Here is a 56,624-nt window from a genome sequence, read left to right as displayed (position 1 = left end):
GATCTTGGCTGTGCCCTTGGTCTCGACAGTGGCGACACCGAGTTCGATGACTTCGTCATCGGGGGCTTCGTTCTCTTTCATGGTAAAGCTCCATATCAAAGATCGCGACTCACTTGCCGCATTCCGAGATTCACAGACCGACGCACCAAGTTCTATTTTATAATCCAATTATAATCGGGCGCGGCAGTACCCATGACCGAGGTAGCTCGTGGCCGCGCAAATCTCGACGACGCTGGGGCATAGCATGTCCGTCTTTGAGTGGTCTTAGCGTCTCGTGGCGTTCGGGTCGGGTGATGGATCAATGAAAATCGTGGCTGCGCAAGCGCAGCATTTCCTCTTGCTCGTTGCCGTAGGGCCGGGACGTGAATGTTCGGCCACGCGACCATGCCGGATCGCGCGGATCGGGTCCGCCGCCGTTCTTCGTACCGTCGCCACGCCCCGGCGTCACCGCAAAGTCCATCCGGCCGATCAAACGCAGCATGGCGTCCAGATCGGTGACGCGGTCGCAGATGACGTGGATTACCTCGCCCTCCTTCTGAAGCCGGCCCCGGATCGCGACCATCGAGGCGGACATCACCTGCCGGCGATAGGTTTCGAAGCGATCCGGCCAAAGGATCGCATTGGCGATGCCGGTCTCATCCTCGATCGTTACGAACAGCACGCCGCGGGCCGAACCCGGGCGCTGGCGGACGAGGATGACGCCGGCGACCTCGATGTTGCGGCCATCGCGGATCGAGGTGAGATCGGCGCAACGCACGATGTTCAGCGCCTCGAGCTGACCGCGCAGGAAGCTCACCGGATGAGCGCGCAGCGATAGCTGGGTCGAACGGTAATCCTCAACCACCTCGCGGCCATCGGTCATCGGCCTGAGCGCGACCGCAGGCTCCAGCCCCTCGGGCGAGAATTGCGCCTCGCGTTCATCGGCCGCGGCGAACAGCGGCAGCGGCGCTTCTGCCAGGCCCTTCACCTTCCATAGGCCCTGCCGGCGGTCCTGTGCGATGCAATGGAACGCGTCGGCCTCGGCCAGACGCTCGATCGCCGCGCGTGGCACGCCGGCGCGCCGCCACACCTCCTCGACGCTCTCGTAGGGCGCCGGGCCGCGCGCCGCGACGATCGCCGCACCGTGGATGTTGGCGAGCCCGCGCACCTGCCGGAACCCGAGCCGCACCGCCATATGGCGCCCGCCGGCCGGTTCGAGCGTGCAGTCCCAGTGGCTATGGTTGATCGACACCGGCCGCACCTCGACGCCGTGATTGCGCGCGTCCCGGACGACCTGTGCAGGGGCATAGAATCCCATCGGCTGGGCGTTCAGCAGGGCGGCGCAGAACACGTCGGGATGATGGTGCTTCATCCAGCAGCTTGCATAGGCGATCTTCGCGAAGCTGGCGGCATGGCTTTCGGGGAAGCCGTATGAGCCGAACCCCTCGATCTGCTTGAAGGTCCGCTCCGCGAAATCCCGCGGATAGCCGCGCGCGACCATGCCGCCGACCAGTTTGTCGTAGAAATGGCTGACGCCGCCGGTCAGCTTGAACGTCGCCATCGCGCGGCGAAGCTGATCGGCCTCTGCCGGCGTGAACCCCGCGCCGACGATCGCCACCTTCATCGCCTGCTCCTGGAACAGCGGCACGCCCAATGTCTTCTCCAGCACGGCACGCAATTCGGGCTTGGGGTATTCCGGCTTCTCCTTGCCCTCGCGCCGGCGAAGATAGGGGTGGACCATGTCACCCTGGATCGGGCCGGGCCGCACGATCGCGACCTCGATGACGAGATCGTAGAATTTGTTCGGCTTGATCCGCGGCAGCATCGACATCTGCGCGCGGGATTCGATCTGGAAGACTCCAAGCGTGTCCGCCTTCTGGATCATCTCATAGACGCCAGGATCATCGTCCTGCAGGTCGGCCATGCCGACCCGGATGCCCTTGTGCTGCTCCAGCAGGTTGAAGGCGCGGTTCATGCAGCCGAGCATGCCGAGGCCCAGGACATCGACCTTCATGAACTGGAGCCGATCGATATCGTCCTTGTCCCATTCGATGATCTGCCGGTCCTCCATCCGCGCCGGTTCGATCGGGACCAGATCGTCCAGCCGGTCCTGGGTCAGGACAAACCCGCCGGGATGCTGCGAGAGATGGCGCGGCATGCCGATGAGCTGCGCGGCGAGATCGAGCGTCAGCCGCAGGCGATGATCATCGGCTTTGAGGTTGAGCGCGGCGATCTGGTCGTCCGAAATGCCCTCGGTCGAAAAGCCCCAGACGAGGCCCGTCAGCATCTTCGTCAGGTCCCGGGGGAGGCCGAGCGCCTTGCCGACCTCGGCGACCGCGCCGCGCGTCCGATAGCGCGTCACCACCGCCGTCAGCGCCGAGCGGTGACGGCCATAGGTCTCGTAGATCCACTGGATGATCTCCTCGCGGCGCTCATGCTCGAAGTCGACATCGATATCGGGCGGCTCCTTGCGTTCCCCGCTCACGAACCGTTCGAACAGCAGCTCATGCTTGATCGAGTCGATCGAGGTGACGCCGAGCAGGAAGCAGACGCAGCTATTGGCGGCCGAGCCGCGCCCCTGGCACAGGATGCCGCGCCGCCGGCTCTCGGCGACGATCGCGTGGACCGTGAGGAAATACGGCGCGTAGCCGAGCTGGCCGATCAACCGGAGCTCGTGATCGATCTGGCGGCGATAGGGCAGGGGGACGCCGTCCGGGAACATCCGCGCCGCGCCTTCCTCGGTGAGCGCCGCCAGCGCCTCCTGAGCGGTGCGCCCCGCCATCACCTCCTCATAGGGATATTGATAGCGGATCTCGCCGAGATCGAAGCGGGATTGATCGGCGATATCGGCGCTCGCCTGGATTGCGTCGGGGAATGACGCGAACCGGCGCTCCATCTCCTCGGGCGACTTGAGGTTGCGGTCCATGTGACGCTCACGCCGGTAGCCGAGTGCGTCAATCGTGGTCTTCTCGCGGATCGCGGTCATCACGTCCTGAAGCGGGCGGCGTTCCGGTGCGTGATAGAGGACATCGCCCGTCGCGACGCTGCGCATCGCGGCCGCGCGCGCCATCGCGTCGAGCCGGTGCAGCCGCCCGGCATCGTCGGGCCGGCGCCGCAGCGAAAGCGCGAGATAGCCGCGCGCGCCGAACACGTCGCGCAGCTCGGCAAGATGGACAGCGGTGCTGTCGTCCGGCTCATCCGGCAGCAGGATGGCGATGAGCCCCTCGGCCCAGGTCGCGACGTCGCTCCAGTCGAGAACGCAGCAGCCCTTGCCGCCGCGCGCCTTGCCCAGGCTGAGCAGCCGGGTGAGCCGGCCCCAGGCCGCGCGGTCGGTGGGGTAAAGCAGCAGCGCGCGGCCATCGGTAAGGTCGACGCGCGCGCCGGGGATCATGCGAACGCCGGTGGCCTTCTGGCCGTCCCAGCCGCGCACCACGCCGGCGACGCTGCCGCGATCGGCCAGACCCAGCGCGCGGTGCCCCTGCGTGGCGGCCGCGGCGAACAGTTCCTCGGGCGAGCTCGCCCCGCGCAGGAACGAGAAGTGGCTGGTCAGCTGAAGCTCGACATAAGTGGGCGAGGCGCGCGCCATCAGCCGAACAGTCCGTGGATGTACCAGCTAAGATCGCCGGTCGGCGCTTCCACGCCATCACCACGCCGGAACAGCCAGAACCGCTCGCCGCGCTCCGCCTCGACCCGGAAATAATCCCGCACCGCCCACATCTCACGCGCGGTCCGCCACCACTCGCCATGGATGCGCTCAGGTCCATCACCCGCGACCACATGATAGCTCCTTCCGCGCCAGGTGAACCGGCGTGGAGGATGGTCGGGGAGGAGTGCCACCACGTTCGCCAGCAGCTCCGGGCGGCGCAGCAGCCGCACCGGGCGCTTCCATGCAGGCCAGCCGGTCGGGACCGCCAGCGGCCCGGCCCGGTCGACGGCGCGCTCCGGCACGTCGCTTTCACGCGCCGTCAGCCGGAACAGCGCATCCTCGCCCGCGCGCCCGGCGAGCTGGTCGACCAGCGGGGCGATGTCGCGCGGCCGATCGCCGCCGTCGAACGCGGTGCCGACCGCTTCGGGAATCAGATCCTCGACACGCGGCGCGGCGAGCGTCAACGCCTCGATCCCCATGCCGGGGTCGATCCGCTCGATCCGCATCGCGAACATGCGCGTGAGATGCCTCGCGTCGCGCGTCGCTTTCGCCGTACCGATCGCGATCCGCTGTTCATCCCCATCGATGCGGTGACAGGTGAGGATCGCGGCGCGGACCCCAAGCCCGCGCGCCCGCAACGCGCCGGCGAGATCATCGACCAGGTCTTCGATCACCTGCCCGATCGATTCGGCGGTGCCGATCGGCTCCAGCAGCCGGCGTTCCACGCGCGGCGCCTCGAACGGGACAACCGGCACGATCGGTTCGGCTACCAGCCCGCGCGCCTGATCGAGCCGCGTGACGGTTGAAAGCCCGAGGCGTCTGGCGAGCGGCCCGCGCGCGATCGGATAGAGGTCCGCAACGCGCTCCAGCCCGAACCTGGAGGCAGCGGTGAGCGCCTCCCGGGTCAGGCGCAGCGCGGCGAGTGGCAGGTCGGCGATCACCTCGGTTTCCGTTCCCGGAGGCAGGATCGTGACGGCGTTCCTGCCATAGCGGGCAAGCCCATGCGCCGCCCCCGGCGTGCCGGCGATCGCGATCGCCGCGCTGAAGCCGATCCGACGCAGGAAGCGGAGCAGATGGCGGCAGAAGCGCGTCTCGCCGCCGAACAAATGCGTCGTGCCGGTGAGATCGAGCCACAGGCCATCGGCGCCGGACACGCTGACGGTCGGGGTCCAATGGCCAGCCGCGTGAAGCGCCAACCGATCGAGAAAGGCGCGGTCCTGCTCCGGTTCGGCGTTGCGCACATCGAGGTCGGGAACGAGCGCACGCGCATGCGCCGCCGCCATTCCCGGATGCAGTCCCAACTCCAGCGCGAGCGGGCAGGCTGCGGTCACCACCTCCTTCTGGCCCGACTGTTCGATCAGGATCATCGGGCGATCGCCGCCAGTGAGGGCAGGCGCGGGGAGGGAAGGGGTGGCCGGGGCGGGCGCGCCGTCGCGCGCCCAGCGCGCGCCGGGACGCCAGCCGCCACCCCTGGGCACCGAGCAGGCACCGGGGTGATGGTCGAGCGGCGGTGCCGGCGATGCCCGTCCGGAATTGGCGACCGGCTCAGGCGGCCTGGCTGGCCGCTCCGACCGGCGCAGCCGCTCCACGGGGAGCTGGGGCAGGTAGAGCGAGGCGACCCGTTGCATCACAAGCTTCGACTTCGAGAGAGAAAGGATTGCCGCCGCGCTGGCGGATGAGTTCGACCGCCCAGCGGGCGCGGCCGACTCCCGGCCAGGGCAGGCGGGCAGACGAGGTGCAGCCGATCCGCCAGCGCGTCATCGCGGCCGATGGCTGATCGAGGGGACATCGATCGAGCGAGCGGTGGCGCCGATAGAGCAATATGGGCGTCCTGCCGTCCGAGGCCGCGAGCTGGAGCCGCCGGGTCGCGGTCTGGTCGGCCGCCTTCACCTCGGCGATCACGCAGGCGAGCGCACCGTCGCGAAGGCCATCTTCGGCCATCGCCAGCACCTCGCTATCCTTGCGGCCTTGCGCGTAGATGACCTTGTCCGGACCGAGGCCGGCCTGCTCGAGGCCCGGCGCATAGAGGTCGAACCGGGTAAGCGCCCACAGCACCGTGGAATCCGGTTTGTCGGCAAAGCGCGCCGCAATCCCCGCGGCGAACAGGGTCGCCGCCGCGTCGTCGCTCAGCGCGGCGGTAGCCGACGCGATTTCGTGCAGGCCAGCACCATCGAGTCCATAATCGGCGAGTTGGTCATCCAGCGGCGCCAGCCCGAACGGCAATACCGGTCCTCGCGCTAGGCCCGCGGCCGCGACCTGCGCGCGAAGCGCGGCAAGCTGCTCGGCGTGAGGCCGATCGAGGGAGGCGGGTTGCATGGGCATCAGTCATCATCGACTCATTCGTTCCCATTATGTTCCATTGAGTCGCGAGATTCGTCAAGGCTCCGATCTTCAGTCGGAGATCGATACGGCAATCGCCTTGCTGGCGGGCCTTGAACAACCCCGCAGATTAGCTAATATCTTGGCTAAGGAGTGAAGTCGATGACGACCGTTACCGTCCATGAAGCGAAAACCAATCTTTCCAAGCTGATCGCCGAGGCGCTCGCTGGCGGGGAGGTCGTGATTGCGCGGGGAGCGGTTCCTGCCGTCCGGCTGGTTCCGGTCAAGAAGCCTGGCAAGCGTTGCTTTGGATCGCTGAAGGGAAAAATCGCCATCGACGCCCGCTTCGATGAACCGCTGCCGTCCGATGAACTGGACGCCTGGCAAGGCGAATGAGGCTTCTGCTCGACACCCATGCGCTGATCTGGTGGTTCATGGGCGATGAAACGCTGACGAAACCAGCGCGAGAGGCGATCGCCGAGGAGGCGAACGAGATTTTCGTGAGCGCCGCGTCGGCGATGGAGATCAGCACCAAACATCGCCTTGGGAAACTTCCCGAGGCCGGTCTGCTAGCGACGGACCTTGGTGCCTTTGTCCGGGAACAGGGCTTCACCGAGCTGCCGATCTCGATCGAGCATGCCGCGATGGCCGGCAACCTTGCCATTGCGCACAAGGACCCGTTCGACCGCTTCCTCATCGCCCAATCGCTGGTCGAAAATGTCCCGCTCGTTTCGAATGAGGCCCTATTCGACGGATTTGGCGTCAATCGATTCTGGTGACGGCCATACGGCTGCTACTGCGGTTGCGTTGTTCGACTCCCTATAGCAGTGACCTGACGCTGGAGATTCTTACCCCCGGCATTATGGCATACGCGTTTGAGCGACTGGCCGACGACTTCGGCGAGCGGGGCCCTGAGCTTCGCGGCCCGGTCGGCGGGCAGCGCATCCCGGATCATCTTCGCGACGGTTTCCGGCGTCTCGCGCCATCGCAATGTGGCGAACAGCTTTTCTACGGTGTCGGCATCGGACATGAAGGCCCAGCCATCTCCGCCCTAGCAGGAAGCCAAGGCTTTGCATTAATCGTGTCCCGCCGGAATAAGCATCAGGCGAGGAAGCCTGCGGCAATCAGCTAACCGCTCGCGGACGCCCGCGAGCGCCTGATCAACGGTAGAGGTATCGGACCCGATTCGGCAGGCAGCCGAATGAGCCCGCCGGCGTTTTCGTCGACGGACCCAACGACTCACAGGCTATTGCTTGACCGGCTTGGCACCGGGGCCGCTGCACTTGGTGAACTTGCCCTTGGCGTCGCGGCATTTGGTCGGCTTGGCAGCGGCCTTGTTGGCGCATTTCACGAACTTCCCAGTCTTGGCATCCTTGCACGGTGCCGCGAGGGCCGGTGCAGCTCCGGCCATCAGCGTCATGGCGGCAAGAGCAGCGATGATCGAGCGCATATCCATCTCCTCGTCCGACATTCGGACGCTATAGCGCCATCGGCGCCGATCAACTGAAACGTGCGCAGGGGCGAGATGCACGATGATCAAATCCGAGATTCGTTGCGTCGGCGCTGAAAGGGCAAACCGCCTCGGCCGGCCGTGAATCCTAAAAGATACCAAAGTCCAGCGACACTCCTACGATGTGCGTAAACTTTCGGCTCACGTTGCAATGTTCCTTAACGCCAACTGCAAACCGCGTTCAGCAACAAGAACGGCGCGCGGATTCATAGGTGGGCCGGCAATTCACGAAAGGGAGAACAGCAATGCGCAAGACCTTGATCATATCGGCAGTCATGGCGTCCGTGGCAATGCCGGTCGCAGTGCCGGTGTCGGCGGACGCCCAGAGCTACAATCGCGGATATCATCGCCACTATCACTATCGGTGCAAGCGCAGCAACGGAACGACCGGTCTGATCGCGGGGGGCGCCGGTGGTGCTCTGCTCGGCAATGCGCTGGGCGGCGGAACGCTCGGTACGATCGCAGGCGGCGTTGGCGGGGCGTTGCTCGGCCGCCATCTCGACAAGCGCCATGACGCGGCACAGAATCGGCGCAACGGCTGCTGAGAGCCGAACGATTCCCGGGGCGTCGCCCGCGACGCCCCGGTGGTCATGCTAGAAGCGCGTGCGCAAGGTCAGCTTGAACGACCGCGGTTCACCCGGCAGCGCGCCGATGAATGTCGGGACCGTATAATAGACCTTGTCGGTCAGGTTGTTGACGCTGAGCTGGGCGTCGAAATGCTTCGTCCGCCACGAGAGCGCTGCGCGATAGATCGTATAGGACGGCACCTTGAGCAGTTCCAGCGCATCGGCATAGACCGCGCCCTTGTACACCACGCCTGCTCCGATACCGAACCCAGCCAGGGGACCGTCGGTCAGCGTGTAATTGGCCCAGAACGCGCCCGAGGTTTTCGGCGTCGAGCCAAGCTGCATCCCGTAAACCGACTGGTTGCTCACGAGGCCGGAGACGCTCCCCAGCGCGCGGGCGCGATTGATCGCCTCGACATAGGCGAAATTGCCGATGAGGCTCAGTCCCTTCATCGGCGCGCCGATGAGATCGAACTCGATGCCGCGCGAGCGCTGCCTGCCGACCTGCACGGGATCGGTGCCGGGCGTGAGCGTGACGAAATAGTTGCTGCGCCTCGTCTCGAACAGGGCGGTATTGGCATTGAGCTTGCCGTCCAGCAGTTGCAGCTTCAGCCCAGCCTCGACCTGACTCGATTTTTCCGGGATGGGAGAGAGGGAGCCGGATTCCGTCTGGACGCTCACGAACTGTCCAGCCGAATAGCCGCCATAGAGCGATACCCAATGGCTCGGCTGGTAAACCGCGCCAGCTTGCCAGCTGAAAAGGTCCGACGCGCCACGGCGGCTCGGCGCCGTCACCCCGACATTGTTGATATCGTCGAGCTGCATCCCGTCGTATCGGAATCCGGCGCGGATCTTGAAGGCATCGCTGATGTCCATCTGCTCCTGGCCATAGACCGAGAGCGATTCCGACATGATGTGACGATCGAAGGAGAGGGTACTCACCGTCGGCAGCGTCGTATTGGGTACGTCGGGCACGCCGTTCGTGAAGGTGATATTGCCGAGATTGTAGGTGCGTCGCACCGTCCGCACATCGGCAGAGGCATATTCGGTGCCGAACAGGATGGTATGTTTGATGGTGCCGGTCGTCGGGGTCATGACCGCCTCGAACTGCGCGGTCCAATATTCGGAATCGTCATATTGGGTGCGGCCGTTGCGATTGGTGATCGTATTGGATGCGCTGAGCAGGCTGGCCCCGCCGTCGCGCGCGATATCGATCTTGCGATTGTCGTAGATCACCGCCGCCCGCAGCTTGAGGATGTCGTTCGCCTGGAACTCGTCCTTCACGGTCACGCGATGGATCGTCTGGTCGACCCGGTTGAACGGGCTGTAGATGCGGATGCCGGGATCGAGATTGGCGAGCCTGCGGTTGAGCGTGAACGGAACGCCGAAATTGTCGACCACGTTGGACGCATCGCGATAGTCATAGTCGATCGTCAGCAGGTTGCGGTCGCCGAGCGCGAAGGTCAGCGTCGGCAGTATCTCGGTGATCCGCCGTTTAAGGCCGCGATAGCCGTCGCTGCGCTCGTAATGGGCGATGATCCGGCCGTCGATTCCGCTGGCGAGCGGGCCCGTCACGTCGCCGGTCAGCTCCCAGCTATTGAAGCGGCTGTACGATGCCGCAGCCTCGGCGGCGAAGCGGTCCTGCGGCGCCTTGGTGGTGATGTTGACTGAGCCGCCCGCCTCCGCGCGGCCGTAGAGCGCCGAGCCGGGGCCTTTCAGAACCTCGATCGACTGCACGTCCGCGAGCGTGCGGCGATAGCCCATGAAGGTGGGGCCGTCGGGCAGGCCGTCGCGCAGGAAGCGCATCGCGAGGCCGCGGATGACATAATTGTCGGCCAGCCCGTAGCCGCCGCCGAAATTGGGCGCGATGGCGCTGGCGTTGGTCAGCGCGTCGTCCATGTTCTGCGCGCCTTGATCGCGCAGCACCTCATCGGGGATGACGACGACGGCCGCCGGAATGTCCATCAGCGGAACATCGGTTTTCGCGCCGGTCATGGTTTCCTGCGGCGTATAGGCATTGATCCGCTGGCCGTTGACGATGACGTCGTCCGGATTGTGCTGCTCGTCCGCGAGGGCGGGGCTCGCCCAACCTAAAAGCGCGGTGCCCGCCAGCAGTCCGCGCAGCGCGCGCTGCCTCGAAGTCGATCTCATATTGTCCTCCCGGTATTTGCAAACGACTTGCAATAGCGGCCGGGTAGCGATCACGAATTACGGGGGCAAGGGGGACGCCGCAGATGTAATCAAATCCCAATCTTATCCCAATCTAACCGCCGTCGGTCAGATGGGGGAGCGCTGTGGGGGATATTGATTCGCGCGATCGGAAGCCCGCGTTCCGGACGATGAGCATCGATCCGGGCAGCCGATGCGATAAAGACGTGGCACGAGGTAGCCGGCCGCAGCGCCCCGCGCGCCTGCGATTCAACCTTCCACGGCACTTCGCGAAGTAGATGACGGTTATTTCGGGCGTTTCGGGAACAGCCTTCCGGCCCGAGCGCAATAAGCATCCCATGCCGCGCCGAAACGGGCGCGCATCATCGCTTCCTCATTGGGCACGCGGATGAACCACATGGCGGCGAAAGCGGGAACGACGAGGAACCCCGCGATCCAGTTGTGGATGAGCAGCGGCTGCGCCAGCGCCGAAATCCAGATGGCGGCATACATCGAGTTGCGGATGCAACCATAGACGCCGTTCGTCACCAGCGCATGATCCTCCCGCACCTCCAGCCCCGGAGACCAGTTGCGGCCGAGATCGGCATGGCTGCGCCAGAACAGCCAGAGATAGGGGATTTGCGCCAGCGCCCCGATCCACGTCGCCCATTCCGGCATGTCGTAATCGGCGAAGCGGAACAGGCCGAGCGCGAGATAGAGGAGCGGCAGCACCATCATGGCGAGGAACATGCCCGCCAGCAGCGCGATCTCCATGCCGTCCTTGCGCGCATCGACGACAACATTGGCGCGATTGCGCAGCGAGTGCGGGGTGCGGATCACGAACATCGCGACCATGACCAACAGCCAGACCAGGGAGCCCCAGCCATTCTCGCGCCAGCGCAATGCGGCGAGGACCAGCAAGGCGATTCCCAGGAGCATGGTCGCTACCGCGGGCAGGCTGGTCATCATCGAACGCTGCTTGTCGGCCATCGCGATCCTCCAAATCCGCGAAACGCGGCTTGATCCGGGATACGATATTTGCGAACTATTCGCAATTAGTGCTGAGAGCGACTCGCAAAAGGCTTTGCCGTGGCCGACTTTTTCATTCCCCTGAGTCCCGGCATCTACCGGTCCGGATCCCGACCGATGCGAAGCGAACGGGATGCCCATGCATGGACCCGCGCCTACGATCATCTGCTCGAGAAGAACGATCAGCTTGTTCTCATACTGGACGCGACGCAACGGCCCGGACCTGAAGCGGGTAAGCCGCTGGCGCTATGGCTCAAGGCGCGACGTGAAATGCTCGCGACAAAGGTGAGGCTTGCGGTTTACGTCGTTACGGATCCCGGCGAGCGGGTGGAGATGGAGCGGAGAAGCGCGCGTGCCGCGAAAGCGTGGCCTTATCCGACTGCATTCGCCGGCTCGTTCGAGGAGGCCGAACGCCGGGCGGTGGAAGCGCTGACAAGGCCTGTTACGGGTGATCTCGCCACCATCAGAAGAAAGGGAATTCCTTCATGAACAATAACGACCTCGCCGAGCAGGTAGCGGCCGCACATGGCCTGTCGAGGGCGGCGGCGCGCAAGATCCTGGACGCGGTGCTGACGGCGATTGCCGATGCCGGCGCCAGGGGCGAGGAGACCTCACTCAACGGCTTCGGGAAGTTTCGTGTCAAAGCCACGCCCGCTCGAGATGGACGCCATCCAAGAACCGGCGAACGTATGGCCATCAAGGCTTCGAAGAAGCTGGTCTTCACTCCAGCGAAAGCCGTGAAGGACAAGCTCAACGGCTAGTCTGCGCCGAGTTGATCGATATCTCGGCAGCGGCAAGCGGCGCTGGATGGATGATCCATTCGCCGCTTGCAGCCCGTCGGGAGCCGGCTGATAGCCAGAATAAATCTGCCGCTTGCGGGATATTATTGCTCGTCCTCGTCTTCCTCGTGCCAGTAGCCCCGATGTTCCCACCGTTCGTGCTGCCAGTATCGACGGCGAGCCTGCTCGCGTTCCCAGCGTTGACGTGCTTCCCACCGCTCATGGGCCAGCCACGCCTCGCGCCGGTCCTCGTCATAGGCTGGCCCGCGATAATAACCGTAGGGTCCGGGGCCGTCATCATAGGCGGGATAGCCCGAGCCGACGTAGAAGCCGAAACTCTGGGCATTCGCCGGTGTTGAGATGCCGCAGATCGACGCAGCGCCGATCACGGCTGGAATCATAATCTTGCGAAACATGCTCTCTCTCCCGTCAGTCCAAATACAATTCGGGCAGTGACGACATTTGCGGTGCGTCAGCAGCCGTTGCCGGAGCGTTCGATTGCCCGCCCGGCAAGGGCGCCCGCCGCGCCGCCTATGACCGTTCCAAGCGTGCGATCTCCATCGCCGGCGATGCCATTGCCAAGCAGACCGCCCGCGATCGCGCCGACGATCGTCCCGGTCGTGCCGCTGCGGCGGCAGCGATAATGATATTGCGGCCTGGCATAATAGCTGCGCTCGTAGCCGGTCTGATCATAATAGCCGCGATCTCGCGAATAGCCGTCGTTTTCCCAACCGCGCGAGCGATAACCGCGATCATCCCATGAGCGCCGGTCGCGCCAGTTATCGCCACCCTGATAGCGATCACGCTCGTCGAAACGGCTGTGATCATATCGGTCATCCGCTCTGCCGTTCCAGTAGCGGTCCTGCGCAACCGCGGCAGCCGGCATGATCGCAGCGGCGAATGTCGCTGCCATCGCTGCGCTGGTGAGCATCTTGCGTAACATCTTGCAATCTCCTCGACATGGATGTCTGCGGATAAGGAAGATTTAAGATGACCCGCATGAGTTAACGCTGAATACAGGCCGCAGGTGTTATTCACCTTCATTGTAATTTCGCAATGTCCGGTAAAGGATTATGCGCAAGCTTACCTGGTAGAGAATATCATGCGGTTAGGGAGGTATCGTCCCGCGTGGCGATCAGCCCGATCAATACCGGCATGGCAAGCAGCACGAGCGGATATTGCAGCAGCAGGCCTGCGATGATCGCGATCGCCAGCGGCTGCTGGATGCCCGCGCCCGAGCCGATCGCCAGCGCGAGCGGCAGCAGGGTGAGGATCGCGGCGAGCGTCGTCATGGTGATCGGGCGCAGGCGGTTGCGGCTCGCCTCGCGCGCGGCGTCGCGGTGCGGCATGTGGCGCGCCAGTTCCTCATATTCGCTGACGTAGAAGATCGCCATCTCGGTGCCGATGCCGATGATCATCGTCATCCCCATCAGCGCGGTGATGTTGAGGTCGACGCCGGTGAGCCACAAAGCGGTGAACACGGCCGTGGTGGAGAGCAGCGAGCAGCCGATGATGACCAAAGGCGTCGCGAAGCGGCGATAGAGGATCAGCAGCAGGATGAACTCCGCGATCAGCGCGGCGAGGAACACCCGCGTCAGCCCGGCGAAGGCGATTTGCTGCTGCTGGTAGAGCCCGCCGAGATCGTAGCGGACGCCCGGCGCGAGCATTCCCGGTTGCGCCAGCACCGCCTTGATATCCGCGATCGTTGCACCCAGCCCGCGCGCCTCGATCCGGCCGGTGACGGCGGCCATAGGCTCGAGGTTCTCGCGCGCGATCTGCGGCTGGCCGGTGACGGGGCGGAGGTCGGCGACGCGCGACAGCGCGAAGACATGGCCGTCGCCGGCGCGGATCGGCAGGTCCGCCAGCCCCTCGCGGGTGAGCGTCATCGCCTCGGGCAGGCGGACGCGGACGTTGATCGCCTTGGTCGGCTGGGGGAGGGTGGTGGCGATCGCGCCGTTCAGCGCGGTGTCGATCGCGGCCTGCACCTCCGCCGGGGTGACGCCTTCGAATCCGGCGCGGATCGGGTCGATCCGCACGTCGATCGCGTCGCCGGCGAGCTGCACCCCGTCCTTCACCTCGACCACACCGGAAACCTTGCCGATCGCGGCGGCGACCTTGCGCGCCTGATCGGTGAGGATCGTGGGATCGGCGGCGAACAACTTGATCTCGATTGGCTGCGGCACGGCGGTGAGGTCGCCGATCAGGTCTTCCATCAATTGCGCCACCTCGACCGCGACGCCGGGCACCCGCGCGTCCACCTGATGCGCGATGGCCGTGGCGACCTCCTCGGTGCCGCGCGCGTGACCGGGCTTCAGCCGGACGAAGTAATCGCCGTGATAGCTCTGCCCGAGATCGCCGCCGAGGCCGGTGCCGAGCCGGCGCGAGAAGGTCAGCACATCCGCGTCGGCGCGCAGCAGCGCATCGACCTGGCTCATCCGCCGCTCGGTCTCGATCAGCGAGGTGCCGGGCGGGGTATAATAGTCCATCACGAATCCGCCCTCGTCCACCTTGGGCATGAAGCCGGTCGGGACGTTGGCGTAGCCGACATAGCCGAGGATCAGCAGCGGCACGGCCAGCGCGGCCAGCAGCCACGGGCGGGTCAGCAATAGGTCCAGTCCTCGATCGTGCCAGCGTGGAAGGCGCCCCTCGCCAGAAGCGGCGGGGTCGTGCGTGGTGTCGAAATCAACCAGCCGGGCAGTGAGCGCGGGGACGACGAAGGCGGTCATCGCCCAGGAGATCGCCAGCGCCGCGCCCATCGTCAGCGACAGCGCCTTGGAGAACGCCCCCGTCACGCCCGTCAGGAAGGAGAGGGGGAGGAACACGATCAGCGTCGCGAGGCTCGATCCGGTGAGCGGGGCCATGAACTCGCGTGCGGCCGGCAGCACCGCCGCCTTCCCGCCCGATCCTTCCGCGCCTGCGCGGCGCACGATATGCTCGACCATCACGATCACGTCGTCGATCAGCAGGCCGACAGCGGCGGCGATCCCGCCCAATGTCATGATGTTGAAGCTCATGCCGCAGATCGTCAGCACCAGCACGGTCGTCGCCAGCGTCGCCGGCACGACGATCGCGGCGACGAGGGTGATGCGCCAGCTCCTGAGGAACAGCAGAAGGACGAAAGCGGCAAGGACCAGCCCGATCAGCACCGCATCGCGCACGCTGGCGACGGATTCGGTGACGAGCTGGCTCTGATCATACCAGCAGACCAGCCGTGTGCCGGGCGGCAGCTTCACATGCGCCAGCTTCTGCTCGACCGCCTTCGCGATCTGCACGGCATTGCCGTCCGGCTGCTCGTAGATGTTGAACAGCACCGCCGGCCGCCCGTCCTCGCTGACGCGCAGCCATTGCGGCATGATCCCCTGCTGCACGGTGGCGACGTCGCGCACGCGCACCACGCCGGCCGGATCGGCCTTCACCACCACCTCGCCGACCGCCGCCGCGCCCGGGAGCGTGCGGTCCGCGATCACCAGCGACAGCCGCCCGCGATCCTGCACGCGGCCGACCGCGCTGAGCACGTTGCCGTTGGCGATCGCGGTGGAGAGGTCGCCCATCGCCAGCCCGTGCGCGGCGAGGCGCGCGGGATCGGCCAGCACCTGTATCTCCGCCGTCTCGCCGCCCTGCACGTCGACGCGGGCGAGGCCGGTGATGCTGCTCAACAGCGGCACGACCTGATAGCGCGCGAAATCCTGCAATTGCGTCGGCGTCGCCTGCTGCGATTCGAGCGCATAGGAGATGATCGGGAAGACCGTCGGGTCCATCCGGCGGACGTTGTATGTTGTGCCGGGCGGCAGCGCGCCCAAGGCGCGCGACATCGCGCCCTCGACCAGCAGGGTGCTCGCCACCATGTCGCGGCCCCAGCCGAAGTCGATCGAGATTTGCGCCGCGCCACGCGTCGTCTCCGAGCGCACGCTCTGCACCCCCTGCACCGCGCGGAGCGCCTGCTCCACCGGGGTGGTGACGGTGAGCGCGGTCTGGTCGGCGGGACGTGATCCGGCGTCGATATCCACCACCACGCGCGGGAAGGAGACCTGCGGAAACAGCCCGATCGGCAGCGAGAAAGCCGCGACCACGCCCGCGATCGCCAATGCCACCGCGATAGTGAGGAACGCCCGCGACTGGCGCTGAAGCAGCGAGGCGTAGCTCATCGGCCGCGCTGCGCCCGCACCGCGTCGCCATCGCCGAGCTGATACGCGCCGTCGACGATCAGCGGCGCGCGGGCATCAAGCTTTCCGGAGACAAGATCATTGTCCGGGCGCGCCACGTCGACCGTGACCGGCACCGCCTTCGCCTTGCCGCCGGCGATCTGGAACACGTTGGCCTTGCCGTCGCTGTCCACCACCACGGCGCGATGCGGCACGAGCCAGCCCTCGGCGCGGCCCGTCTCGATCGCCACGCGCATCGCCTCGCCGGGCAGGATCGCGCCGGCGGGATAGGCGATGTCCACGTCGATCTGGCGCGTGCGCGGGTTGAGCATCGCATCGACGCGCTGGACATGGCCGGCCACATCCGCGCCGCCGTCGAGCCGCGCGAGCGTGACGGGCGCGCCGACGCGCAGGTCCGCGCGCCGGGCGGGATCGACCCCGACCGTCACGATCATCGCGCCGGTCCGCGCAATCGTCGCGAGCGCCTGCCCCGGCTGGGTGCGGTCGCCCGGCGCGACGGGCAAGGTGCTGACGATGCCGGCGAAGGGCGCGCGCAGGGTGAGCGTCGCCGCACCCGCGCCTTCCTTCGCCAGGGCGGCCAGCGCGACGCGCGCGTCGGTGACGACCTTCTCCGCCTGCACGAGCTGGTCACGCGTCGCGAGTTGCTGGGTGACCAGCTGGGCGGTCGTCGCGCGCTGCGATTCCGCCGCCTTCACCGCGCCTTCCGCCTGAAGATAGGTGCTGCGCGCCGAGGGAGCGACGGCGAACACCACCACTGGCACGCCGGCTGCAACGCGCGTGCCCGCGACGGCGGGGATCGCGACGACCTGCCCCGGCTGCTGGACGCTCAGTGTCGCTACGCCGTTGGCGGCGGGGGTCGCCTGACCATAAGCCTCGATCACGCGCGGCAGGCTGCCCTGGCGAGCGGCTATCGCCGTCACCAGCGTGGTTCCAGCCGCCGTATCGTCGGGAGAGCCGGAAGATCCACACGCGCTCAGCAGGCAGATGGCGATGGCAGGCCAGATCGTGCCGGATTTCACCGTGCGGCTCCTTTCGTGCCGGGGTCCGCTAGGCCGAGCGTATCGACGCCTGGAAGACCGGTGCCGAGCAATGTCTCGATCGCCACCTGCCGATCGAGCAGGCTCAGTTGCAACGCATACACTTCCTGTTCCTTGGTGAAGCGGTTGGTGACGAGATCGACATAGGCGCGTTCGTCGAGCGCGGACTTGCCGAAGGCGGCGGCGGCGCGGGCGGCGGCGAGCCGCGCGCCGGGCAGATCGCGTTCCACGATCGCAAGCTGCGCGCGCATCCGCTCCATTTCCGACAGAAGCGCGCCGACCTCGCCCACAGCCGCATCGAGCCGCGCGGCATATTCGGCGCGGAGCTGTTCGCGGGTGGCGCGGGCGATTGCGATATTGCCCTGATTGCGATCGAACAGCGGCAGGCCGATCTGCGCGTTCGGCCCGGCGTTGATGACCTTGCTGTTGTCGCTTGACACGCTGCCGCCGAGGATGAAATCGGGGAATTGCGACAGGATCGCCCCGCGCAAAGCCTCGTCCTGCGAGGCATAGCCGAAGCGCAGCGCGAGCAGGTCCGGCCGCCGCTCGGGCAGGGTGGCGAGGCTGGCGCGCGCGACGGGGATGTCGAGCGGCGCGATGTCCGGGGTGGCGGCGAGCGGCACCACCACGTCGGGCGCGAGCGCGAGCAGCGCATTGAGCTTGTGCCGGTCCTGCAATTGCTGCTGGTCGAGCGCCTGAAGGCTGACGCGCGCCTGCTGATAGCCGATCGCGCTTGGGGCGGCGGTCACCAATGTCGCATTGCCGGCGGCGAGCGCCTTCTGCGTCACTTCATAGCGGTGACCGAGCAACGCCACCGCTTCCTCCAGCATCGCGCGCGTCTGTTCGCGCTGGATCAGGTCGACCGCGAGTTGCCGCGCCTGTCCGGCGGCCTGCCATTCCTGCCACAACAGGTCGGCGCGCACCTGCGCCGCCGCATGGCGCGCGCCGCGCAGCTTCGGGCCGCGGATGATGAGCGCCTTCAGGTCCTGCGTGAGCCCGAAATTCCACGCCGGCACTGTGCCCGCGCCGGAAACGAGCGGCAGGAACGCGCCGGTCAGCGAGGGATTGGGCAACACGCCAGCCTGCACGAGCTGCGCCTCCGCCACGCCGCGCTTCGTCCGCGCCGCGACCAGATCGGGCGCGCGGGCGACGGCGAGCGCGACGACATCCTCCACGCTCAAGGGGCGGGCCGGCACTTGCGGCAGATCAGCCAGCGTCGCGGCCAGCGCCGGGCGCTGGGCAAGGGGGGCAGCCGCATAGTGCGCGCAACCGCCGAGCAGCGCTGTCACGATGAACAGCGGCGGGAGCAACAGCGGGCGGTTGCTTGGCAGGATTGTCATCAAGGCTCCGCGATCGGTCACGATCCGCCATTCCTTAGAGGCGTTTCGCGGCGAACGGACATTGTATTATCCCAATGTTTGCAGATTGAAGCGGGCAAGACCTTCGCGACGAATGAGGCGAAAGCGTCCACAACCGATGCCGGAACAGCAGCGTGCCATTCGCTTCTGCAGATATGCGGATTCGCGGTTTTCGGGGTCCTAAAGGCGTATCTTTACGCCGCCCTCCAGCGTCATGTCGTAATATTCCCGCTGCACCGGCCGATTGCTGCTGCCTTCATAGAAGCGAAGCGGCGCGTTCGTCAGGTTCTTTGCGTTCACATAGAGGCTGACGCGCTTCGTCAGGTCGTAGCTGCCGTTGATGTCGAGCGTCAGGCGCTTGTCCTGGAAGATGTCGGTCGCGCGCGTGCCGCCCACACCGAACAGGGCGGGAGCTTCATATTGTCCTGCGACGCGCACCTTGATCCGGCCGGCTTCATAGAACAGCGCGGCATTGGCGCTATATTCGAATGTGCCGGGCAACGGCACGGTTTCGCCGTCACGGACCTGCGCCGCGCTGTCCACATAGGCAGCGTTGGCTTCCACGCCGAAGCCGCGGAAGATCGCGGGCTTGTAGTTGAGCCCGAATTCGATGCCGCGCGCGGCGGCGCGGACGTTGTCGAAGGTGTCGAGGACGGCGATCCCGCTGATGCCAGGATAGCTGCCATGTATCGACCGCGCGACAATGTAGTTGCGGAACTCCTTGTCGAAGAAGCCAAGCGAGACGATCCCGTTGCCGGGAAGATAATATTCGAACGAAAGGTCGAAATTATGCCCATAGGTCGGCTTGAGATCGGGATTGCCGGTCGTGACCACACCGCCGCCTAGGTCGACTCGCGACGACTGAAGGGTCTGGTAGAAGCCGGGCCGCGCGATACCGGTCGAATAGGTTGCACGGAGGATGAACTGCGGCTGGATCGCGTATCGCAACTGTAAGGTCGGAAAGACATTGGTGTAGTCATGCGTCACCGATGCCGGCGCATAGTTGATATCGCCGTTCGCTGCGGTGAGCTGCGACATCCCGCGGTAGATTGCGTGCGTATGTTCGACCCGGATGCCGGCCAGAACGCCGAGACTGCCGATGTCTCCCTTGTACTGGACGTAGCCCGCGCTCACATTCTCGGTGTCGTCGAAGGAGCCGCGCGCGTCGGTGGCGAGATCGCGTGCGAGGTTGCGCGTGAAAAGGCCGGGGTTGGCGGAAAGGAAATCCTCGAGCTTCCTGGGGTCCAGCAGCGCGCCGATCGCGTAGCGGCCGCCGTAGAAGTTGTCGACGACGGTGCCGTTGGAGAATTGCGAAAGCCCGACTGGCGGCCCGTTATAGCTGTAGGTGAAATTCTGCTGCGACGCATATTTGCGACGATAGCGCAGCTTGCCGCCGATCCTGATCTCGTCATTGTCGAGGAGACGCAGCGGAGTCGCGAGATTGGCGGCATAGGACCATTCGCGGTCGCGGTCCGGCTCGCGAACGTTGCTGATGGACGCGAGCGTGTAATTCGCGGAATCGGTGACGCTGGGGCCGGTGACCGTGACCGCAGGGTGGTTCGGATCGGTCGCGTTGTCATAGCCGACGGTCAGTCCGCCCGGGCCGGCAAAGGTCGTATTGTAATCGTAGTGCTTGTCGTAGGAAGCCCGCGAATAGGCGCCGAACCAGTCGAAGACCGTCTCGCCGAAATGGTGTTCGCCGCCGAGCTGGAACACCATATTCCGGTGCGTCTCGTCGTAATGGCGCAATGTCTTCACGGTTGAAGCGTTGCTCGCAATCAGTCCGTTGGCGTTGGCGGGATCGACCGTGACCGGATCACCCAGTCCGTCAATCTCCAGGCGATTGCGCCGGGCGCTTTCATTATAGCCCGCGATGCTGGCGCGCGCGTAGATGCGGTGGTTGTCGCTGGGCGTGAAATCGAGCTCGCCGCTATAGCCGAAGCGCTTGCGGTCATATTGGTATTTGCGCATCTCGAGCGCGTCGAACGCCTTGTCCGGCGTAACAGGCTGGTTGTTGAAATAGGCCGCCTCGAGGTCATCGAAAGTGCGGCGGTCATTGTAGAGGAACTGGGTCGCCACGAACGAGAAGTTCGAATTGCCGCTGGCGTTCGTTCCCCCGAAGGGCGCGCCTACGACGACCTCATCGCGATAGAGGCCGGTATTGGCGAAGGTCTCAAGACCGCCGCCAAGCGTGATTTCCGCGAAGGGGCGTTTGATACCGACCGCCGAGCGGGGAGAAAGCTCGATTGAGCCGCCAAGTCCCTCGGCGTCGTGGTCGGGCAGCCCCGTCTTGATCACGACGATCCGGTCGATCGCGCCAATCGGCACCGTATCGAACTCGACGGCGCGGCCGGCCGCGTTGAAATAGGTGCCGCCCGGCTGGGTGTTGAGCAGTACCACGCCACCGAACGTCGCCCCATTCAGGTTGCCGTCGAGACCGCGGATGTTGACGAAGCGTCCTTCGCCCGTGTCGATCGACAGCGCAACGCCAGGGACACGGCTAAGGGCCTCGGCCGCATTCACGTCGGGATATTTGGCGATAGTTTCGGCCGGCTGGATGTTGACGAGGTTGGGGGCCTGCTGCTGCTCGGTTCTCGCGGTATCGGCCCGGCGTGCGGATACCACGATATCCTGCCCATGCTGGGGGTCGTCATGGTTATCCCGATCCTCCGCGAACGCCGGCACGGCGATGACAGTCAGGATGGCGGTAGTCAGCATCAAACGGATTCGCATGGTCGACCGGAACCCCCGCGATTTTTTACCGATGACTCGGCGTTGCTCATGTGCGGGGTTCGATGACGATGCTGGATGACAGTATTGCGAAATTGTTCGCTTTCGATCTTTCATTGAATAAATATAATGTAGATTGTGGTAAGGTAATGTTCGTGACAGTTTGAAGTAGGGTAATACTGAATAAGATCAACGCGCGTTAAGCGGTCCGGCATTCGGAGGTTCGGACCGGCTCGCGGGACACGCCCGGGCGGCGATCATTTCAAACACGAACTTGCCCGATCGATCGTTCGCCGCAACCGGGGCACTTCTTATCGACATGAGATATCATATCCTGTGAAACACGCCATTCGTTTCTGATCGTCTGCGGGTGGGAGAAATGGAATGGGGAAAAAGGGGAGGCGAGCCGCCATCGCTGGTGGATTGCGGCTGATGCTTTGCCTTGGCGCGGTGGTGGGCACCCCGGCGTTCGCCGCGCCGCCAACGGAAATGTCCAGGCGGTCCCTGCCGGCTGCCAATTTCAGGCCGCTGCTGGATGCATGGACATCCGGGGGCGATCGTGGATCGCAGCCGCCGGTGTCGATCCCGCTCGAGCGCCCGATCGAGAGCTTCCGCTACACCTCCCCGTTTGGTGTTCGCGCGGACCCTTTCCATGGAGAGAGGAGCTTCCACGCCGGGGTCGACCTGGCCGCGCCAACAGGCACGCCCGTCCATGCGACCGGCGACGCGATCGTCACCCGGGCCGAACCGGCTGCCGGCTACGGCAATGTGGTGATCCTGATGCATGGCGCCGGCATCGAGACCCGCTACGGACATTTGTCCCGGATATTGGTCAAGGCGGGGCAACGGGTCCGGCGCGGTGAGACCATCGGCATGGTCGGGTCCAGTGGCCGCTCTAGCGGCAGCCATCTCCATTACGAGATCCGCGTGGCGGGTCAGGCGATCAATCCGCTGCCCTTCATGGCGCCGGGCGACGAGCGCCTCGCGCTGAACGCGGTGGTCGGCCCGCATGCCGGCATCGTGACGGCGATGGGTGGTCCGGAGGACAAAGAGGGATGCCTCAAGCTATCGGATGGCGCTTGTGAGGAGCAACAGGCGCCGGCGGGCGGGGATCGCGGGCGCTGACCTCCCTGTCCTGGTGGAGGAAGTGCATGACGCCCGCCATGATCGCCAGTCCTGCCAGAGCGGCGAGCGCGCCGCCCGGCCTGTTCGCCGTGATCCGGCTGCGGGGCAGCAACTCGCAGGCCCCGAGATAGAGAAACCCGCCCGCGAACAGCGCCAGCATCAGCGCGAGATTCTGCTGCCCGACCGGCATCCACGCGCCGAGGCAGGCGCCGAGCACCGGCGCGAGGGCGCTCGCCAGTAGCCAGCGATGCGTGGCGTGCGCGGCGCTGGAGGCCATGGCCAGGCCAACCATGTTCGCCCCGTCCGCCAGCTTATGGGCGAGGATCGCGGCCGTGACGGCCCATCCGGCCGAGGACGAGGCGTGGAACGCCAGCCCGATGCCCAGCCCGTCCATCAGGCTGTGGAGCAGCATCGAGAGCCGCCCGAACAACGCGCCGGACGGTATCCGGTGCAGGCCCGCGAAGGCGAGGAAGCCCGCCGTCATCGCCGCCCATGCCCGGGGGCGGGAAAGGTCGCCTGAATGCAACGTTTCGGGCAGGAGATGGAACAGCGACAGGCCGATCAGCAGCCCGGCGGTGAGGCCGAAGATCAGCAGGCGATGGCGGCTCAGCCGCATCGCCAGCAGGCCGCCGGCATAGGTCGCCAGCCCGGCGATCGATCCGGAAAGGAGCGGCCATATCGTGCTCAAGGAACGCGGGCCTCATCGGCGGCGGGATCGAACGGGTCGATGACGAGCAGTAGCCGGGTGTCGCCCGTGCCGGCGATCGGCGGGGAGCGATGGAGGATTTCCGGCCGCTCCGCCAGTCGCCGTCCCTTGAACACGGCGACCCCATAAGCGGGCAACTGGCGGATCGTGTCGGGCGCATCCGCGACGATCCATTGAGTGGTCGGGCCGTGCAATGTGGTCAGCAGGCGCGCAGCGACGTTGTCCGTATGGAATCGGCGGCAGGCATCGGTTTCGATGATCTCCAGCCGGATCGTCACTGCGTCGCACGCCATGATTGCGGCGAAGCGGCGCGCGAGCATCGCGATCTCGTCCCGCAGCGCGGGGCACAGCGCCGCCGGATAACCTGCCTCGGCCAGTCCTTCGGCGATCTCGCCGTCCAGTTCCGCGACCGGCGTGGAGAAATCGAGGTCGTCGATCGCGTTCCAGTCCAGCGCACCGATCCCGTCGAGGCCCGGTGTGGCCGCGCGATGCCAGATCGCGAGGTGCGTGGTATCCTCGATGATCTGGTTCAGGATCGCGGCATCGCGCCCCTCGGCCACCAAGCCCGCCTCCAGTGCCGCGACGCTCATTCCGCGACCGCCATCGCCGGCTCGCCCCACAGCGGGAAGGGATCGGGCAGGGCGGCCCATGCCTCGGGAGTGAGGGCTTCGGCCGGCAGCAGACACGCATCCAGGCCATCGCGGAGGCGGCCCTTGTCCATGCCGATGCCGATGAACACCAGCTCCTGCCGCCGGTCGCCCCATGGATCGTCCCAGTGATGCGCCACAAAACGCTCGAAGCGGTCATCGTCGGGCCAATGGTGTTTCGGGATGCTTGCCCACCAGCGGCCCATCCGCGCGGTCATCGTCTGGCTGCCCGCCACCGCCAGCTCGCCGACCCAGTCGGGCCGCGTCGCGAGCCAGAAATGGCCCTTGGCGCGCACGACGTGATCGAGCCCGTCGGTGGTCAGGAAACGATGGAGCTTCACGGGGTCGAATGGGCGGCGGGCGCGATAGACGAAGCTCTCGATGCCATATTCCTCCGTCTCGGGCTGGTGGCTGGCATAGCCGTAGAGCTCCTTGGCCCATAACGGATGCTGCGCCGCCTTCGCCTCGTCGAACAGCCCGGTGTCGAGGATCGCATCGGGCGCGACCCTTCCCTGATCGCAAGTGACGATCCGCGCATCGGCGTTGAGGCTGGCGACGAGCTTCTTCACCACGGCGAGCTGGTCGGGCGAGACCGACGACGCCTTGTTGACCACCACGACATCGGCGAATTCGATCTGCTCGACCAGCAGGCCGACGAGGCTGCGTTCGTCATCCTCGCCGAGGGATTCCCCGCGATCGGCAAGGAAGTCCCGGCTCGAATAGTCCCTGAGCAGGTTGATCGCATCGACCACCGTGACCATCGTGTCGAGCCGCGTGACATCGCCCAGCGACGCGCCTGCCTCGTCACGGAAGGAAAAGGTGCTGGCGACCGGCAGCGGCTCGGAGATGCCGGTGCTCTCGATCACCAGATAATCGAACCGCCCAGCCTCGGCGAGTGCACGCACCTCCCGCAGCAGGTCGTCGCGCAAGGTGCAGCAGATGCAGCCGTTGGTCATCTCGACCAATGTCTCCTCACTGCGGGAAAAGGCCGCGTCGCCGCCGCGCACGAGGTCCGCGTCGATGTTCACCTCGGACATATCGTTGACGATCACCGCCACGCGCCGCCCCTCGCCATTGGCGAGGATGTGGTTGAGCAGCGTCGTCTTGCCCGCGCCGAGGAAGCCGGACAGCACGGTGACGGGAAGGGGAAGGGTCATATTGCTACTCTGTGTGAAGGCAACCCGGCGATCGAGCGCGGGCTATTTGTTGTCGATCCACCCGAACGCGGCGCGGAGATAGGGATCGTCGCGCAGCAGGTTGCGGACGCTCTTTTGCGGCTTGCTATGACCGAGGTCGTTGCCGGATGCGGCGGCCGCGAGCCGGTCCAGATGCGCGTCGGGATCGGCGATCGCCGCCGCACCGCCCAGGTTCATCCGGGCATCGTCCCTTGTCATGGCGATCGCCGGGATTGCGGTCACCACGGAAAGCAGAACCAGCGTCGAACCCGCTGCGACCTTCATCACGTCGTCCTTTCGCAATAATCAATGATACATTATATCATCGCGATTGCGGTGGCGCAACATCGTGATTTCCCGGTTCCCGCCTGTCCGGCTTACGACCCGCTTCTCCTCGAAATGCCGATCGCCGCGGCAGCGGTGGTGATATTCTGTCGCCGTGAGTAGCCGACGCCGACGCGGCCTTGGCAACGGCTTCAGTAGATGTCGCGCCGATATCGTCCCGATCGCGCCATCTCTTCCGCCTGCTCATCGCCCAGGATGCGGCGCAGCGCGTGATCGACCGCCGGGGCCATCGAGGCGAGCCCGCCGCAGACGAGGATCGCCGCGCCGCGACCCACCCACTCGCTGATATCGTCCGCAGCGGCGTCGATCCTGTGCTGCACGTAGAGCCGCTCCTGCTGATCGCGCGAGAAGGCGAGGTCGAGCCGCGCCAGCGTGCCGTCGGCGCGCATCGCCTCGATCTCGTCGCGGTGGAAGAAATCGTGCGCGCGGCTGCGCTCGCCGAAGATCAGCCACGCATCCTTCACCCCGCGCGCGGCGCGATCGCGCAGGTGCGCGAGCAGACCGGCCAGCCCGGTGCCGCTGCCGATCAGGATGACGGGGCCGTCCTCGGGATCGGGCCGGAAGGAGGGGTTCTCGCGAATGCGCGCGGGGAAGACCGCGCCGATCCGCGCCGTTTCGGTGAGCCAGCCGGAGCCGAGCCCCGGCGTGCCGTCCGCATGGCGGCGCAAGCGCACGATCAGCTCGATCCGGCCTGACGACGGAAGCGACGCGATCGAATATTCGCGATGGTGGACGGGTGCGTGCGCGATCCCGGCCGCATCCTCCTCAGGCACCACTTCGGCGATATCGCCCGGCTGCCATGTGGGCGTTTCGCTCACCGGCTCCAGCGCGATATGCCACGCCGCGTCGCCGGGGCCGCCGGGGTTGAGGCATCGGCGTTCCGCCAACCGCCAAGGGGCATAGGCCGCCGGAATCCAGTCCGCCTCGTCGAAGGTTGCGCCGATGCCGATCGTCTGCTGCTGCCAATGCCTGAGCGCGGCGGCATCCTCGCGATCGACCTCGATCCGGTCGAACAGGCGTTGCGCCCCGGCGGCGTGCAGCGCCTGATCGATCTGGCGGCCGAACGCGCAGAAATCATCATAGGTGCGGTCGCCGAGCGCCAGCACCGCATAGGATAGCCCCTCCAGCCCGGCAGGTGCGGCGCGCGACAGGTTGCGCGGCACGGCGCGGGCGGTGTCGGGCGGCTCGCCGTCGCCATAGGTGCTCGCGATGACGAGCGCCTCGCCGGCCTTCGCCAGATCCTCCGCCGACACGGCCGACAGGGGCTGGAGCGACACCGCCCGACCGGCCGCCTCGAAACCCGCCGCCGTCAGCCGGGCGAGGCGGGTGGCGGTGCCGGTCTGGCTGGCATAGGCGATCAGGATGCCGCCCGCCTCCAGATCGCGCGGGGGGAGGGCGGCCGGCGTTTCGATCGCGCGCAATTCGCGCTTCCGCCGCCGCCGGTCGAGATAGAGCAGCCAGCCCGTCACCGCGAACAGCGGCATCGCCGCGCTGGACAGGAGCATCAGGATGCGCCCCGGCAGCCCCCAATAGGCGCCGCGATGCACCTCCAGCATGCTCGCCGCAATCGACGGTCCGACGCCCAGTTCGGCATACGGCCGGCGCTCGACGATCGCGCCGGTGGAGGGGATGACGCGATATTCGTCGAGCGCGCGATCGTGGCGCGCGTCGAGCGGCAAGACGCGGACTCGGAGCGGCTTGTCACTCTTGGGGAGCGGGAGCGTCACCTGCGCAAAGCGGCCCCCGGTCTCGCGGACGATCGCGGCGAAGGCCGGCGCGAGCGATGCGGGTGCGGCATGGCCCTTCGCTTTCTTGCGCTTGCCTCCGCGCGCCGGACCGTCGCCTTCCTCGGCCGGAGCCTTGCCCGTCAGCAGGCGGGTCGCCCCGGCGCGATACCAGTCATAGGACCACCACAGGCCGGTGACGCCACTCAACAGGTAGAAGACCAGCAGCCATGTGCCGATCACCGCATGAAGTGCACGGTTGAGGCTGCGCCCGCGCCGCCTGAAATCCAGCACGAACCATTGCCGCCAGTCGAGCGGCCGACGCGGCCAGCGCAGCCACAGGCCGGACAGCGCAAAATAGATCAGCGATATCGCCGCGATCGCGGTGATCTGCCGGCCGATGCCGTTGCCGTTTCCCGGCAGCAGCAGCCAGCGGTGCAATGCGCGCACCGTATCGAAGAAACCCTGGCCGTTCGCCTGCCCCAGCAACCGGCCGCTATAGGGATCGACATAGCTGCGCCGCTCGCCGCCTCTTTTCCCGCGATCGCGCGTGAAGAACACGGTGTCGCTCTCGCCGGGGGAGGCGGCGATCGTCAGCATGTCGATCCCGCGATCGGGGCGCTGCTGCCTGATGGCCTCGACCAGTCGATCGGGTGATAGTCGTTGCGCGCCCGGCGGCGGCGTGACGGTGACGATGCCGGGGCTCATCGCCCGCATGATCTCGTCCTCGAACGACATCATCGCGCCGGTGACGCCCATCACCACCAGCACGAGGCCCGCCGTGATGCCGAGCGCCCAGTGGATCTGGAACAGGATGCGCCGCGTCATGTCAGCAAGTCACAGAGGCGCGCGGGATCAGAGCGCGTCGATCTGCGCCAAGCCGGCTTCGGCTTCGGCGCGGGTCAGCGGCGCATATCCTTCCAGCACCCCGATCTCCTGTCCCTCCCGGCTGAGCAGGAAGCGGAGGAACTCGCGCGTCTGGGGCGAGGGATTCCGGCGGACGAGGATATAGACGTGCCGGGTCAGCGGATAACGCTGGCGCATCACATCGTCCCACGAACCCGAGGACGCCGGGCCTTTGCCGGTGAAGGACAGGGGCAGCACGCGTATCCCCGGCGTCGAATCGTCGAACGCCCCGAAGCCGATCGCGGCTGGATCGGTGGCCACGGTGGCCGACACTTCCTTCATGTCGAGCGTCCTGACTGTTTCCGCCCAGCGGTCGTTCTTGAAATTCTCGCGCTGGATCGAGCCGGGCGCGCCGGAATCGCCATAGAGCAAAGGCTTGATCGGGCGATCGCGCCATTCCCCCTTCAGTCCCGCGTCCCCCCATGTACGGATCGGGGCGGATGCGCCGGCATGCGGCACGGCGCTGAAGATCGCGTCGAGCTGCGCGACCGACAGGCTGGCGATCGGGTTGGCGGCGTTGACGTAGATCGCGACGGCGTTGGTGCGGATTTCGGACTTACGCGCGCCGTGGGCGATGCGGATTTCGGTCGGTCCCTCCACTCCGAAGCGCGCGCGATAGGCGTCCTTCTCCCCGCGCGACACCTCGCGGCCGAGCGGGGCGATATCCGACACGTCGGCGAGCAGGCCGGAAATCGCCGCCGAGCTGCCCGGATGCCGCCAGTGGGCACCACGCACGACCCCCGGATGGATCGCCTGAAAGCGCAGCAGCGCGCGGTCGATCCATTCGACCATCTGGATCGAGCCGACGCTGGATATCGGCCCGGAGACCTCCCCCTTCGCGCGATAGGCCGGCGCCTCCGACTGGATATAGGGATTAGCGGCGAGGGCGGCGCGCGCCTGCTCTACCTCCGCCGGCGCGAGCGGGGTGGCGCCGAGCTTCGCCACGATCGCCTGCCCCTCCGGGCCGACGACATAGCCGAGGAAATCGGCGACCTTGGGATCAAGCGGCCGCCCGGTTCCGCCGTTGGCGGCGAGCTGCAAGGGCACGGGCACGCCATCCCGGACGATCGATCCGATCCTGACGATGAAGGGAACGGTCACGCCGTTGCGCTGGAAGCGGACGCGATACATCATCTTGTCCGGCTTCCCGACGATCGGCGCGACATCAGCCACGTAATTCGCCAACCCGTCCGGCGATGCGGTGTCGCTGCGATGGACCCACAACCCCTTTTCGACATTGGCGTGGCGGGCGTGATAACCGGCGAACAGGGCGTCCATCAGTGACCCCATGGCGGCGTCACCCATGCTGGAAAGCGTGACGGGTGAGGATGCGGGTTCGTTGGCCGTAGCGGAGGCCGCCGGAAGCGCGGCGAGCGTGACGGCAAGCAGGCAGGCGGCAAGGGTCTTTCGCATGGAGGCGTGTCCTAGAGATCGTAGCGGAGGGAGAATTTCACGGTTCGCGGCGCGCCGATGTTCAGTTGGCGATTGCCTGCCATCCAGTAGCGCTTGTTGGCGAGATTATCGGCGTTGAGGCGCAGGGTAAGGCGGTTGCCGTTGGCGAGCGTGAACTGTTGGCGCAGGCCGGCGCTCAACAATGCGTAGGGCGATTGGGTGCCCTGGTTCAGCGGATCGAGCCAGCTCTTGCCTTGATAATAGACGCCCCCGTTGATCGCGAAGCCCTCGATCATGGGCGGGCTATATTCTGCGAACAGCGAGCCGGAATAACGCGGTGTGGCCTCGACGCTTTTGCCGTCGAGCAGGCCGCCTGCGGTCTTCGTCTGGCGTGCGTCGGTATGTCCAAACGTGGCCGCGATCGTAAGGTTACGCGTCACCTGTCCCTGAGCCGACAGTTCGAAACCGCGATAGCGCGCCCGTCCGTCGAGGACATAGACATTGGCGGCGTTGGTATAGGTCAGGGCGCGATCGATGTTGAAATAATCGGCAGTCAGCAGCAGATTGCCGAACTCCGCCTTGACGCCAGCCTCGTACTGCCTGCTCATCGAGGGCGGTAGAATCTGATTGGCGTTCGCCGCGGTGTCCGGCGCGGTGCCGCTGGTCTCTAGCCCTTCGATATAGGTGCCGTAGAGGCTGACGCGGGGCGCGAGCTTGACGATCACCGCGCCCATCGGCGTGTTCGTGCGGGTGTCGTAGTTCGCGCCTGTCTGGCGATAGGAGAAGTCGGCATGGCGAATGCCGGCGATGACCGAGACCGGCCCCCACACCATCCGGTCCAGCAGATAGGCGCCCCTGTCGATATTCGTGCTGTTGGTGCCTCGGGTTGGCGCCTTCAGGGCTATCGAGGAGAGATCGATATGAATCGGATCATACAGATTCTGGACGATGGCCGACTTGCCGGTCGGGAAGCCATAGGACGGCACCGCGGTCTGCAACTGCGAATTATAGGTGTAGCCGATGGTCAGATTGTGTTCGACCGGACCTGTCGTCAGGCGCCCGCGCAGCTCTCCGCGCAGGTTGCGGTTCCGATAGAGCTGCCCGGCTTGATAGTTGCCCGAGAGCGTGCCGGCGCCGGTGGCGACGTTCGTGAACGTGAAAGTGGAAATAGTGCGGGAGCGCGTTGTGGTGGCGACGCCGGCTTCGACGATGGCCGACCAGTTCGACCCGATCTTGTAGTCGGCCCGGGCGAGGACATTGGTCGCTTCGCCGTAATATCTGGTGCCGTAAGGCGATGTGCGGGTGGATGGTGACGGAACCCTGGGAAGGGCGATGACCCCGTTGACGGCCGCGGGGATTGTGATCGAGCCCGCATCGCCGATGTCCCGCTCATAATGCTCGACGTCGAACCGGAAGGACAGGCGATCGGTTGCACGCACATCGAAGGCGCCGGAATAGAGACTGCGCCTGCCGTCCACTCCGTCGATATACGTGCCGATGTGGCCCTGAAGCATGTTGAAGCGCGCGCCGAACTGGCCATCAGATCCGAAGGTCCGGCTCGCATCGACCTGCCCGGTGACGCTGCCAAGGCCATCGCCTGACAGCGTAAGGCTGAGAAGGGGATTGGGGCCGGCACGCCGGGACACGAAGTTGAAGACCGCGGTCGGCGAGGTGAAGCCGTAATAGAGCGCCGAAACCCCTTTAAGAACCTCGACACGCTCCTTGTCCTCAAGGGGAACGTTCGCGAGATTGATGATCGGCAGAGAACCGTTCAGACGGTAGTTCGTGCGTGGCTCGACATAGACCCCTCGGACAATGAAGTTGCTGATCGAGAGCGGGCTGGTGTTGAACTGGCTGACGCCGGGCGTGTTACGCAATGCGTCGGCCAGACCGGTTGCCGCCTGCGCTTCCAGCAGCGAGTGCGGCATGACCTGCACCGACAGCGGCGTGTCGAGGATGGACTGGTTCTGAAAGCCGCCGATCTGGATGATATCCGCTTTCATGGTCTCTCGCTTGCCGGTGACGGTGATGTCATCGACGTCGAGCTGCTTTTCCGCCGTGCCGGGCTGCGCCGCCGGCGGTCGATCCTGCGCCCATGCCCCTGTCGCGGCGCATATCGCGACAAGCGAAGCGCAGCATTTCGTCCATTTCCTCAATGACAGTCTCCAGCCGCGCACGGCGCGATTCGTATATGATATTGCGATTCAAAAGCGATTACGCGCATTTCTTGAAGGACTAGGCAATCCGACGCCGGCGATCACTCAGCCTCGCATGTCGACGGTGGTGTAATAGACGCCGGTGCGCAGGCACCGCAGAAGGCCCTTGCGGTGCATCTGGCCGATGATCTGCCGGGGCACGCCCAGCCGCTGAAGATCGTGTGCGGTGGCGAGTCCCTTCTTCCGGACAAGCGCAAGCGCGGTGACGAACGAAGGACCAAGTTGCGCGGGCGCCATGGCGACGGGTGATTCGACCGCGCTCCGCAACTTCTCCCTTGGTATCGGGCGCACGTCGCGCACCAGCTTCTCGTTGGCGACCGAGGTCAGCCGCATCGCGGCGCTATATCCCAGTTCGAGCCCCTCTCCGCTGAGACAAATCGCGCAATCCTGGATGGCTTTTCGCAGGCGCTCGTCGATTGTGCATGTGAGGTCGGGATGGCTCCGCTGATAGAGCGCCAACAACCCCAGGAGGCAAAGCTCGCCCTGGCTCGCGTAGGTGCTGCCCAGGTCATGGATGTCGGCGCCAAGGGCGCGCGCGATCTTCCGCAATCGTGAGAACGCTTCGCTCGTTGCGCTCGCCGTCCCACCGCGATCGCCGCCGCGGAGTAGCCTCAGCGCAGGCCGCTCGCGCGTGCCGAGTCTACCGACCAGCGGGACGCGCATGGCTACTCTCACGGTCCGGATGTTCGCTCACTTTCGCCGATTCGGCGGGTCCTGCCCGACAACCGCAGGCGTAATAGGAGGTGATCATGCAACAAGCCGCGCCTTTATTGCGATTGATTTTCAATCGCTGCGCTTCTCCCGTTATCGTCGCATGTGCTGGGCGCAATCCGCCTCTTGAAGCATTGGGAAATTGTATAGGAAACGTAATCTAATCCCAATGTTGGCCGATGCGCGTATCCATCGTCTTCAGTGAACGCGCCTGGATCGCCTCGGCGCGTCGCGAGTGACCGCGCGCGCTGCGTCTCAAGCCCATGGCCTAGATGCGGCCGCACCTGAAGCGAAGAGGACGCCTTACTCGGTATCGGATTGCGTCGTGAGGATGGGAGCGCCGAAGCAATAGGGGAGCCTGGTCATCGAGCCGTTTTCATGGCGGGACGCGCGCGCTGCCACCCCCTGCAAGCTGACGAAGCGCGCGGGACCGAGCGAGCCGCGGACGAATTCGCGCTCGCTCGTCCGGGAAATACAGACAAGTTGCTCATCGCCTGTCTCGGGGCCGACCGGTGCGACGAGTCGCCCGCCGATCTTCAGGGATTGGAGAAGGGTGAGGGGAATACCCGACGATCCCGCCGCGATGACGACCGCATCGAAGCGCTGCGCATCGGTAATTGCCGTAACCGCGTCGCCCTCAAAAACCTCGATATTGGTGTATCCGAGGCGGCGCAGGCGTGCCGCCGCCGCAGATGCGAGTTCCGGGATGATCTCGACCGACACCACCCGGTTGTAGAGGAGCGAAAGGACGGCCGCCTGATAGCCGCACCCCGTCCCGACATCGAGGACGCATCCGTTCTTGTTCGAGCCGGCGGCGAGCGCGAGTGTCGCCACCACGAGCGGACTGGAGATGGTCTGCTCATGGCCGATCGAGAGGGGTGTCGGAAGATAGGCGAGCTCGCGTGCCTCCTCGGAAACAAACAGCTCGCGCGGGACGCGGGATATCGCGTCGAGCACCGCTTCGCTGCGCTCTGGATCCAGGATCGCACCAGATTCCCTCCACGCTTGACGGATGCGCCTGACCATCGCTTCTCGCCGCGCGAAAAAGCCCGCAGGTTGTTCGACAAGCAGCTCGAAAAGCTCGGACAGTGGTCCGACAATGACCGGCATGGCGTCGGCGGGCAGGGGATGATCCCGTGAAAGCTCGTCACGAAGTTGGCGATAGGTCTCGATCGCCTCCCGAAGCCCCCTATCACCCTGAGTTTGCGCGCCACGGGAATGCTCTTCCATTGCTCACCTCCATCCTTCAACGTTGAGTGATCGCCCGATCGGCGGAGACGTCGGCTTCGTGCGTCAGGAACCTGTCGCATTGCAGGCGCGATCGCGCCGAAGACGACGTGTCGTTATGCGTCTCGGCTTGTAGCCGCGTGATCACGGTGGATTTGCGATGCCCGTGAAGCGCGTCGATTTCGGCTTGCCGCTTGCAGAGGTAGAAGGTGCGGCGGGACAGATACGGATCCGCGGTGTCGTCGCGAATCCGCTTCAGATCCTCGTCAAACTCGATACGCCGGTCCAACGTCCCCAACACGGTTGCCGGAACCGTATAGGTTGGCCGGTTGAACGGCGCGCCGATCGCGCCAAGCAGCAGCGCGCGGTCGGCGACGCCTCCAATCGCATCGCGGAGCGTTGTCGGCCCGATCAGCGGCAGGAAGAAGAATGGCCCCGGCTTTACTCCATAATAGCCGAGCGTGTCGGCGAACCCGTTGGGCCGCCGGGGCAGATTGAACGGGCGCCGCTTCGCGATATCGACGAGACCGGCAACGCCGACCGTCGAGTTGAGTGCGAACCTGCCCGCCGTTTCCGCCGCTTTCCCCGGCTTGAGCTGCAAGAGGAAGTTCACGAACACGATCGGCTCGCGAAGGTTCTTGAGGAAATTCCGCAAGCCGTCTCGTACCGGCTCCGGGACGTGCCGCTTGTACGCAAACGCCACGGGCGCGACCAGGGCGCGGTCAACTGCTTGTGTCGCTTCGAACGACTTTTCGTTCAGCGCGTGCAGTGGATCTCCCGCATCGTTTCGCCGGTGCGCCTCGACCACGATATCGCCCTGCGCTGCCTGGACCGGCTGCGTCGCCTGCGTCGCTATCCCCGGCTGATTTTCGGCGCCAGCGGAGGAGGGGATGGTGATTTCTGAAACCGACGTTTGATCGGCGGTATCAGTTACGGATGTCGCCTTGAAATCAGGTGTCGGGAGCGGCGGAAAGGGGACATCCAGCGAAACGGCATCGCGAATTCCCGTATCCGGGGGGATGGTTGCCGCGGATTGCATGGGCGAGGGAAGCAGGGCCACGAACAGGATGACCTGAAACGACAAGGGCAATTTCTCCAACCGCATTCGGATCGTGGATTGTCGTCACCGCGTGAGCGACAATTCCTGACCAGTTGGAAGGAGGACGACGCCGTGGCGCGCTCCCCGCAGTAGCTTTGATTCGTCACAAACATTGTATTTTCCCAATGTTGCAAAAAGACTCTGGCAAGCCCCGGCGCGGTGCATTCAATGCTCTCCCCGAAGGAGACTCGAATGTCGTTCCCGATCTGCATGCGTGGCCTTGCCGCGCTTTCGCTTTGTCTCGCGGGTGCCGTGTCGGCGCAGGAATATCACGCTGGCAACCCGATCGCTGTCCCGGGCGACGGAGCATGGGATTACGCCAGCGTCGATAGCGCGGCGCGCCGGCTCTATGTCGCGCACGGCAATGAGGTGAGCGTTGTTGATCTCACATCCGGCAAGCCGTTGCCCGCGCTCGGTCCGGTCGCCAAGGGTCATGCGGTCGTGCCTCTTGCTGCGGGCGAACTGGCCGTGACGAGCGGCGATGACGCGACGGTGCGTTTCTTCGACACCAAGGCCAATCGGCAGATCGCGACGCTGGCGGTGGGGAAAAAGCCCGACGCCGCCGTGGTCGATCCGGCAACGGGGCACCTGCTCTCCGTCAATGCCGTATCGGGGACGATATCGGAGATCGACCCGCAGGCGCATCGCGTGGTGCGGACCATCTCGGTCGTCCCCGGCCTCGAGTTCGCCGCGATCTCGGGGCGCACCCTGTTCATCAACAATGAGGACAGGAACGAGATCGAGGTGGTGGACCTCGACAAGGGTGTGACTGGCGCGCCGATCAAATTGACCGGTTGCGAGGAGCCGAGCGGGCTTGCGCTCGATGCTGTGCATGGACGCCTGATCAGCGCCTGCGCCAACGGCACGGCGGCCGTCACCGATGTCGCATCGCGCCGGCTGAGCCAGCTTGTCGCGATCGGGCACGGGCCGGATGCCGTTATCCTCGACGCCGCGCGATCGCTTGCGTTCATCCCGGCGGGCAAGGACGGAGTGCTCGATGTGCTGGACCTGTCCGACGCGAAGAAGGTCACGCACAAGGCGGCGATCCGCACCGGGGTTGGCGCGCGTACCGGCGCGCTCGATCCCTTGACGGGCGCGATCTATCTGCCGACCGCGAAGCTGGCGCCGGCAGCGGCCGGCGCGCGGCCTCGCGTCGTTCCGGGCAGCTTCCATGTGCTGGTAGTGAAGCCCTCCTGAGCCTTGGTTGGGAAAATGGAACCGTGCCGCAACGCTGGCCCAATGTGCAGGGGCCTACACCTTCCCCGGCTCCATGATGGAGTCGTTGAAGGAGAGTTCACGATGTTACGCACGGTTCTTCTGACGTCCGCGTTGCTGGTGACCGCCACCGGTGCGACAGCGGCGCCCCACGCGAAGCTGAGCATGGCGCAGGCGCGGGCGATCGCGCTGAAGAAGGCGCCCGGCACCGTCACGAAAGGCGAATATGAGAAAGAGGGCGGTGGCTGGCGCTATTCGTTCGACATCAAACAGGGCGCCCGCATTCACGAGATCGGGGTCGATGCGAACACCGGCCGGATCGTCGAGGACAAATTCGAACGTCCCGGCGACAAGGACTGAACGGGCCGGCGATGCGCATCCTCCTTGCCGAAGACGATAGGGAAACCGCAGCGCAGGTGGTCCGCGGGATGAGTGCGGCGGGCCATGCGGTGGAAGTCTATGGTCGCGGCGACGAGGCGCTGCGCGCCGGCAGGGAGGACGGTTTCGATCTCGCCATCGTCGATCGGATGCTGCCCGAAATGGACGGACTCGATATCGTTCGGCGTTGGCGGGCGGGCGGGGTCAAGTTGCCGGTCATCATGCTGACCGCCCTCGGCAGCATCGGCGACCGCGTGTCGGGGCTGGGCGCTGGGGCGGACGATTATCTGGTGAAGCCGTTCGCGCTGGCCGAGCTTTCGGCGCGCGTCGGTGCGTTGCTGCGCCGTCCGCCTTTGTCGGAGGTCCAGACCCGCTTCCAGGTCGCCGACGTGACGCTCGACGTGCTGCGGCGCGAGGTGCGGCGCGGCGGACGCGAAATCCGGTTGCCGCCGCGCGAGTTCGGCATCCTCGAGCAGTTGATGCGCAACGCCGGGCGCGTCGTCACGCGGGCGATGCTGCTGGAGACGGTGTGGGGATTCCACTTCGATCCGCAGACCAACATTGTCGAGAGCCATTTGAGCCGGATGCGCAGCAAGCTCAACGAGGGCTTCGACACCGACCCGATCGAGACGTTGCGCGGCGTCGGCTACCGGATGCGCGACGGTGACTGACCGGCGGCGCAGCGCCGCCTATCGCATTGCCTTCGTCTATTCGGGGGCGTTCGCGCTCGCGGTCGTGCTGCTCGGGGTGATGGTCTATTTCGCCGCAGACCGGGCGTTCCGCGCGCAACAGGACGTGTCGCTGGCCGAGGCGACGGCCTATCTCGTCCAGGTTCATCGCAACGAGGGCTATGATGATCTGGTCGACGCGATCCGGCAGCGGCGCGCGCCGGACGGCGTCGTCACGTTCGGCTATGCGCTGTTCGACGCGAAAGGCCATCGCCTCGTCGGGGACTTCGACCTGCCGCTTCCGCAGCCCGGTTATTCGAATGTCATCTTCAACGACCCGGTCGAGGGCGCCGATGCCGCGCGCGCGCTCACCACGGTACTCGATCGCGATCATATCCTGGTTGTCGGGATCGATTCACAGGCCCTCGAGCGGATCGATCATGTGGTGCTCTCGCTGTTCACCGGCGCTCTCGCGCTGATTCTGGTGATCGGCGCCGTCGGCGCAGTGCTGCTCGGGGGATACTTGCGCCGCCGCCTCGCCCGGGTGAGCGGCACGGCGCAGGCCATCGTCGAGGGAGACCTTTCGCGTCGCGTTCCCGTCTCGGATCGCGGAGACGAGTTCGACCAGCTCGGCATCGTCGTCAACCTGATGCTGGAGCGGATCGGCCGACTGCTGGAGAACCTCCGGCAGGTGTCGGCCGACGTCGCGCATGACCTGCGCACGCCGCTGGCGCGCTTGCGCGGACGGTTGGAGATGGCGCTCGACGAAGCGGATTCTGTCGCGCAGCGACGCGCGATCGAGGAGGCCGTCGAGCAGGGCGATGCTCTGCTCACGCTGTTTGCCTCGATCCTGCGGATCGTCGAGGTCGACAGCGGCGAGATCCGGCAGGGCTTCGTGCCGGTCGACGTCAGCGCGCTCGCCGCCGACCTATGCGAAAGCTATGCGCCGGCGATCGCCGACGGCGGGCGCAGCCTTGCCAGCGATATCGCACCCGGAATGATCGTGCCCGGGGACCGGGAACTGATCGCACAGGCGCTCATCAACCTGCTCGACAACGCGCAGGCGCACACGCCGCCCGGCACGCGCATCGGATTGATGGTGCGCGAAGAAGCGGGCATGGCGCGGCTCGCGGTGATCGACGACGGGCCGGGCGTCCCCGCGGAAGATCGCGGACGCATCACCGAGCGGTTCGTGCGGCTGGATCGCGCACGCTCGGCAGCCGGCCACGGCCTCGGCCTCAACCTCGTGGAAACGATCGCGCGCGCGCATGGCGGCTCGCTTTCGATCGGCGACGCGCGGCCGGGGCTTGAGGTGGTGCTTCGCCTCCCGCTGGCCCGATGAGACGCGTCTCGATCCCATTTGCGATGCTGCTGCTATGCGGCTGTATGCCGCGGCCGGTCTCGAGTGGCGCGACGGTCTTCCCTCCGGCGTATGCCGCCCTGAACCTGCCCCCGACGAAGCAACGCGCGCGGATGGTGAAGCGCATCCGGGCGTCGGTCGGACGGTCCGCGCCGTCGGCGCTGACGCAGGCTCTGGATCGCGCACTCGCCGTGATCGGACAATTGCCACGAGAGGATTTCGTCCAGGCGAAAGGCCGAGCATTGGCCTATGTCGATGCGCCACAGGATATCGGCTACGACCAGACGATCTCCGATCCCTATATCGTCGCGCTGATGACCGCGGCGCTCGACCTGCCGACGGATAGGAGCGCGAACGTGCTCGATGTCGGCACCGGCTCGGGCTATCAGGCGGCGGTGCTCTCGCCGCTCGCAAAGAGCGTCACGTCGATCGAGATCGTGAAGCCGCTGGCCGATCAGGCGCGCGTGCGGCTCGCGGCGATGGGCTATCGCAACGTGACGGTGATCGCCGGCGACGGCTTCGCAGGTGCGTCCGATCGCGGCCCTTTCGACGGCATTGTGGTCGCCGCCGGCGCTTCTGAAATCCCTGCGCCCCTGATCGCGCAACTCAAGGTTGGCGGGCGTATCGTGATGCCGATAGGTCCGGGCACCTTCCAGGAACAGCTTGTCGTCGGCATCAGGCAGCCGGATGGGGCATTGCAGCGCTGCACCCTCGGCGTGACGGGTTTCGTGCCGCTGACGGGACGTGGTGCGCGACCGACGGCGATGCATGGCCTCACCGACCGCTCCATTCCATTCTGCTACGGTGCGGCGCTCACCTGATCCCGGCGACCGCCAGCTCCGCCGCCGCAGCGTCATAAGCGGCGCGGAAATCGGGCTTCGCCATCAGCCGTTCCGCCACCAGCATCCCCAGCGCCTCGCCGGCCGTCACATCGCTGCGGAAATGCTGGAGGCAGACGACGCGGCTCTGCCCGTAGCGGGCGGCGCGCGCCATGATCGCGGGCGCCTTCGCCGGGACCAGCCGCGCGAGCACCGCGCCCATCGAAAAGGCCATGGTGGTGTGCCCGCTGGGATAGCTCGACAGGGGATCGCTGCGCCCCTGCGTGCAGGTCTGGAGCGTCGTGTCGATATCCCATGGGCGATGGCGCCTGAACTCATCCTTGCCGCGATCGGACGCATCCTTGCCGCTGGCGCGCACCAGCTTCATCAGCCGCTTGGTCGCCGGAAGCGCGTTCAGGTCGAACGCCGGGCCGATCGCGACGGCGAAGATCGTGGCGTTCTTCGTCTCGCCATCCAGCGCCGCATCGGCCTTCTCCGCCGCCGATCGCGCACGCTCGACCATGTGCAGTTCGTCCATTTCCGCGCGCGCCTGCACGCTGCCTTGCACGGGCGGCGGCGGGAGCACCAGCGCCGGATCGAGATCGGCCTGCGTCAGCAGCGGCGCGGGCTTCGCCTCGCCGGCCGCGAGCAGTAGCGCGAGGAGCGGCAGCATCAGAACTTCACCGTGATATCGCCCGTCACCGTGCGGCCGACCTGATAGAAATACTGATCGGACGCGGTCGTCTTGCCGGTGTTGATATTGGTGACGCGCTGCGAATTGAACAGGTTGTTCACCTCCACGCCGAAGCGGATCTTGCCCAGATCGTAGCGTGCGGAAAGGATTGCGCTATTGTAGCCGTTGCTGCGGTAGAAATTGTAGCTGCCGAGCGACTTCGCGTCGCTAGGGGCGATCTGGCTGGGATCAGTGAACCACTGCCGCCCGGTCCATTTGTCGATCAGCGAGAAGACCATCGGGCCATGCTTGAACAGCACGCCGCCCGCCGCCGTCCATTCCGGCGCATTGGCGACCTGAAGCGCCATGAAGCCGTCGTTTTGCGTCTTCGCATAGTTACGCGAGCCGTTGGCGAACACCGCGAGGCCGCCGGGAAAGGCGTAGGTGATCTGGCCCTCGATGCCCTTGTATTGCACCGAGCCCTGGTTGAACCACACGGTGCCCACGCCGGGGATGGGCGACGTCATCGATGCGAACTTGTTCGAGAAGTCGATCTTGTACACGTCCGCGTCGATGCTCAGCCGCTCGCCATGATAGACCACGCCCGCCTGATAGTTGGTCGACTTCTCCGGCTCCACTGTCGAGCGGCCGGGGATATTGACATAGAGCACACTGAGCGCGGGCGCGAGGAAGCCGCGCGCATATTGCCCATAGACCGCCAGCGCCGGGGTGATCGCATAATTGATCGTCGCGAACGGCAGGTTGGCGCTGTAGTTGCTGTTCAGCCGCTGGGCGTAGCGCGTCGTCTGGTTGTAGGCCGCATCGATACTGCGGCCAAAATCGACATGCTTGAAGCCCGGCGTAATCTTCAGGTTCGGGATCGGCCGCAACTCCAGCTCGACGAATTCCTCGGTATGGTTGGTGTTGCTGTTCTGGTCGAATTTGATGTCCTGCGGCGTGGCCGCGCCGGTGGCCGGATTGGTCACCTTCTTCTCGACGTAATTGGGCAGCATCGTCACCAGATCGACGTCGCGCTGCTGGCGATAGGTGTCGGACCATTCGATCCACGCGCCGGTCGTCAGCGTGCCGAAGCCGAAATCGAGGTGGACCTTGGCGATATCGCCGTACATCCGGTATTTGTTCGTCTTGGTGTAGCCGGGCACGCCCGGCGCCGTCGTCTTGGAGCCGGGGGTGAGCGTCACGGTGTTCACCTCGGGCGTGGCATGGCCGTAGGCGGTGGCGTCGCTGCCGCTCAGCGTCTCATTGTCGTAGCTGTAGGTATAGGCTCGGTTCTCGAAGCCGGAATGCTCGCCGAAATCGGTCTCGAACTTGATGATCTCGAAATCGGTGGTCTTGCGGGTGTGGTTGTAGCCCCAATAGCCCTGGCTCTTCGGATCGTCGTTCAGGCTGTAATATTTGCCGTATTTCGCGATCTGGTCCTGCGTCGCGCCGTCCTTGTCCGGCTGGTTGAAGCGGTTGACGTTATAGGTGCCGAGGAACGTCAGCCGCGCACGGTCGCCCAGCGGCACCATCACTTTGCCGAAGATGTTCCACGAGCGGAACGGGCTGTAGGTTCGCGCGCCGTCGGACTTGATCCACTGGGTGCTGAACACGGCTTGCGTGCCGCCAAGCTTGTCGATCGCGCCGGTCTGCGCGACGCCGCGCAGCAGATAGGTGTTGAAGCTGCCATAAGCCGCCTTGCCCTCGAAGCTGGCGTCCTCGCGCGTGGCGCGGCTGAACAGGTTCATGTTCCCGCCGAACGTCGCCTGACCCAGCGTCGCGGCGTTGCCGGGGCCGCGATCGACGATCAGCGTCTCCACGGTGTTCGAGGGGAAGAAGGTGTTCGAATGGTGCGTCGGATCGTTGGTGTCGCCGAACGGCACGCCATCGTAGGTGACGTTATATTCGCCGTCCTGGAAGCCGCGGATCTGCGCCTTGCTCTCGGAGAGGCCCGTGCCGTTGGCGTTGCCGTAGTTGGAGACGCTCGGCGCGATCAGCGCGATCTGGTTGAAGTCGGCGGTCGCGGGCAGCGAATCCTCGATGAAGGAGCGCGAGACGATCGACTGCGGCTGCGTGGTCTTGAGCGAGGCGGTGACGGGCGCGATCTCGTTCGCCTTGGTGCCGGTGACGACGATGTCCGAACCCTCGGCGATGCCGTTCGACGCCTGCCCGCCCACGGCGTCGGCCGCGACCCCATCGGCGGCCGGCTCTTCACCCGGCGCCGCGAGCGCGGGGGAGGCGATCGTCAGGAACTGTGCAACAGCAGTGGCCGCCAGCAGTCGGCGCGCGGAGAACGCAAACTTCATCGGATATCGCCCCTTTGCCGTAATCGGCTGGTGGCGCGCTAGTAAAGGTCTGTGACAGATCGATTGCGGTTGTGGGTCGGAACGAAGATTGAGAAAATACAATATTCCTTAACGAGAGCATTTTGGTGCAAGTGCTTTTCGTCATATCCATTTATAAATATGCGATTTATTCGACCAGCTTCCCCAGATTCTGGCTTGGCGGTTCTATTGCGCGGCGTCTGAATCTGAACACCGCGATCTTGCACGCCAATTGCCGCACAATTAGGCGAATAACTCGCAATAGCAATCAAAGGGGCAAGCATGAAACGGCGTTTGGGCGCGGCAGTTGTCGCGGCGACGGTGCTGGCGTGGAGCCCGCAGGCCAGCGCTTCGGAAGCGATGTTCGGGTATGTTTACACCACTGATACGGCTCCCAAAGGGAAGACCGAGGTGGAGCAGTGGGTGACCGACCGGGAGGGGCAGGCGCACGGCTATTATCACGGCATCTATACACGGAGCGAGATCGAACACGGCTTGACGGACGACCTTCAATTATCGGTCTATGTCAACGCGGCGTATATCGCTGCGCACAACAACAGCGTCGATCACCTGACGGAAGGGCTCGATATCTCGCCCGATCACAACCCCTACAAGCGGCAGGCAAGCGCCCATTTCGATGGCGTTTCGGCCGAACTGCTATGGCGCGTGATGAGTCCGTATACAAAGCCCGTCGGCCTCGCTTTCTATATCGAGCCTTCGATCGGCCCGCGCGAAAGCGGCCTTGAGCTGCGGGCGATCGTCCAGAAGAATTTCCTCGATGATCGTCTGATCGTCGCAGCGAACGGCTGGATCGAATTCGACAAGGAGCGCGGCACCAATCTGGGCGCGATCGCCTCGTCCGCGCCTCCTAGCTTCGCTGGCACCAAGGCGACCTATCTCGAGGAAGATGTCGGCGTCTCCTATCGGTTCCGGCGCAACTTCGCGGTCGGGCTTGAATTCCGCAATCACAACGAATTCGCCAACTGGTCAATTGCCGGAAGCGATCAGCAGCACACCGCCTTCTTCCTAGGGCCGAATATCCATTACGGCGGCGAGCACTGGTTCGCCACGCTCGCGGTGCTGCGTCAATTGGGCGCGACCGGCTTCACGGACGATCAACGGGCGCAGATCTATCACGGCCGTCTCTACGGAAACGAGCACACGACGTGGGACGGGATCCGGCTGATCGTAGGTCGGAGTTTCTGATGCGTCGCATTGCGCTCATGGCGCTCGTTCCGGCCGCGATCTCGTCGCCGGGATGGGCGGTGACCTATATGTCCGTTCAGCAGGCGCAGGCGGCGATGTTCCCCGGTGAACAACTCACCTCGGCGTTTCACGAACTGACGGCGCAACAGGTCGCCGCCATTCGCAAGGCGTCGGGGGAAAGTCCGCTCTCGAAATCGCTGAAATCCTGGCGTGCGGCCGACGGGGGCTGGTTCATTGCCGACGAGGTCGTCGGCAAGCATGAATTCATCACCTACGCCGTTGCCCTGTCTGCCGACGGAGCGGTTCGCGGGATCGAGATCCTCGACTATCGGGAGAGCTACGGCAATCAGGTCCGCGACCCCCGCTGGCGGCAACAGTTTGTCGGCAAGAAGGCGGGGCAATCGCTGAAGCTCGGGACCGATATAAAGAACATTTCTGGCGCCACCTTGTCATCCAAGCACATCACGGATGGCGTGCGGCGTGTGCTCGCCACCTATGCAATCGTGCTGGCGCATGGATGAGGCTGGGATACGGCGTTGCAGGCCGTTGCTCGGCACATTCGTCGAGATCGCCGCGCCGGCAGGGACCGAGCGCGCGATCGAGGCAGCCTATGCCGAGATTGGCCGCCTGCATGCGCTCATGTCCTTCCACGATGAAGGCAGCGATCTTGCCGCGCTTCGACGATCTCCGCCTGGAGAGACGGTCGCAGTCGATCCGGCAACGGTGGAAGTCCTTGCGCTGGCGGGCGAAATGTTCGTGCTGAGTGACGGCCTGTTCGACGTGACGATCGGCGTTGAACTTGTGGAACATCATTTCCTTCCGCGGCCTGTCGGAGTCGAAGCACATCCAGGCCGGGGAACAGGCCGTGATATCGTGATCGTCGATACCGGCCATGTCCGGTGCGACGCGCCGCTCCTCATCGACCTGGGAGGCATTGCGAAGGGATATGCGGTTGATCGGGCCGTGCGTGTTCTGGCGGACGCGGGCGTGACCAGCGCGATTGTCAATGCCGGCGGCGATCTGCGCGTGCTCGGAGACCGTGCCGAGACGATCCACCTAAGGGAAGCGGACGGGAGCATAGCCTTCAGCGTGGAAATAGCCGACGCAGCACTGGCGAGTTCGGGAGACGCGGATCTGGTTCGATCAGGGCACGATGGCGCGATCAGTCCCTATATCGGGCGCGATCGCCGCCCGATCGACGTTGGCGAAGCAGTATCGATCGTCGCCGATCGGTGCGTGGTCGCCGACGCGCTTACCAAGGTTGTGCTCGCCGACCCTGTTCGCGGCGCGATGCTGGCAAGCCGGTTTGGCGCCGAGGTGATCGCTTGCCCATCGCGCAGGTGTGCCGCCTGATGATCCATCTCAAGACAGCGAAGCTGGCGCGCTGGCAGATCCATTCCTTGTGCTGGAGCGGCGGTCTCCTGTGGGTGACCGGGGCCGCATGGCTGTGGCTGCATTATTTCGGGCAGGTGAAGGGTGAGTTCGGCCCGGAAACCAGCCCCTTCGAGCCATGGATGATGCGCATCCACGGCGCGGCGATGATTGTCGCGCTGCTCGGGTCGGGCAGCCTGCTGGTGGTCCATATCTGGCGCGGCTGGACCTACCGCAGCCAACGCTGGCTCGGGGCGCTGCTCGGTGGTCTGATCATCGTGCTGATCCTTACCGGCTATTGCCTCTACTATGTGGGAGACGAGAAAACGCGCGCCGGAGCGAGCCTTGTCCATTGGATGCTCGGGCTTGCCGCATTGCCGGTCTTCGTCCTGCATTATCGGCGTGGCCGGCGCTTGCGGCGGTCATGATCCCGTGCGGCGCTTTCGCCTCGCCCGACGGATCGTGACACGTATCCTGCGATCAGTGAACGCCACCACGAGCGCCCAGGCCGCGCCGATCAGCCATCCGGCAAAGACGTCGGTCGGCCAATGGACTCCGAGATAGAGCCGGGACAGGCCGATCAGCACAGCGATCATGAACGCCAGCGCCATCAGATAAAAGCGGCTCCCAGCGCGCGAGACATGGGCGGCTGCGAACGCGGCGAGCGACAGATAAACGATCGCGGAGTTCGCGGCATGACCGCTCGGGAAGCTGGCGTCGCTGAACGGCGCCCAATGGGCCACGACATCCGGCCTCGTCCTTCCGAACAATGGCTTGATGATGAATGAAAGCGAGGTGCCGAGCGCGATCATGACCGCGAGGCGGATTGCCTGCGCGGCGCGACCCGAGGCGAAAAGATATCCCATGACCGCCAGGACGACGAGGATCAGCGTCGTGGTGTCGCCGAGCGCCGTGAGATCGAGCATCAGCGGCCTCAGTCCCGGCACGGCGCCGAGATTGTGTCTGATCCACAGGAGCGCGGCGCGGTCGAAGGCATGCGTTTCGCCTTCGAGTATCTCCGATCCGAGCCAGGTGACGAGCAGCGCGGCGAGTACGGTGAAAGCGACCGTGGCCGACAGGACGATATCCGGTCGTGCGCGCGCAAGTCGCCGGATTCGCGGAACTGACCAGATCGTTGCCATGGAGCCTGAATAATTCCCGTCAGTGGAGGGAAAGTGGCGCGAAGATTGAGAAATCCCAATGTTGCCGTGGAAACGCATGGCGAATGTTGTCTCGATCGGACAGCGTGCCTAAAATCCGGGCCGGACAATTTCGTTTGTCGGGGTTTTGCCGGCGAGGTTGATTTTGGAATGGGATTCTCCAACGAGATCCGCCGGTCGAGACGGATTTGTCGGCACCCGTGCAGCGCGGGGCGCTATCGTGGACGGGGACCGGGCGAAACTCCCCGTGTCTGCTGAAGCAGTCAGGTCCGTTCCGCCCAACCCGACGCTTGAGACCCTCTATGGCGTGCATCGCCGTGAGGTGCTCCGTTTCCTTACGGCGCGGACCGGCGACCGGGCCGAGGCCGATGACCTCCTGCAGGAGCTCTGGATCAGGGCGCGCGCCCATGCGGGGCCGGTGGGTGACGGCAGGTCGTACCTCTATCGCATGGCGCACAATCTGATCGTCGATCGGTTGCGTGCACAGCAACGCCGGATGCGGCGCGATCGTCGATGGTCCGATGAGCGGCACGGCGACGACGCAGGACTCATCGACCGGGCCGATCCCGCACCGACGCCCGAGGAGGCTCTGATCGCGCGCGAGGAAGGTCAGGTGGTCAGGGCGGCGATCGCGACCCTTCCGGAGCGTGCCCGCCGCGCGTTTGAGCTGCACAAACTGCGAGGAATGAGTCATGCGGAAGTCGCGCGCGATTTGTCGATTTCCATCAGCGCCGTCGAGAAGCATATGTCGGTGGCGATGAAACACCTGCGCCGTATCCTGCTCGACTGAGGTGTGGGACGTCGCGCGACGTCCTTTGCAACATATGGATCTGGAAACTGGTCAAGCGTGATGAACGGGGCGGGGAAGGAAAACGACGAATCGTTCGATCAGGCGATTGCGTGGCAGCACGCGCTCGCCGGGGACGATCCGGACTGGGATGCCTATATGGGCTGGCTGGAGGCCGACCCGCGGCATCGCCGCGCCGTGGATCAACTGGCGCTTCTCGATCGCGCCATCGATGAGCATGGGGAGGTCCTCCGGGCCCCGGATGCCGGCGCAATGGCGTCAAGGCGAAGCCGCTGGCTTCGCGCGTGCGCGGGCGTGGCGGCAGGGCTGCTCCTGGCTGTCGGCGCCGGGACTTATCTCGGCCAGGACCGCGATCAGGTCTATGCCGCGGACGCGGCCAGTTCGCGGCGGATCGTCCTCACCGGCGGCGTAGCGGTCGACCTCGCGCCCGGATCGCAACTGACCGCGTTGGAAGGAAAATCGAACCGCTTGCGGCTCGATCGCGGCGAAGGGTATTTCTCGGTCCGGCACGATCCCGCGCGGACCTTGTCGATCGCGGCCGGCGGATATGAGATCCACGACATCGGCACCGAGTTCGCAGTGAAGATCGGCGGCGGGAACGTCTCCGTTGCCGTCGCCGCCGGGCAGGTTGCGGTCGATGCGGACCGACTTGAACCAACCCGATTGGCCGCCGGGCAATTGCTGAACGGGCGCTATGATGGATCGGGTGGCAATATTCTCGCGGTCCACAAGGAGGACGTGGGAAGCTGGCGCCATGGCCGGCTGGTATATGCCGATGCTCCATTGCCGGATGTCGCGGCTGATCTGGCCCGTTTCACCAATCACAACGTGACGATCGATCCCGAGCTTCGCGGGAAAACATTCTCGGGAGTATTGATAATTGGCGATGGCTCAAGGGCATTTCAAAATCTCGCAGAGATCCTTGGTGCGGGGATTTCGGAGCAGGGGCGCGAGGTTCACCTTTCTGGCGTGCATCACCGCTGAAGCCATCGGTGCGGCGTCCCCGGCGCTCGCGCGCGACCGGAAGATCGAATTCACTTTGCCCGCCGCCGATATTTCGACGACGCTGATGCAGATCGCCCAGACCGCCGGGGTTTCAATCGGATGGGTGGGCCGGCCGCTGCGGATCACCACCAGGCCGGTTCGCGGCACGATGACGGTCGAACGGGCCTTGTCGCGCGTGCTGGCAAGGACCGGATTTCGCGCGATGCGGGTAGGGGACGCCACGTTCCGTCTGGTCGAGATTTCGAAGGAACCGCGTTCTCCGCGCCATACACCTGTTCACCGGGAACCTCCGAGCGAACCAGCCGCAGGCACGGATCAGGCGAACGATATTCTGGTGACCGGCCAGAAGCGGTCGCAGACCTTGCCGGAGGTGCCCGGCTCGATCGTGGTCATCGATCCGATACGGTCCCAACCAGGCAGATTGTCGCCGGGCAGTCGCGATATCGCGGAATCCACGGATGGCCTGGCGGTCACCAATCTGGGGCCGGGGCGCAACCGCCAGTTCATCCGTGGCGTCGCCGACAGCCCGTTCAACGGTTCGAGCCAGTCGACCGTCGCGGTCGTCGTCGACGATGCCCGCGTCACGTTCGATGCTCCCGATCCCGATCTTCGCCTTGTGGACGTCGCCCGCGTCGAGATCCTGAAGGGGCCGCAGGGGCCGCTCTATGGTTCCGGCGCGTTGGGGGGAATCTACCATGTCGTGACACGCAAGCCGGACCTGTCGAGCTTCAGCGGAAGCCTGCGGCTCGGCGGCGAGACGGTCGAACACGGCGCGGCCGGTGGCGGAATCGATGGCGTCGTCAACCTCCCGCTGGTCCCGGATGTGCTGGCCGTTCGTGCCGTGGGCTATGCCAATCGTGAAGGGGGGTGGGTCGACAATATCGGGCGCAACCGCGACGCGAATGGCACGACGATAAACGGGGTCCGGCTGGCGGCGCGCTGGCATCCGGACAACGACTGGACGCTCGATGTGTCGGCGATGCTGCAGGACGTGAACACACGCGACAGCCAATATGTGATGGCCTCCGACGAGACCTTGCGGCGGAAGTCGCGGATCGCCGAGCCTGCCGACAATGATTTCAAGCTGGTGTCCGCGACGCTTCAGGGCAGGATCGGTCCACTTTCGGTCGTCGCGGCCTCCAGCGTTGTCCGGCACAGTATAAGCTATATCTATGATTCCAGCGATGCCTCGCCGCTATTCGGGCTGACCGGCCCCTCGCAATTTTCTGACGACCGTGGATACGAGATCGAGAACCATGAAATTCGATTGGGACCGGCCGGTTCATCGCGATGGATCGTCGGGCTTTCCTATATGCGGGCGCGCAGCGAGAATCACGCGGCGATCGCAAGTGAGACCGCGAGCCGGGTCGTTGAAACGAGCGATCGGCATGTCTCGGAGGTCGCGGCCTTCGGCGAGGGGAGCATTCCCCTGACCAGTTCGCTCGACGCGGTTCTGGGTGCGAGGCTCTCGAATACCGTTTCCGATGACGAAGCCGTGGAAGAGGATGGCGCGGCAAGCCGTCGCACAGCCCAACTCGTGCTTTCCCCGAGCGCCGCGCTGAATTGGCGACCGAACGAGCGGACGACGATCTATGCGCGCTATGCCCGCGCAGTGCGTCCGGGCGGGCTTACGCCCGCTGCGGACGGGGGACCGCGCAGCTTTCACTCCGACGCGCTGGATTCGATCGACACCGGCGTTCGATGGGCATCCGGAAGCGGCCGGCTGTCCGGCAGCTTGGCGGGCTTCTACTCGACCTGGCATCACGTCCAGAGCGATGCGCTGCTTCCGTCCGGGCTGGTCGCGACGCAAAATGTCGGTGTCGCGCGCATTTCCGGGATCGAGGTGACCGCATCCTGGCAACTCACGCCACGCCTCGCGATCACGGGAGGGGGAACCTATGTCGATGCCGAGCTCATCCGCTCGCGCATCGGTGCCAACCGCCTCGACCGGCGGCTTCCGGTGACGCCCGACGTGACGTTTCGAGCTGTCGCGGATTACCGGTTCGACATGGGGTCGTGGAAGGTCTGGTTGAACGCGCAGGGCAATTACATCGGGCCCGCACGATTGACCTTTGATCCGCGTCTCGACCGGCGAATGGGCGATTATGCGATCGTGGCGGCTGCGGCCACCATCTCGCGGGATCATCTTATTCTGACCGCGCGGCTGGATAACCTGTTCGACATCAACGGCGACAGCTTCGCTTTCGGAAATCCTTTCTCCTTCATGTCGGGCCGTCAATTCACGCCGTTGCGGCCGCGTGCGATTACCGTTTCGATTACGCGAAACTGGTAGACATTTGTATCGCGAAATGCGGCGATATCTGCCAGCGGAGTGGTTTCAGGTATATCCACCGCTTCGCGAAGTTTTTGATCGCGAAGCGGTCATCTCCGCTCAGATTGCGGCAAAGTAATCTATATTGAATTTTTGCAATGTAGATTAACAACATCGCCAGATTTGGACCATTGTACGCGGTAAATCCTTGGCTTCCGCGTGGTTAAATGGGATCTTGCGTCGCGAACGTTGCAAACTTTTTCCTTATCTTGCGCTGGTCCGTTCAAAATCACTTGCGATCGAGTGATATTATACCATATCGCTGTCTCGTGACCATGTCCGCTGGCATCAAAGGCTTATAGACCGTGGTTTCGATGTATCGGCCGCAGGTGGCCGCCATTGTATTCCGGGAAGCCGAAGGCAGACCGGGGGCGAGCGGCCAGGAGACGCGCAAGCGCGACCGGACCTTCTCCGGCCTTGGTCGGCGGATCATGCTTATCCTCGCGCTGGCCGCGCTCACGTTTCAAAGTCTCGTCGTTCAGGGCCACGTCCATGCGCGCGGTCGACAGACCACCCAGGAATTCGCCCAGCGCGAAACGTTCATCAGTCGCTTGCCCGGTGTCCCCACGCCCGGCGACGATCCCTTCGATTGCCCGATCTGCCGCGAGATGGCTCACGCCGGCAACTACCTGCTCCCTCCGATCGCGGTGGTTCCCGTTATCATCGCGCAGATCGCGTTTATGGCGATCCGGCCTTTGCCGCGGCATCGCCTACTGGCGTTTCCGCTTGTGCGCCGCAGCCGCGGTCCTCCCGAGCCTCTCCAAGCCCGCTGAAACGAAAAAATCCCATGGCCGGCATTCGGGCGACCGCATGTCGTCGACCTGCCGGCGCCAATCCCAAGGTTCTCGGAGAAACCCATGCGTGCCTATTATCTGATCGGCGTGGCCTCGGCCGCGCTCGCTTCGTCCGTCGCCCATGCGCAGGATGCGCCATCGAACGCGACGGATGATCGCGGGACGATCGTCGTCACCGCGGAGAAGCTCGACGCGGCGCGAGCGTCCATCCAGCCAAGCCTCGGCGCCACATCGTACACGATCACCAATGCGACCATCCAGGCCCTGCCTGGCGGCGACAACCAGCAGTTCAATCAGGTGATCCTGCAACTCCCCGGCGTCGTGCAGGACGGCTTCGGCCAGTTCCATGTCCGCGACGACCACAACAATCTCCAATATCGCATCAACGGCACGATCCTGCCCGAAGGCATCGCGGTGTTCGGGCAGACGCTGAGTCCACGGCTGGTCGAGAAGTTCAATCTCGTGACCGGCGCGTTGCCGGCGCAATATGGCCTGAGGACCGCCGGCATCATCGACATCACCACCAAGAGCGGCCTCTTCAACAATGGCGGCTCGGTTTCGATCTATGGCGGCAGCCACGACATGATCGAGCCTTCATTCGAATATGGCGGATCGTCGGGCTCGACCAATTTCTTCGTGTCCGGCGATTATCGCCACAGCAATCTCGGGATCGAGAGCGTCGACGGCTCCTCCACTCCGCTGCATGACCGCACCGATCAGGGACAGGCGTTCGTCTATGTCGATCACATCATGGACGCCAACAACCGCATTTCATTCGTCGGCGGCTATTCCAACCAGCATTTCCAGATCCCCAATCCGCGCGGCCTCACGGCGGCGGTCGACGGCTTCGCGTCGGGCGGCTTCTCGGTCGGCGGCGTGGGCGACTTCGCGAGCGAGGCGCTTGACGAGCGGCAGGTCGAGCAAACCGCCTTCGGCCAGCTTTCCTTCCTCCACGACAGCGGCCCGCTGACCATCCAGACCTCGCTGTTCGCGCGCTATTCGACGCTCGATTATTATCCCGATGTGCTCGGCGAGCTGTTGTTCAACGGGCAGGCCCAGCGCGCGATCAAGCATGATTTCACGATCGGCGGGCAGATCGATGCGGCTTATCGGCTGAGCGACGCGCACACGCTGCGTTTCGGCGCCGTCATAACGCGGGATCGGGGGACGAGCCGCACCACGACCCAGGTCTTCCCGCTCGATCCCGTGACCGGCGCGCAAGCGGGGGAGCCGATCGGCATCGTCGACAATGGCGGCAAGACCGAGATGACCTATTCGGCCTATCTCCAGGATGAGTGGAAGATCCTGCCCACCGTCACGCTCAATTTCGGCGGCCGCTTCGATTATTACAAAGGCTATCGTTCGGAGAACCAGTTCAGCCCGCGTGCCAATATCGTGTGGCAGCCGACGCCGGACACGACGATCCATGCCGGCTATGCGCGGTATTTCTCGCCGCCGCCCTTCGAGCTTGTCACGACAACCACGATCCAGAAATTCGACGGCACGAGCGGGGCGGCGACTTCCGACGTCAACACGACCCCCTATGCCGAACGCCAGAATTATTTCGACGTCGGTTTCCAGCAGAAGGTGGGCGACAGCGGCCTGACCTTCGGTGTCGACGGCTATTACCGCCGCTCGAAGAACCTCATCGACGAGGGCCAGTTCGGCGCGCCGATCATCCTCACGCCGTTCAACTATCGCCGCGGGCGTATCTACGGCGTCGAAGCCAACGTCAGCTACGTCAAGGGGCCGTGGATGGCGTATGCCAACTTCGCCTATGCGAACGCCAAGGGGAAGGACATCGTCTCAAGCCAGTTCAACTTCAGCGCGGACGATCTTGCCTACATCCATGACCATTACATCTATCTCGATCACGATCAGACCTATACCGCTTCCGGCGGCTTGTCCTATGCCTTCCAGGGCGAACTGAAGGGCCTGAAGGTCGGCGCTAATGCTATCTACGGATCGGGCCTCAGGACGTCGACGACGATCCCCAACGGCGGCGCGCTCCCGGACTATGTGCAGGTCAATTTGTCGGCAAGCTATCGGCTTGAGCGGCCCGGGGTCACGGTTCGCTTCGACGTGATCAATGTGGGCGATCATATATATGAAATCCGCGATGGCGGCGGCGTTGGCGTGGGCGCACCGCAATATGGGCCGCGCCGTGGATTCTTCGTCGGTCTGAGCAAGGATTTCTGAACAGGGACGGACTGATCTGACGCCGGCCATCCCGGCGTCGGGTCGGGAAGTCCCGCTCCAGTCGCGCGAAAAACCATCGGTCGCCTCCCGTTCGCTCAAGGGGCCGTCGCGCCGATGGATTGGGAGCAGGTCATGAGGCGTTCAACTGGTCATCGCGGTTCCGCGAAGGGAAAGGGCGGTTTCGGAAAAAGAGCGACAATTCTTCCCGGAGCAACGCTCGATGCGATTGTCCTCGATGCGCTGGTCACGAGCCAGAAGCCGCTCAGCGTCTATCAGCTCGTGGCGTTGGTCGCCGATCGCGGATACCAGCTTCCGGCGATGTCGATCTATCGTTCGATCGACCGTCTCGAACTGAGCGGAGCGGTGGAGCGGGTCCAGATGCTTTCGGCCTATCGCGTCAGGGACAAGCCGCAATGCGTGCTCGCGATCTGCACCGAATGCGGCGATACGATCTCGATAGCCGTTCCCGACCAGCATGAAGCTTTGCGCCGGGCCATTGCCGGTCAGCAATTCGCGGTAAGCGAACTCTCGCTTGAGGCGAGTGGAAAATGCTCATCCTGCCTCGCCAGATGAATGGAAGGACCAGGTAGGCAGGGGCCTGTCGGGCACCAAGCTTCCGCACTGGATGGGTAGCGGCGCGTGGAACCATCCTCCCGAAATCGCAACATTATAGAACCTTAACTTGCGGCAGATCGTGGGGTAACCGTATCTCCGCGCGCATGACGAGATGACCGGAAGGTTGAAGGGCGCGGGCATGCAACGATTCCTCGACAGCTCGCTGCGTCGTGCGGTGGTTTTGCTTATTCCCTGCCTGTTGGTCGGCTCGGCAGCGCAAGGCCAGACGACGGCCACCACCTTGTCCCTGTCGCCGGTCCATGCCGCGCCGACTCCGCCGACAATCACATCGCTGGCGCTTCAGGTCGACCGGGCCGATGCCGAGGCCCAGCGCATCGGGGCAGGCGCCCACCTGCGCGGCATCGACGATGCAGATCTTCAAACCCGACTTGCCGCGATTCCCGCGGTGAGAAGCGAAATCGACGACGCGCTAGCGGCGTTGGAGCCACGGCTGAAGTTTGCCGACGCGCGCTTGGCCGAGCTCGGGCCACCGCCCGGACCCGGACAGCCGGCAGAAGACCCCGAGATCGCTCAGGAGCGTTCGAAAATCACCACCGCGCGCCGGACGATCGATACAGAGGTCAAACAGGCTCATCTGATCAGCGTCGAGATCGACCAGCTCGAAACCTATCTCCAGACCCGCCGACGCAATCTCTTTCTCGAACAATTATGGCAGCGAACCCGGTCACCGCTGGACTTTCGCTTCTGGACGAGCGTCGGGGCGGCGTGGCCCCACGATGCCAAGCGCGCGGAAGCGCAATTTGATGGCGCGCCCATCCCGATGGGCACGGGCGCAATGCCTCTGGCGGCAGGCGCGCTGATTTGCGCGCTTGCCTATCTAGCCCTCGCCTTGGGCCGCCTGCTGCTTGAGCGATTGGTGATCGCGCGCTGGGCAAGGGCATCTGCGCCGAGCCAACTGCGTCGGGCGATCCTTGCGCTTGGCCTCATCGCGGCCGCGATGCTCGCCGCATCGTGTGTCGGAATGGTGCTACAGACTTGTCTGGGGGCGCTATCTGGTGGAAGGCCGATTGTCACCGCATTGCTCGCGATTCTCGCGCGGGTAGTCGTGTTCGCGTCCGTGTTCGCTTCGCTAGGCCGCGCGCTCCTCCAGCCCCGATGGCCGGCATGGCGCCTGGCGCCTCTCCCCGACGGATTGGTCACGCGAATCCGACGCTTTCCCGACATGCTCGGGCTAACCTTTGCCATTACCGGCTTTACACTCGGCGGCGATGCGGCCCTCGGGTTCAGCGCCCCGGTGTCGTCGGCGCTACAGTGCGTTGCAAACCTTATCCTCCTGGGAACCATTGGCGGCACGCTGCTGACCATTGCGCACACGGCGCAGGCCGTGTCGGATTATCCGATCGTCCGGGTCGCACGCACATCACGATTGCCATGGGCGATCGCGCTGATCGCAAGCTGGGGCGCGTTGCTCAGTGCCCTGGCCGCGACGCTGCTCGGCTATGTCGCGTTCGGCTCCTTCATCCTGAGGGAGGTGATCTGGATCGCGACGGTGCTGGGTTGGCTTTTCCTCTTCACCATCCTGGTCGATGAAGCCCTGCCGAGCCTGCTCGATCCAGCCACCCGCACTGGAGCTTTTCTCCGATCTTCGCTTGGCCTTTCGCCGGCTGCGCTACGCCAGGGCGGCGTGTTGTTGTCGGGCTGCGCTCGCCTCGGCCTTCTCCTGCTCGCCTGGCTGGCGATCTGGGCCCCTTTTGGAGCGACGGCTGAGAATCTGTTTGGCCGGTTGTCGACAAGTGACCTGATCCTTCACCTTGGGCAGGTCACGATCTCGCCGGCGACGATCGTGATCGGGTTCCTGGTGTTCCTTCTTGGTCTTGTGGTGACGCGCGCGGTGCGCCGCTGGCTGGAGGCGCGCTACCTCCCCACGACCTCGATGGACATCGGAGCGCAGAATGCGCTGGGTGTCGGCATCACGTATCTTGGCGCAATCCTGGCAATCGTGATGGCATCGGCCTATCTGGGCCTGAGCCTCGACAGGATCACGCTTCTTGCGAGCGCGCTTTCGGTGGGCATTGGTTTTGGCCTGCAATCGATCATCGGCAATTTCGTGTCCGGGCTGATACTCTTGATCGAACGTCCGGTGAAAGTCGGTGACTGGATCGCGATCGGCGATCTGGACGGCGATGTCCGAAAGATCAGCGTGCGCGCCACCGAGATCGAGATGGCCGATCGGTCGAAGCTGATCGTGCCGAACACCGATCTCATCTCCAAGACGATCAGAAACGTCACGAGAGGTAGTACGCTCGCCCGGCTGAGGATCGTGCTGCGCGTTTCGGACGACGCCGACCCGATCCTCGTGCGGGATTTGCTGAAAGCGCGGCTGGATGACCATCCCGAACTCGCGCATGAGCCAGCGCCCGTGGTTTATCTCACCGATGTCCGGGACGGCGCGCTCGAATTTGCCGCGACCGGCTATGTAGCGTCCGCGCGTGACGCATATCGGATCAAGAGCGATCTGCTGTTCCAGATCATCCCCGAGCTCAGGCGATCCAACATCGCGCTTGCGACCTCATCCCCTGTCGTCAATGTCGGCATCGGCGAAAGAGCGATCGAGCCTCGGGAGCAGGGTCGGTCCGCTTGATGCGGGAACCGTGGTTCCCGTCGAGCGAGGTTCATGGTTTGTCGCGTATTGAGCCTCACGCCATTGAACGGCGGTGAAGATTGGGAAATTGTATAGCCCAGCCCATCGCGCGCCAACGTCGCTGCGATAGGCGTGTGACATGCGTTCCATGCTGTTCTTGCCCGTGCTCCTGCTCCTTGGTTGTGGCGAGACCCCGGGCAAGCCGGGTGTTCCACCGGTCCATGCGGAGCCGGTCGCGCGCGAATCAGAACTGCTTCGGCTGAAACTTGCGCCGGAAGCGCAGCATCGGCTCGGCATCCGGCTCGCGCGTGTTGGTGAGAGCATCGCGGCCAGGCACCGCGCCGTCGCGGGCGAGATCGTCGCGCCGCCTGGTACCGAGGGCGGCGTGCCGATCGGCTCCGCGAACGATCTGCGGGCGATCGGCGGCCAGCAGGCGGCGGCCGATGCGGAACTCGCCCGGGCGGCAGCGCAGGAGCGGCTCGCCCGCATCGCCCTGACGCGCGCCGAGAGCCTAGTGCGGGAGGAGGCCGGCAGCATCCGCGCCCGCGACGAGGCGGCG

50 protein-coding genes and 1 pseudogene (1 of these 51 running past the window's edge) are annotated in these 56,624 nt (G+C 65.0%); 24 read left to right on the top strand and 27 right to left on the bottom strand.

What is annotated here, in order from left to right; genetic code table 11:
* The 4 genes from Q0316_RS06515 to Q0316_RS06500 all read right to left on the bottom strand — a co-directional run.
* On the bottom strand, positions 1-81 hold the 5' portion of the coding sequence (locus tag Q0316_RS06515) for a benenodin family lasso peptide (RefSeq protein WP_298670731.1). The gene continues 57 nt to the left of window position 1, outside the view; the window shows 81 of its 138 coding nt (coding positions 1-81); its start codon is at positions 79-81; its stop codon lies off the left edge, out of view.
* Positions 82-298: 217 nt separating this feature from the next.
* Complete coding sequence (locus Q0316_RS06510) at positions 299-3,565, bottom strand: error-prone DNA polymerase (protein WP_298670730.1); 3,267 nt, start codon at positions 3,563-3,565, stop codon at positions 299-301.
* Entirely contained in the window at positions 3,565-5,253 is a 1,689-nt protein-coding gene (locus tag Q0316_RS06505) for a DUF6504 family protein (protein WP_367179646.1), read from the bottom strand. The genes Q0316_RS06510 and Q0316_RS06505 overlap by 1 nt, the downstream gene beginning before the upstream one ends.
* On the bottom strand, positions 5,171-5,848 hold the full coding sequence (locus Q0316_RS06500; protein WP_298670729.1) for a protein ImuA: 678 nt from the start codon (positions 5,846-5,848) through the stop codon (positions 5,171-5,173). Before Q0316_RS06500 ends, Q0316_RS06505 begins: the two co-directional genes overlap by 83 nt.
* A gap of 91 nt (positions 5,849-5,939) precedes the next feature.
* Between Q0316_RS06500 and Q0316_RS06495 the strand changes: the two genes are divergently transcribed.
* Genes Q0316_RS06495 through Q0316_RS06485 form a run of 3 tightly spaced genes read left to right on the top strand, consistent with a single transcriptional unit; the run spans position 5,940 to position 6,723 of the window.
* Positions 5,940-6,101, top strand: a complete 162-nt coding sequence (locus tag Q0316_RS06495; protein ID WP_298670728.1) for a hypothetical protein — start codon at positions 5,940-5,942, stop codon at positions 6,099-6,101.
* A gap of 5 nt (positions 6,102-6,106) precedes the next feature.
* A complete protein-coding gene (locus Q0316_RS06490; protein WP_298670727.1) occupies positions 6,107-6,340 on the top strand; it encodes a type II toxin-antitoxin system Phd/YefM family antitoxin in 234 nt (77 codons plus the stop codon).
* Positions 6,337-6,723 carry a type II toxin-antitoxin system VapC family toxin gene (locus tag Q0316_RS06485; RefSeq protein WP_298670726.1) on the top strand — a complete coding sequence of 129 codons (387 nt, stop codon included), beginning with the start codon at positions 6,337-6,339 and terminating at the stop codon, positions 6,721-6,723. Before Q0316_RS06490 ends, Q0316_RS06485 begins: the two co-directional genes overlap by 4 nt.
* Before the next feature lie 14 nt (positions 6,724-6,737).
* Here Q0316_RS06485 and Q0316_RS06480 read toward each other — a convergent pair whose 3' ends face one another.
* Entirely contained in the window at positions 6,738-6,974 is a 237-nt protein-coding gene (locus Q0316_RS06480) for a hypothetical protein (RefSeq protein ID WP_298670725.1), read from the bottom strand.
* 216 nt (positions 6,975-7,190) lie between these two features.
* Positions 7,191-7,415, bottom strand: coding sequence for a hypothetical protein (locus Q0316_RS06475; protein WP_298670724.1), 225 nt, complete (start codon positions 7,413-7,415; stop codon positions 7,191-7,193).
* A gap of 284 nt (positions 7,416-7,699) precedes the next feature.
* Between Q0316_RS06475 and Q0316_RS06470 the strand changes: the two genes are divergently transcribed.
* Positions 7,700-7,999, top strand: coding sequence for a hypothetical protein (locus tag Q0316_RS06470; RefSeq protein ID WP_298670723.1), 300 nt, complete (start codon positions 7,700-7,702; stop codon positions 7,997-7,999).
* A gap of 48 nt (positions 8,000-8,047) precedes the next feature.
* On the opposite strand, the gene Q0316_RS06465 is transcribed toward Q0316_RS06470, so the two are convergent.
* Positions 8,048-10,171, bottom strand: coding sequence for a TonB-dependent siderophore receptor (locus Q0316_RS06465; RefSeq protein WP_298670722.1), 2,124 nt, complete (start codon positions 10,169-10,171; stop codon positions 8,048-8,050).
* A gap of 303 nt (positions 10,172-10,474) precedes the next feature.
* Positions 10,475-11,158 (bottom strand): protein-S-isoprenylcysteine O-methyltransferase, encoded by a 684-nt coding sequence (locus tag Q0316_RS06460; RefSeq protein WP_298670721.1) that lies wholly within the window; start codon positions 11,156-11,158, stop codon positions 10,475-10,477.
* Between the two features lie 99 nt (positions 11,159-11,257).
* Here Q0316_RS06460 and Q0316_RS06455 point away from each other — a divergent pair, with 99 nt between their 5' ends.
* On the top strand, positions 11,258-11,686 hold the full coding sequence (locus Q0316_RS06455) for a hypothetical protein (RefSeq protein WP_298670720.1): 429 nt from the start codon (positions 11,258-11,260) through the stop codon (positions 11,684-11,686).
* Positions 11,683-11,958: an HU family DNA-binding protein gene (locus Q0316_RS06450; protein ID WP_298670719.1), complete on the top strand. Its 276-nt coding sequence runs from the start codon at positions 11,683-11,685 to the stop codon at positions 11,956-11,958. The genes Q0316_RS06455 and Q0316_RS06450 overlap by 4 nt, the downstream gene beginning before the upstream one ends.
* A gap of 122 nt (positions 11,959-12,080) precedes the next feature.
* Here the strand turns inward: Q0316_RS06450 and Q0316_RS06445 are convergent, their stop codons facing one another.
* The 6 genes from Q0316_RS06445 to Q0316_RS06420 form a co-directional block, all read right to left on the bottom strand.
* Positions 12,081-12,392 carry a hypothetical protein gene (locus Q0316_RS06445; RefSeq protein WP_298670718.1) on the bottom strand — a complete coding sequence of 104 codons (312 nt, stop codon included), beginning with the start codon at positions 12,390-12,392 and terminating at the stop codon, positions 12,081-12,083.
* 56 nt (positions 12,393-12,448) lie between these two features.
* Positions 12,449-12,919, bottom strand: a complete 471-nt coding sequence (locus Q0316_RS06440) for a glycine zipper 2TM domain-containing protein (protein ID WP_298670717.1) — start codon at positions 12,917-12,919, stop codon at positions 12,449-12,451.
* A gap of 157 nt (positions 12,920-13,076) precedes the next feature.
* Positions 13,077-16,121: an efflux RND transporter permease subunit gene (locus Q0316_RS06435; protein WP_298670716.1), complete on the bottom strand. Its 3,045-nt coding sequence runs from the start codon at positions 16,119-16,121 to the stop codon at positions 13,077-13,079.
* A complete protein-coding gene (locus Q0316_RS06430; protein ID WP_298670715.1) occupies positions 16,118-17,158 on the bottom strand; it encodes an efflux RND transporter periplasmic adaptor subunit in 1,041 nt (346 codons plus the stop codon). The genes Q0316_RS06435 and Q0316_RS06430 overlap by 4 nt, the downstream gene beginning before the upstream one ends.
* On the bottom strand, positions 17,155-18,516 hold the full coding sequence (locus Q0316_RS06425) for a TolC family protein (protein WP_298670714.1): 1,362 nt from the start codon (positions 18,514-18,516) through the stop codon (positions 17,155-17,157). The genes Q0316_RS06430 and Q0316_RS06425 overlap by 4 nt, the downstream gene beginning before the upstream one ends.
* A 198-nt stretch (positions 18,517-18,714) precedes the next feature.
* A complete protein-coding gene (locus Q0316_RS06420; protein ID WP_298670713.1) occupies positions 18,715-21,381 on the bottom strand; it encodes a TonB-dependent receptor in 2,667 nt (888 codons plus the stop codon).
* A gap of 336 nt (positions 21,382-21,717) precedes the next feature.
* On the opposite strand from Q0316_RS06420, the gene Q0316_RS06415 reads away from it, so the two are divergent.
* Positions 21,718-22,389: a M23 family metallopeptidase gene (locus Q0316_RS06415; protein ID WP_298670712.1), complete on the top strand. Its 672-nt coding sequence runs from the start codon at positions 21,718-21,720 to the stop codon at positions 22,387-22,389.
* Here the strand turns inward: Q0316_RS06415 and Q0316_RS06410 are convergent.
* The 10 genes from Q0316_RS06410 to Q0316_RS06365 all read right to left on the bottom strand — a co-directional run bounded on the left by Q0316_RS06410 (position 22,325) and on the right by Q0316_RS06365 (position 34,543).
* Positions 22,325-23,077, bottom strand: a complete 753-nt coding sequence (locus tag Q0316_RS06410) for a ZIP family metal transporter (RefSeq protein ID WP_298670711.1) — start codon at positions 23,075-23,077, stop codon at positions 22,325-22,327. The genes Q0316_RS06415 and Q0316_RS06410 overlap by 65 nt on opposite strands.
* Entirely contained in the window at positions 23,074-23,685 is a 612-nt protein-coding gene (locus tag Q0316_RS06405; protein WP_298670710.1) for a DUF1826 domain-containing protein, read from the bottom strand. Before Q0316_RS06405 ends, Q0316_RS06410 begins: the two co-directional genes overlap by 4 nt.
* Positions 23,682-24,899: a GTP-binding protein gene (locus tag Q0316_RS06400; protein WP_298670709.1), complete on the bottom strand. Its 1,218-nt coding sequence runs from the start codon at positions 24,897-24,899 to the stop codon at positions 23,682-23,684. The genes Q0316_RS06405 and Q0316_RS06400 overlap by 4 nt, the downstream gene beginning before the upstream one ends.
* 42 nt (positions 24,900-24,941) lie before the next feature.
* Positions 24,942-25,202 (bottom strand): hypothetical protein, encoded by a 261-nt coding sequence (locus Q0316_RS06395; RefSeq protein WP_298670708.1) that lies wholly within the window; start codon positions 25,200-25,202, stop codon positions 24,942-24,944.
* 191 nt (positions 25,203-25,393) lie between these two features.
* Positions 25,394-27,814 carry a sulfite reductase flavoprotein subunit alpha gene (locus Q0316_RS06390; protein ID WP_298670707.1) on the bottom strand — a complete coding sequence of 807 codons (2,421 nt, stop codon included), beginning with the start codon at positions 27,812-27,814 and terminating at the stop codon, positions 25,394-25,396.
* Positions 27,815-27,841: 27 nt separating this feature from the next.
* Positions 27,842-29,305, bottom strand: coding sequence for a substrate-binding domain-containing protein (locus Q0316_RS06385; protein WP_298670706.1), 1,464 nt, complete (start codon positions 29,303-29,305; stop codon positions 27,842-27,844).
* 11 nt (positions 29,306-29,316) lie between these two features.
* Positions 29,317-31,440, bottom strand: coding sequence for a TonB-dependent siderophore receptor (locus tag Q0316_RS06380; protein WP_298670705.1), 2,124 nt, complete (start codon positions 31,438-31,440; stop codon positions 29,317-29,319).
* 105 nt (positions 31,441-31,545) lie between these two features.
* Positions 31,546-32,049 (bottom strand): hypothetical protein, encoded by a 504-nt coding sequence (locus tag Q0316_RS06375; RefSeq protein WP_298670704.1) that lies wholly within the window; start codon positions 32,047-32,049, stop codon positions 31,546-31,548.
* Positions 32,050-32,514: 465 nt separating this feature from the next.
* Positions 32,515-33,441: a protein-L-isoaspartate O-methyltransferase gene (locus Q0316_RS06370; protein WP_298670703.1), complete on the bottom strand. Its 927-nt coding sequence runs from the start codon at positions 33,439-33,441 to the stop codon at positions 32,515-32,517.
* 16 nt (positions 33,442-33,457) lie between these two features.
* Complete coding sequence (locus Q0316_RS06365; RefSeq protein WP_298670702.1) at positions 33,458-34,543, bottom strand: VacJ family lipoprotein; 1,086 nt, start codon at positions 34,541-34,543, stop codon at positions 33,458-33,460.
* Positions 34,544-34,729: 186 nt separating this feature from the next.
* Here Q0316_RS06365 and Q0316_RS06360 point away from each other — a divergent pair, with 186 nt between their 5' ends.
* From Q0316_RS06360 to pcm, 5 genes are all read left to right on the top strand, one after another.
* Positions 34,730-35,734: a hypothetical protein gene (locus Q0316_RS06360; RefSeq protein WP_298670701.1), complete on the top strand. Its 1,005-nt coding sequence runs from the start codon at positions 34,730-34,732 to the stop codon at positions 35,732-35,734.
* 138 nt (positions 35,735-35,872) lie between these two features.
* Positions 35,873-36,112 carry a PepSY domain-containing protein gene (locus Q0316_RS06355; protein ID WP_298670894.1) on the top strand — a complete coding sequence of 80 codons (240 nt, stop codon included), beginning with the start codon at positions 35,873-35,875 and terminating at the stop codon, positions 36,110-36,112.
* An 11-nt stretch (positions 36,113-36,123) separates the two neighbouring features.
* Positions 36,124-36,801 (top strand): response regulator transcription factor, encoded by a 678-nt coding sequence (locus Q0316_RS06350; RefSeq protein WP_298670700.1) that lies wholly within the window; start codon positions 36,124-36,126, stop codon positions 36,799-36,801.
* Positions 36,794-38,140 (top strand): ATP-binding protein, encoded by a 1,347-nt coding sequence (locus Q0316_RS06345; RefSeq protein ID WP_298670699.1) that lies wholly within the window; start codon positions 36,794-36,796, stop codon positions 38,138-38,140. Before Q0316_RS06350 ends, Q0316_RS06345 begins: the two co-directional genes overlap by 8 nt.
* 44 nt (positions 38,141-38,184) lie before the next feature.
* Positions 38,185-38,979, top strand: a complete 795-nt coding sequence (gene pcm / locus Q0316_RS06340; protein WP_298670698.1) for a protein-L-isoaspartate O-methyltransferase — start codon at positions 38,185-38,187, stop codon at positions 38,977-38,979.
* On the opposite strand, the gene Q0316_RS06335 is transcribed toward pcm, so the two are convergent.
* Together Q0316_RS06335 and Q0316_RS06330 are read right to left on the bottom strand one after the other, a co-directional pair.
* The gene (locus tag Q0316_RS06335) at positions 38,972-39,649 is read right to left on the bottom strand and encodes a phosphatase PAP2 family protein (RefSeq protein ID WP_298670697.1); all 678 of its coding nucleotides are present in this window, start codon (positions 39,647-39,649) and stop codon (positions 38,972-38,974) included. The genes pcm and Q0316_RS06335 overlap by 8 nt on opposite strands.
* Positions 39,649-41,955: a TonB-dependent receptor gene (locus Q0316_RS06330; RefSeq protein ID WP_298670696.1), complete on the bottom strand. Its 2,307-nt coding sequence runs from the start codon at positions 41,953-41,955 to the stop codon at positions 39,649-39,651. Before Q0316_RS06330 ends, Q0316_RS06335 begins: the two co-directional genes overlap by 1 nt.
* 300 nt (positions 41,956-42,255) lie before the next feature.
* Here Q0316_RS06330 and Q0316_RS06325 point away from each other — a divergent pair, with 300 nt between their 5' ends.
* From Q0316_RS06325 to Q0316_RS06310, 4 genes are read left to right on the top strand one after another with little or no spacing between them, the layout of a single operon-like run.
* Positions 42,256-43,179 carry a hypothetical protein gene (locus Q0316_RS06325; RefSeq protein WP_298670695.1) on the top strand — a complete coding sequence of 308 codons (924 nt, stop codon included), beginning with the start codon at positions 42,256-42,258 and terminating at the stop codon, positions 43,177-43,179.
* The gene (locus tag Q0316_RS06320; RefSeq protein WP_298670694.1) at positions 43,179-43,700 is read left to right on the top strand and encodes an FMN-binding protein; all 522 of its coding nucleotides are present in this window, start codon (positions 43,179-43,181) and stop codon (positions 43,698-43,700) included. Before Q0316_RS06325 ends, Q0316_RS06320 begins: the two co-directional genes overlap by 1 nt.
* Complete coding sequence (locus Q0316_RS06315) at positions 43,648-44,532, top strand: FAD:protein FMN transferase (RefSeq protein WP_367179645.1); 885 nt, start codon at positions 43,648-43,650, stop codon at positions 44,530-44,532. Before Q0316_RS06320 ends, Q0316_RS06315 begins: the two co-directional genes overlap by 53 nt.
* Positions 44,532-44,978 carry a hypothetical protein gene (locus Q0316_RS06310; protein WP_298670692.1) on the top strand — a complete coding sequence of 149 codons (447 nt, stop codon included), beginning with the start codon at positions 44,532-44,534 and terminating at the stop codon, positions 44,976-44,978. Before Q0316_RS06315 ends, Q0316_RS06310 begins: the two co-directional genes overlap by 1 nt.
* On the opposite strand, the gene Q0316_RS06305 is transcribed toward Q0316_RS06310, so the two are convergent.
* Complete coding sequence (locus tag Q0316_RS06305) at positions 44,973-45,692, bottom strand: phosphatase PAP2 family protein (protein ID WP_298670691.1); 720 nt, start codon at positions 45,690-45,692, stop codon at positions 44,973-44,975. The genes Q0316_RS06310 and Q0316_RS06305 overlap by 6 nt on opposite strands.
* Positions 45,693-45,957: 265 nt before the next feature.
* Here Q0316_RS06305 and Q0316_RS06300 point away from each other — a divergent pair, with 265 nt between their 5' ends.
* The 8 genes and pseudogenes from Q0316_RS06300 to Q0316_RS06265 all read left to right on the top strand — a co-directional run.
* Positions 45,958-46,500 (top strand): RNA polymerase sigma factor, encoded by a 543-nt coding sequence (locus Q0316_RS06300; RefSeq protein WP_298670690.1) that lies wholly within the window; start codon positions 45,958-45,960, stop codon positions 46,498-46,500.
* A 60-nt stretch (positions 46,501-46,560) separates the two neighbouring features.
* Positions 46,561-47,502: a FecR domain-containing protein gene (locus tag Q0316_RS06295; RefSeq protein WP_298670689.1), complete on the top strand. Its 942-nt coding sequence runs from the start codon at positions 46,561-46,563 to the stop codon at positions 47,500-47,502.
* Positions 47,444-49,816 carry a TonB-dependent receptor gene (locus tag Q0316_RS06290; RefSeq protein WP_298670688.1) on the top strand — a complete coding sequence of 791 codons (2,373 nt, stop codon included), beginning with the start codon at positions 47,444-47,446 and terminating at the stop codon, positions 49,814-49,816. The genes Q0316_RS06295 and Q0316_RS06290 overlap by 59 nt, the downstream gene beginning before the upstream one ends.
* A 353-nt stretch (positions 49,817-50,169) precedes the next feature.
* Positions 50,170-50,628, top strand: a complete 459-nt coding sequence (locus tag Q0316_RS06285) for a hypothetical protein (protein WP_298670687.1) — start codon at positions 50,170-50,172, stop codon at positions 50,626-50,628.
* 84 nt (positions 50,629-50,712) lie between these two features.
* Positions 50,713-52,848 carry a TonB-dependent receptor gene (locus Q0316_RS06280; protein WP_298670686.1) on the top strand — a complete coding sequence of 712 codons (2,136 nt, stop codon included), beginning with the start codon at positions 50,713-50,715 and terminating at the stop codon, positions 52,846-52,848.
* Positions 52,849-52,980: 132 nt separating this feature from the next.
* On the top strand, positions 52,981-53,421 hold the full coding sequence (locus tag Q0316_RS06275) for a Fur family transcriptional regulator (protein WP_298670685.1): 441 nt from the start codon (positions 52,981-52,983) through the stop codon (positions 53,419-53,421).
* 154 nt (positions 53,422-53,575) lie between these two features.
* On the top strand, positions 53,576-56,065 hold the full coding sequence (locus Q0316_RS06270; protein ID WP_298670684.1) for a DUF3772 domain-containing protein: 2,490 nt from the start codon (positions 53,576-53,578) through the stop codon (positions 56,063-56,065).
* Positions 56,066-56,204: 139 nt separating this feature from the next.
* Positions 56,205-56,624, top strand: a pseudogene (locus Q0316_RS06265) (efflux RND transporter periplasmic adaptor subunit); the annotation flags it as partial.

Origin of the sequence: uncultured Sphingomonas sp. (assembly GCF_937871615.1) — a bacterium.
Taxonomy (GTDB): Bacteria; Pseudomonadota; Alphaproteobacteria; order Sphingomonadales; family Sphingomonadaceae; genus Sphingomonas.
The sequence above is the reverse complement of the archived record's forward strand: the minus strand, read 5'-3'. Positions and strand labels throughout refer to the sequence as shown.

What these genes read in the sequence shown, in the direction of transcription:
- Q0316_RS06510 (WP_298670730.1), bottom strand. Translation starts at nt 3,565, where the DNA reads ATGGCGCGCGCCTCGCCCACTTATGTCGAGCTTCAGCTGACCAGCCAC.
- Q0316_RS06505 (WP_367179646.1), bottom strand. Translation starts at nt 5,253, where the DNA reads ATGCAACGGGTCGCCTCGCTCTACCTGCCCCAGCTCCCCGTGGAGCGG.
- Q0316_RS06495 (WP_298670728.1), top strand. Translation starts at nt 5,940, where the DNA reads ATGGGCATCAGTCATCATCGACTCATTCGTTCCCATTATGTTCCATTG.
- Q0316_RS06490 (WP_298670727.1), top strand. Translation starts at nt 6,107, where the DNA reads ATGACGACCGTTACCGTCCATGAAGCGAAAACCAATCTTTCCAAGCTG.
- Q0316_RS06485 (WP_298670726.1), top strand. Translation starts at nt 6,337, where the DNA reads ATGAGGCTTCTGCTCGACACCCATGCGCTGATCTGGTGGTTCATGGGC.
- Q0316_RS06480 (WP_298670725.1), bottom strand. Translation starts at nt 6,974, where the DNA reads ATGTCCGATGCCGACACCGTAGAAAAGCTGTTCGCCACATTGCGATGG.
- Q0316_RS06475 (WP_298670724.1), bottom strand. Translation starts at nt 7,415, where the DNA reads ATGTCGGACGAGGAGATGGATATGCGCTCGATCATCGCTGCTCTTGCC.
- Q0316_RS06470 (WP_298670723.1), top strand. Translation starts at nt 7,700, where the DNA reads ATGCGCAAGACCTTGATCATATCGGCAGTCATGGCGTCCGTGGCAATG.
- Q0316_RS06465 (WP_298670722.1), bottom strand. Translation starts at nt 10,171, where the DNA reads ATGAGATCGACTTCGAGGCAGCGCGCGCTGCGCGGACTGCTGGCGGGC.
- Q0316_RS06460 (WP_298670721.1), bottom strand. Translation starts at nt 11,158, where the DNA reads ATGGCCGACAAGCAGCGTTCGATGATGACCAGCCTGCCCGCGGTAGCG.
- Q0316_RS06450 (WP_298670719.1), top strand. Translation starts at nt 11,683, where the DNA reads ATGAACAATAACGACCTCGCCGAGCAGGTAGCGGCCGCACATGGCCTG.
- Q0316_RS06445 (WP_298670718.1), bottom strand. Translation starts at nt 12,392, where the DNA reads ATGTTTCGCAAGATTATGATTCCAGCCGTGATCGGCGCTGCGTCGATC.
- Q0316_RS06440 (WP_298670717.1), bottom strand. Translation starts at nt 12,919, where the DNA reads ATGTTACGCAAGATGCTCACCAGCGCAGCGATGGCAGCGACATTCGCC.
- Q0316_RS06435 (WP_298670716.1), bottom strand. Translation starts at nt 16,121, where the DNA reads ATGAGCTACGCCTCGCTGCTTCAGCGCCAGTCGCGGGCGTTCCTCACT.
- Q0316_RS06425 (WP_298670714.1), bottom strand. Translation starts at nt 18,516, where the DNA reads ATGACAATCCTGCCAAGCAACCGCCCGCTGTTGCTCCCGCCGCTGTTC.
- Q0316_RS06420 (WP_298670713.1), bottom strand. Translation starts at nt 21,381, where the DNA reads ATGAAAGATCGAAAGCGAACAATTTCGCAATACTGTCATCCAGCATCG.
- Q0316_RS06405 (WP_298670710.1), bottom strand. Translation starts at nt 23,685, where the DNA reads ATGAGCGTCGCGGCACTGGAGGCGGGCTTGGTGGCCGAGGGGCGCGAT.
- Q0316_RS06400 (WP_298670709.1), bottom strand. Translation starts at nt 24,899, where the DNA reads ATGACCCTTCCCCTTCCCGTCACCGTGCTGTCCGGCTTCCTCGGCGCG.
- Q0316_RS06395 (WP_298670708.1), bottom strand. Translation starts at nt 25,202, where the DNA reads ATGAAGGTCGCAGCGGGTTCGACGCTGGTTCTGCTTTCCGTGGTGACC.
- Q0316_RS06390 (WP_298670707.1), bottom strand. Translation starts at nt 27,814, where the DNA reads ATGACGCGGCGCATCCTGTTCCAGATCCACTGGGCGCTCGGCATCACG.
- Q0316_RS06385 (WP_298670706.1), bottom strand. Translation starts at nt 29,305, where the DNA reads ATGCGAAAGACCCTTGCCGCCTGCCTGCTTGCCGTCACGCTCGCCGCG.
- Q0316_RS06370 (WP_298670703.1), bottom strand. Translation starts at nt 33,441, where the DNA reads ATGGAAGAGCATTCCCGTGGCGCGCAAACTCAGGGTGATAGGGGGCTT.
- Q0316_RS06365 (WP_298670702.1), bottom strand. Translation starts at nt 34,543, where the DNA reads ATGCGGTTGGAGAAATTGCCCTTGTCGTTTCAGGTCATCCTGTTCGTG.
- Q0316_RS06360 (WP_298670701.1), top strand. Translation starts at nt 34,730, where the DNA reads ATGTCGTTCCCGATCTGCATGCGTGGCCTTGCCGCGCTTTCGCTTTGT.
- Q0316_RS06350 (WP_298670700.1), top strand. Translation starts at nt 36,124, where the DNA reads ATGCGCATCCTCCTTGCCGAAGACGATAGGGAAACCGCAGCGCAGGTG.
- pcm (WP_298670698.1), top strand. Translation starts at nt 38,185, where the DNA reads ATGCCGCGGCCGGTCTCGAGTGGCGCGACGGTCTTCCCTCCGGCGTAT.
- Q0316_RS06335 (WP_298670697.1), bottom strand. Translation starts at nt 39,649, where the DNA reads ATGCTGCCGCTCCTCGCGCTACTGCTCGCGGCCGGCGAGGCGAAGCCC.
- Q0316_RS06330 (WP_298670696.1), bottom strand. Translation starts at nt 41,955, where the DNA reads ATGAAGTTTGCGTTCTCCGCGCGCCGACTGCTGGCGGCCACTGCTGTT.
- Q0316_RS06325 (WP_298670695.1), top strand. Translation starts at nt 42,256, where the DNA reads ATGAAACGGCGTTTGGGCGCGGCAGTTGTCGCGGCGACGGTGCTGGCG.
- Q0316_RS06320 (WP_298670694.1), top strand. Translation starts at nt 43,179, where the DNA reads ATGCGTCGCATTGCGCTCATGGCGCTCGTTCCGGCCGCGATCTCGTCG.
- Q0316_RS06315 (WP_367179645.1), top strand. Translation starts at nt 43,648, where the DNA reads ATGGCGTGCGGCGTGTGCTCGCCACCTATGCAATCGTGCTGGCGCATG.
- Q0316_RS06310 (WP_298670692.1), top strand. Translation starts at nt 44,532, where the DNA reads ATGATCCATCTCAAGACAGCGAAGCTGGCGCGCTGGCAGATCCATTCC.
- Q0316_RS06305 (WP_298670691.1), bottom strand. Translation starts at nt 45,692, where the DNA reads ATGGCAACGATCTGGTCAGTTCCGCGAATCCGGCGACTTGCGCGCGCA.
- Q0316_RS06295 (WP_298670689.1), top strand. Translation starts at nt 46,561, where the DNA reads ATGAACGGGGCGGGGAAGGAAAACGACGAATCGTTCGATCAGGCGATT.
- Q0316_RS06285 (WP_298670687.1), top strand. Translation starts at nt 50,170, where the DNA reads ATGTATCGGCCGCAGGTGGCCGCCATTGTATTCCGGGAAGCCGAAGGC.
- Q0316_RS06280 (WP_298670686.1), top strand. Translation starts at nt 50,713, where the DNA reads ATGCGTGCCTATTATCTGATCGGCGTGGCCTCGGCCGCGCTCGCTTCG.
- Q0316_RS06275 (WP_298670685.1), top strand. Translation starts at nt 52,981, where the DNA reads ATGAGGCGTTCAACTGGTCATCGCGGTTCCGCGAAGGGAAAGGGCGGT.
- Q0316_RS06270 (WP_298670684.1), top strand. Translation starts at nt 53,576, where the DNA reads ATGACCGGAAGGTTGAAGGGCGCGGGCATGCAACGATTCCTCGACAGC.